The following is a 55,973-nucleotide window of genomic DNA, read 5'->3' as shown; positions in this document are numbered from 1 at the left end:
GGCGCGTGGTGAACAGCGCCATGGCGATCCAGCCGCAGCTGAGCAGCCCGAGACCGATCCACAGCCCCGCCGCAAACAGCGCAAACAGCGCGAGGATGAGAAAGACGGCGATCAGTATCTGGTCCATAGGGCGGGTCCGGTCAGCGCGGGCGGGATATGCGGAGGGATGGATTATTCAGCCGGCATCATTCGGCCAGGGTTATTCAGTCCGGGCGATTTCGTCGGTGTCGTCGCGGATCTGCTTGCCGCGCAGCAGCAGAACCAGCTCCTCAATGAAGGCGATGCAGAAGACGACGGTGCCAATGGCCATGCCGAGCTGCGGAATCCACTGCGGGGTGGCGTCATTGGCCGACGAGATGTCGTGGAACTTGTACGACCACCAGGCCATCTTCACGCTGTAGAAGGCAAAGGCGCCCGAGGCGAGGATCGCCATGGCGACGCTGAACAGCTCGGCGCCGCGGCGGGCCTTCAAGCCGAGCCGGCTGATGACGAGCGTCACGCGGATATGGTCGCCATGGGCGAAGGCATAGGCCAGCGCCAGGAAGGAGGAGGCGGCCATGCAATAGCCGGAATAGGCATCGAGGCCACTGAGGTAGAAACCGAACTGCCGGCCGGCGATGCTGACCAGGATGGTGGCCAGCAGGGCGATCATGAACAGGCCGGCCAGCCAGCCGCAGGCGCGGTACAGCGGGGCAAGCGGAGACATGGCGGATTTTCCGGAAGGGTAGAGGGATGGGTAGAGAGGCACATGCGAAACGGGCGGGGTTTCCCCCGCCCGCTGGCATCACATCTTTTTGTAGGCGGCGACGGCGGCCTCGCCGTCGGCACCGGCCTTCTTGAGCCATTCGGCCGAGAGGGTCTCGCCGAGCTTCTTGAAGTCGGCGGCGAGTTGCGGCGGCGGCGCGGCGACGGTCATGCCGCCCTTGACCAGGGCTGCCTTGGCATCCTCGGCCTCGGCCTTGGACATGTCCCAGCCGCGGGTTTCGGCCGCGGCCGAAGCGTCGAGCAATGCCTTCTGGGTGGCGGCATCCAGCTTCTTGAAGGCATCGGTGCTGACGAACACCATGTCCTTCGGCAGCCAGATCTGCGCGTCGTAGAAATACTTCAGGCTTTCCCAGACTTTGCTGTCGCGGCCGGTGGAGGCCGAGGTGATGAAGCTGTTCACCGTGTTGGTGGCCAGCGCCTGGGCCAGTTCGGCGGCCTGGATGGTCACCGGCTGGGCGCCGATCAGCTCGGCGATGCGCGCGGTGGTCGGGTTGTACGAGCGGAACTTCAGGCCCTTCATGTCGCCGATGGCATTCAGCGTCTTGTTGGCATAGATGCCCTGCGGCGGCCACGGCACGGTGTACAGCAGGGTCATGCCCTGGGCCTCGAGCTTCTTCTCGATCACCGGCTTCGACGCCTTGTACAGCTTCATCGCGTCGTCATAGGAGGTGGCGAGGAAGGGCACGGTGTCGATGCCGAACACCGGGATCTCGTTCTCGACATTCGACATCAGCAGCTCGCCGGCCTGCACCTGACCGGTCTGCACGGCGCGTTTGATCTCGGGCACCTTGAACAGCGAGGCGCCGGGATGCACGGTGATGTCGAGCTTGCCGCCGGACAGCTTCTTCACGTCGTCGGCGAAGAGCTGCAGGTTCCTGGAATGGAAGTTGGTCGCCGGATAGCCGGCCGGCAGATCCCACTTGGTCTGGGCCTGCAGCTGGGTTGCCGCCAGCGTCATCGCCGCGGCAGCAAAAATCAATTTCAGACGCATCGTCGAACCCCCGGATCGTGGCCTCTGCGGCCGCTGGATTTCCCCTGAGCCGTCGTGGACGGCGGGGCGACGATTGCAAAACGTTGATAAATTGTCAACGAAATTTCATCGAAATGCCAAAAGGGGGGACGCGGGCGGACCCTAGAGGGATGCCGCCGCGCGGGCCGCCTGGTCGTAAATGCCTGACAGCGCACGCATGATATCGGCGATATGCGACAGGTCGCCGTCCGGATGGCCGAGCATGCGCACGCCGTGGATCAGCAGTTCCTCGCGCACCTTGCGGTAATTCAGGCACGCCTCGTGGCCGGCCGCGCTGGTGCTGTAGAAGATTTCCTTGCCGCGCTTCTCGCCCTGTACCAGACCGGTGCGCACCAGCTTTTTCACGGCATAGTTCACGGTATGGCTGTCCTCGATGTTGAGCACGAGGCAGATATCCGCCAGCCGCTTGGCGCGGTCGCGGTGGTTGATGCTGTGCAGCACCAGCACGTCCAGCGCGGCGAGATCGCCGATCCCGGCGGCATTCATGCAGCGCACGACCCAGCGGTTGAAGGCATTGTTGGCCATCATCAGGGCGAATTCGAACTCGCTGAGCTCGGCCATGCTGTTGGCGGCCAGATGCGCCGAGGAGACGATGGGACGCCGCGCCACCGGCGGTGCTGCCGCCGCGGCCGCCCGGACAGCCGGCTTCGGGGCTGGGGATTTCGGGGCGGTTTTCCTGTTCTGGCGATCCTTGGTCATCGGCGGTCCCCGTCGGTCGTCCCTGTTGCTCTTGATGGCCGGTTTGCGCTGCTCAGGAATGCAGCAGGCCATGCATATATAATGGGCCGGCCGGGGTGCATACCCCCCTTGCGCGGGGTGCATGGCCGGACAGCAAAAGAACCGTAGCCTGCGACGCACCCGCTTTGCTAGGGTCCCCGGCCATGAAGCCCCAACACCTTCTTCTCATGCTGCTGATCTGCGCCATCTGGGGCTATAACTTCGTCCTGTCGAAGGTCGCGGTGACGCAGTTCCCGCCGGTGTTTTTCACCGGCCTGCGCTTTCTCGGCGTGGCCGCCCTGATGCTGCCGTGGCTGCGCTGGCAGAAGGGCCAGATGCGCTATGTGCTGCCGGCCGCGCTGTGCATGGGCACGCTGCATTTCGCCCTGATGATCACCGGCATCGCGCTGTCGGACGATGTCTCGGTGGTGGCGGTGGTGGCCCAGCTCGGCGTGCCGATCGCCACGCTGATGGCGGTGTTCATGCTGGGCGAGCGCATCCGCTGGAAACGCGGCCTGGGCATTGCCCTGTCCTTCGTCGGCGCGATGATCATGTGTTTCGATCCGAAGGTGCTGAGCTACAGCCATGCGATTTATTTCTGCCTGGTCGCCGTGGTGGTGATGTCATTCGGCCAGATCATGGTGCGGCGCATCCGCGGCGTGGATACCTTCAGCATGCAGGCCTGGGTCGGCGTGCTCAGTGCGCCGAGCCTGCTGCTGATCTCGCTGGCCTTCGAGGAGGGCCAGATGGCCAGTGCCACCTCGGCGCAATGGTGGCACTGGGCCACCGTCGCCTACGCCGCCATCGGCGTGTCGCTGATCGGTCATGGCGGCACGTATTTCCTGCTGCGCCGTTATCCGGTCAGCATCGTCAATCCCGGCTTCACGCTGGCGCCGGTGTTCGGCGTGCTGGGCGGCATCTACCTGCTGGACGAACATCTCAGCATGCGGGTGGTGGCGGGGGCAGCAGTGACGCTGGTCGGCGTGCTGATCGTCGCCCTGCGCGAAGCGAAAATTGCAGAGACCCATGGTGTGCTGCCCGAAGAAGCCGAACTGAAAGCCGTGCCCGGCAAGGCGGTGAGTTGATGATGCGTATTGTAGACCGTCCGTCGCCCAATTTCGACGAGCGCAACTGCCGCCGGCCCGTGGACATGGTGGTGCTGCATTATACCGGCATGCCGACCGCGGCGGCGGCGCTGGAACGGCTGTGCGACCCCGTCACCAAGGTCAGTGCCCATTACGTGATCGATGAGGACGGCACCGTCTACCGCCTGGTCGACGAGAACAAGCGCGCCTGGCATGCCGGCGTGTCCTACTGGCGCGGCATCCGTGACGTCAACGCGCGCTCGATCGGCATCGAGCTGGTCAACCCGGGCCATGAATTCGGCTATCGCGAATTCCCCACCGTACAGATCGATGCGCTGCTGGCCCTGCTCGGCGATATCGCCACGCGGCACCAGATCATGCCCGGTGCCTATGTCGGCCATTCCGACATCGCGCCGCAGCGCAAGGAAGACCCGGGCGAACTATTCCCCTGGCACCGGCTGGCGGCGGCCGGCTTCGGCCGCTGGTGGGGGCAGGATTTCAAGGTCTCGCCCCATGCGCCGGCGCTGACGCCCGGCGAGAAGAGCGGCGCCGTGCTGGAACTGCAGCTCGCGCTCGACCGCATCGGCTATGCCATCGAAGGCAGCGGCATTTACGATCCGCTGACCGAAGCCGCCGTGCGTGCTTTCCAGCGGCACTGGCGGCCGGCGCAGGTCGACGGCGTCAGCGATGGCGAAACCACCAGCCTGATCCACCATATGGCCGGCCAGATGCAGGTGCGCCGCGCCGCCGTCGAGCGCAACGCCTCGGCCTGATCGCCCCGGCCTGATCGCCGGCGCGGCACCGCCATGCGGCCTTGACGCCCGCCGCCCGCGGGCCTACCAGTGGCGCCGGTGCCAGACGGCTGGACGGCCGCGGCCTGCCTGCAAGGGCGGGTCGAGGAAAGTCCGGGCTCCACGGAAACACGGTGCCGGGTAACGCCCGGCGGGGGCGACCCCAGGGACAGTGCCACAGAGAGCAGACCGCCATGACATCTCAGGATCTCATGGTAAGGGTGAAAGGGTGCGGTAAGAGCGCACCGCGCGACCGGTAACGGAAGCGGCACGGCAAACCCCACCGGGAGCAAGACCAAATAGGGATGGCGGCAGGCGCAAGCCTGCGGGGCGGTTTCCGGCCCGCCATCCGGGTCGGTCGCGCGAGGCGTTCAGCAATGGACGTCCCAGAGGAATGGCCGTCCAGCCTGCGCAAGTGGGTGGACAGAACCCGGCTTACAGGCCGTCTGGCACCGTTTTCCCGCTCAGCGGTTCACCCGCAGGATGAAGGCATCCGGGATGACTTCCGGGCATTCGATGAAATGCGGCTCGAACAGCATCGAGAAACCCGGCTTCGGCTGGGTGTCGAGGCACCATTTCTTGCCTTTGGAATCCTTGATCGACAGGCCGCCGCCGCGGATGTCCCACAACTGCGGCAGGTCTTCCAGCATCTGGCTGTCCAGCGCGCAGCCGGAAATCACCAGCAGCCGGCTGCGCGGCTCCATGGCCAGGCAATAGGCCGGGTTGGCGGCGAAGAAGATCTGGTAGCCGGCTTCCTGCAGCGGCCGGCTGATGAAGAAGCCCTGGGTCTGGTTGTCGAGGCTGAACTCGCAGGGTGATAGCAGTGCCGCGGCCACCACGCGCTTCGGGTCGTTGCGGATCAGCTGGGCGGTGACGCACTGGTTGTTGGCGGTGGTGGCGACGATGGCGAAGCGCTTCAGGGCGGGGACGTCGCGCGGCAGGAATTCGTTCATCCCGGCGGCCTGGGCTGGGCGGACCGCCCCCGGCAGGCCGAAGACGGTCGCAGCGGTCAGAGCCAGAGCGGCAAGACAGGCAGCCAGGGAGCGCAGGGTCATGGATTCGCCGGTTTTTTCCTGGCGGGAGGGCATCTTGCGGGTACCGGCGCGGCAGAGGCGGCGGGATGGATCGAAGGGGTGGTTGCCATGGCCATCGGTTTAGAGCGACCGGGGGCTTGACACAAGCGGGGAATTATAGATCATATATAGAACATTAAGGGAATTTATTAGGACTAATCGGCCTGCAAGTATCGGAGATCATTGGGCCGAATCGCCATGAAGGAAGGGTTAAAATCCATTGACGCCCATATAGCACCATGTTATCCCATCTCATCCCAGTCCAAGACCGCCCGCCGGGGGTCGTCTGGGAGCGAGTGAACAGGGGCGGCTGGGGTGGAATTCTTCCTCTCAACCTATCGGAACAAGATCGACGCCAAGGGCCGGGTTTCCGTCCCGGCGCCGTACCGTGCCCTGCTGGCCCGCAAGAGCGCCGAGGGCGGCCTGATCCTCGGCCCCGATATTGCCGCGCCGGCCCTGGTGGCCGGCGGCCGCGACTATCTGGACGGCCTCAACCGCCGGATTGACGAACTGCCCGACCTGCACCCCGAACGGGAAATGCTGATCGATGGCCTGCTGCCCTTTCTCAGCGAGCTCAGCCTCGACCAGGAAGGCCGTGTCCAGCTCGGCGCCCATTTTCTCGAGCATGCCGGCCTCGCCTCGCCGGGCGAGGCGGTCTTCGTCGGCCGGCGCAATTCCTTCCAGATCTGGGAACCCAGGGCCTGGGATGCCCGGGCCGCCGAGGCGCGGGTCAAGGCCGCCGCCTGGCTGCGCGGCGGGAGTGGATCGTGAGCGCGGCGGATCGCAACCGCCCCGCACCCGGCCATGAAAATGCCGCGAAGGCGGCGCATCTCTCCGTCATGTGTGCAGAAGTGGTGTCGGCGCTGAATCCGCGCGCCGGCGAGGTCTATGTCGACGGCACCTTCGGCGCCGGCGGCTATTCCGCTGCGCTGCTGGCCGCCGCCGACTGCCAGGTCATCGGCATCGACCGCGACCCCACCGTGCAGGTGCATGCCGATCGCCTCAGCGCCGCCCATCCGGACCGTTTCCGCCTGCTGCAGGGCCGCTTCGGCGACATGGCCGAACTGCTGGCCGGCATCGGCGTCGACGCGGTCGATGGCGTCGCGCTGGACATCGGTGTCTCGTCGATGCAGCTCGACCAGGCGGCCCGCGGCTTTTCGTTCCAGCAGGACGGCCCGCTTGACATGCGCATGGGCGATACCGGCGAAACCGCCGCCGACCTGGTGAACAGCCGCGACGAGGCGGAACTCGCCGACATCATCTATCTTTACGGCGAGGAGCGCCGCTCGCGCGCCGTCGCCCGCGCCATTGTCGCCGCCCGCACCGAACAGCCGATCACGCGCACCGGCGAACTGGCCAGTATCGTCGCCCGCGTGGTGCGCAGCACGCCAGGCATCCACCCCGCCACCCGCACCTTCCAGGCGCTGCGCATCGCGGTGAACGACGAACTCGGCGAGCTGCGCCGCGGCCTCGTCGGCGCCGAACGCCTGCTGCGCCCCGAGGGCCGGCTGGCGGTGGTGTCGTTCCATTCGCTGGAAGACCGCGTCATCAAGCGGTTCCTCGACCGCCGCAGCGGCAAGCTGACCGGCGGCTCGCGCCACATGCCGGTGGCCGAGACCGCGCCGCGCGCGCCGTCGTTCCGGCCGCTGCACAAGGGCGCGGCCACCGCCGGCGACGCCGAGATGGCCATCAATCCGCGCGCCCGTTCGGCCAAGCTGCGCGCCGCCGTGCGTACCGCGGCACCGGCCTGGCCCGACGACGACATGCAGGAGGCTGCATGAGCCGCGGCCTCTCCATCTTCGCGCTGCTTCTGCTGGCCGTGGTCGCCTTTGGCCTTTACCAGCTGTCCTATGCCGTGCAGCGCCGCGAGGACGAACTGATCGAGCTGAACCGCGCCCTGCTGCAGGAGCGCGAGACCATCGGTGTGCTGCAGGCCGAGTGGAGCTATCTGACCCGGCCGGAATACCTGCAGGACAAGGCGCAGCGCCTGCTCGAGATGCGCTCCGCCACGGCCAAGGACATCGTCACGCTCGACAGCCTGCCGTGGCGCCAGGATCGCACCGGTATCGACAAGACGGCGCCGGAGAAATTCGCGCCGGCTTCTGTTCCGATGGCATCCGCGCCGATGGCTGCCGTGCCGGTCGCGGCGCCACTGCCGGAGGCCCGGCCCGACAATACTCCGGTGGCCGCTGCCCCGTCGGCCACGCCAGTGCGCATTGCCGCGCGCCCCGCCGATGCCGCCGCCGCATCGCCCAAACTCGATGCCCCCAATCTTGATGCCGAGGCTGCCGCGGTGCTCGGCGCCATGCAGCGCGGGCTGACCCAGCCCGCCGGCAAGACGGGGAGGGCGCAGTGATGCTGTCGCGCCTGTTCCACCGCGCGCCGAAGCAGAAGATGCCCTGCACGCCGGCCGATATTCCGGGCCGCCCCGGCCTGGTGCGCCTCGAAGGCGCCGCCAAGCAGGCGCTCGACCTCAGCCGCGGCCGTCTGGTCATCGGCATCGGCCTGTTCTCGCTGGCCTTCTGCCTGCTGGCCGGCCGGCTGGTCGAACTGACCGCTTTCCACGGCGCCGGCGAGCCGGTCGTGGCGCGGGTCAATCCGGACCTTACCGCGCGCACCGTGCTGATGGACCGCCAGCCGATCGTCGACCGCAACGGCGTGATCCTGGCGGCCAACCTGAAGATCGCCTCGCTCTACGCCGATCCGCGCAAGATCCTCAATCCGGCCGAGGCGGCTTTGCGCATCGCCCAGGTGCTGCCCGACCTGTCGGCCGGCGAACTGCAGACCAAGCTGGCGTCCGGCCGCAGCTTCATCTGGCTGAAGCGCGGCCTGACCCCGCGCGAACAGTATGAAGTGAACCGGCTCGGCATCCCGGGCCTGTATTTCCATGACGAGCAGCGCCGCGTCTATCCGCAGGGCTCGCTTGCCGTCCATGTGCTCGGCTTCACCGACATCGACGGCAACGGCATCGCCGGCATCGAGAAGTCGTTCGACGAGCAACTGCGCGATCCGGCCCGCACCGGCGATCCGCTGCAGCTCAGCCTCGACATTCGCGTGCAGCATATCGTGCGCGACGAACTGGCGCGCGCGGTCGAGACCTTCCAGGCGATCGGTGCCGGCGCCATCGTCATGGACATCTATACCGGCGAGGTGATCTCGCTGGTCAGTCTGCCCGATTTCGACCCGGCCGATCCCGGCGCGGCCAGCGCCGATGCGCGTTTCAACCGCATCACGCTCGGCGTTTACGAGATGGGCTCGACCATGAAGACGCTGAATACGGCGATGGCGCTGGATTACGGCGTCGCCAAGATGTCGAGCAGCTACGACGCACGCTTCCCGATCCATATCGGCCGCTTCACCATCCACGACGACCACCCCAAGGCGCGCTGGCTCAGCGTGCCGGAAATCTACATGTATTCGTCGAATATCGGTTCGGCCAAGATGGCGGTCGATGTCGGCCCCGACCGCCAGCGTGAATTCATGGCGCGGCTCGGCATGCTGACCAAGCCGGCCATCGAGCTGCCGGAAGTCGGCGCGCCGCTGGTGCCGCGCAACTGGAAGACCACCGAGACCATGACCATTGCCTTCGGCCATGGCCTGTCGGTGACGCCGCTGCAGCTCTGCACCGCGACGGCGGCGATCATCAACGGCGGCGTGCTGCATCCGCCGACCCTGATCAAGCGCCCGCCCGGCATGCCGGCGCCGGGCCGCCAGGTGGTCAGCCGCTGGGTCAGCGACGCACTGCGCAAGCTGATGGTGCTGGTGGTGGAAGACGGCACCGGCAAGAAGGCCGAAGTGAACGGCTACCTGGTCGGCGGCAAGACCGGCACCTCGGAAAAGGTCTCGGCGCGCGGCGGCTATAACCACAAGGCGCTGTTCAACACCTTCGTTGCCGGCTTCCCGATGAACAACCCGCGCTACATCGTGCAGGTGATGCTCGACGAGCCGAAGGGCAACAAGAGCACCTACGGTTACGCCGCGGCTGGCTGGACCTCGGCGCCGACTGCCGGTCATATCATCAGCCGCATCGCGCCGCTGCTGGGCGTCGAGCCGGTCGACGAGAATTCGCCGGCGATCAAGCAGGCGATGTATGTGCCGCTCCCGGGCATCGATCTGCCCGGCAAGACGCAGGAGAAGAAACTTGCGTCTCAGTGAGCTCTGCCGCGACCTGCCGCTCGATCCCGGCGCCGCCGGGCTGGATGTCGCCGGCCTGACTGCCGACAGCCGTGCCGTGCGCCCGGGTTTCCTGTTCGCCGCCCTGCAGGGCAGCCATGCCGACGGCCACCGCTTCATCCCCGACGCCCGCGCCAAGGGCGCCGTTGCGGTGCTCAGCGACCATGTCGATCCGGCGCTGGCCGGACAGATCGCCTTCATCACCGATGCCAATCCGCGCCGCCGCCTCGCCCTGATGGCGGCCGCCTTCTTCGGCGCCCAGCCGGCGACCATCGCCGCCGTCACCGGCACCAACGGCAAGACCTCGGTGGCGAATTTCACCGCGCAGATCTGGGCGCTCCTCGATGTGAAGAGCGCCAGCCTCGGCACGCTCGGCCTGCATGGCACCGGCCTTGACGACAGCGTCGCGCACACCACGCCGGACCCGGTGCGCCTGCATGAACTGCTGGCATGCGCCAAGCGGGCAGGGATCGAGCATCTGGCGCTCGAGGCGTCCAGCCACGGCCTCGACCAGCACCGTCTCGATGGCGTCGCCATCAGGGCGGCGGCCTTCACCAATCTGACCCGCGACCATATGGATTACCATCCGACGGTCGAAGCCTATCTTGCCGCCAAGCTGCGCCTGTTCGACAGCCTGCTGCCGGCCGGCGGCGCCGCCGTCATCAACATGGACAGCGCGGTCGGCGCCCAGGTCGAGGCGCTCTGTACCAAACGCGGCCAGCGCCTGATCCGCTATGGCCAGCTCGGCACCGAACTGCGCCTGCTCGCCGCGGTGCCGCATGCCGGCGGCCTCGACATCGAAGCCGAAGTGTTCGGCGTGCGCCGCGCCGCCCGGCTGCCGCTGATCGGCGGCTTCCAGGCCGGCAACGTGCTGGCGGCGCTCGGCCTCGTGGTCGGCTGCGGCGGCCATGCGGCGGCAGCCTGGGAAGTGCTCGGCCGGCTCGAGGGCGTGCCCGGTCGCATGCAGAAAGCGGCGGCGCGGCGCAATGGCGCCACCGTCTTCGTCGATTACGCCCATACGCCCGATGCACTGGAGACGGTACTCAAGGCGGCGCGGCCGCATGCCACCCGGCGCCTGCTGGTGGTGTTCGGCTGCGGCGGCGACCGCGACCGCGGCAAGCGGCCGCTGATGGGCGAGGTGACGGCCCGGCTTGCCGACCGCGTCTATGTCACCGACGACAATCCGCGCAGCGAGGATGCGGCCGCAATCCGCGCCGCCATCATGGCGGCCTGCCCGGGCGGCATCGAGATCGGCGACCGCCGTGCGGCGATCATTGCGGCGGTTGCCGAATTGCAGGCGGGCGACCTGCTGCTGGTCGCCGGCAAGGGCCATGAGCAGGGCCAGATCATCGGCAGTGAAACCCGTCCCTTCGACGATGTCGCGGTGGCGCGCGAAGCCGTATCTGCGGCTGACGCGGCTTCTGATCCGGGCATCGCACCATACGGAGGTAAATATTAATGGAAGCTTTCGCGCTCTGGACCTCCGCCGAAGCCGCCCAGGCGACGCAGGGCAGCACCGATGGCTTCTGGACCGCCGGCGGTGTCTCGATCGACAGCCGCAGCACCGGCTTCGGTGATCTGTTCGTCGCGTTGCGCGGCCCGAATTTCGATGGCCATGTCTTCGTCGCCGATGCGTTGGCGAAAGGCGCGGCCGCGGCGCTGGTCGACCGCATGCCGGAGACCCTGCCGCCGGGCGCCAACCTGCTGAAGGTGAAAGACACCTTCCAGGCGCTGAACGATCTCGCCGGTGCCGCGCGCCAGCGTTGCGGCGCCAAGGTGATCGGCATCACCGGCAGCGTCGGCAAGACCTCGACCAAGGAAATGCTGCGTCATGTGCTGAGCCGGCAGGGCGCCACCCATGCCACCGTCGGCAACCTCAACAACCACTGGGGCGTGCCGTTGACCCTGGCCCGCATGCCGGTCGACAGCCGCTTCGCGCTGATCGAGATGGGCATGAACCATGCCAACGAGATCGCGCCGCTGAGCCGGCTGGCGCGGCCGCATATCGCCATGGTCACCGCCGTTGAGGCCGTGCATCTGGAGAATTTCGGCTCGGTGGAAGAGATCGCCGATGCCAAGGCGGAAATCTTCGCCGGCCTGCAGGTTGACGGCGTCGCCATTCTCAATCGCGACAATCCGCATTTCGAGCGGCTGGCGGCTGCCGCCCGTGCCGCCGGTGCCGCCGAGGTGATCGGCTTCGGCGAACATCCCGAGGCGCAGGCCCGGCTGGTGAAATTCGCCTCGCATTCCTCCTGCTCCTGCGTCGCCGCGGAAATCCTCGGCCAGCCGCTGACCTTCAAGATCGGCGCGCCGGGCCGCCACTGGGTGCTGAACGCACTCGGCGTGCTGGCGACGGCCCATATCGCCGGCGCCGACCTCGCCGAGGCCGGCATGGCGCTGGCCGATGTCACCGCACCGAAGGGCCGCGGCGAGCAGCACAGCCTGCCGTGGCGCGACGGCGGCAGCGTCGACCTGATCGACGACAGCTATAACGCCAGCCCGCCCAGCATGCTGGCGGCCTTCGCCGTGCTCGCCATGGCTAGGCCGAGTGCCGCGCGCGGCCGGCGCATCGCCGTACTGGGCGACATGCTGGAACTCGGCGGCCGCGCCGAAGAGGCCCATGCCGCGCTGGCGGCGGGACTGGTGCGCGAGAAGATCGACCTGGTGTTCGCCGCCGGCCCGCTGATGCGGGCGCTGTATGACGCGCTGCCGCCGCAGATGCGCGGCCATCACGCCGTCAATTCGACCGAACTGCTGCAGCCTTTGCGCCGCGCGATCCGCAGCGGCGACGTGCTGCTGGTCAAGGGCTCGCACGGCAGCCGCATGGACCGCATCGTCGAAGATTTGCTGACCCCGGCGCCGCAGCCGCGCGCCGCCAACGGCTGGTAGGAAGGAACGCCGGTTTCATGCTGCATCTTCTGCTTTATCCGCTGGCCGACGATTTCACGGTCTTCAACCTGTTCCGCTACCTGACCTTCCGGACCGGCGGCGCGATCCTGACCGCCATGGTGCTGTCGTTCTGGATCGGCGAGCCGCTGATCAACTGGCTGCGCGCCCGTCAGGGCAAGGGCCAGCCGATCCGCGATGACGGCCCGGAAAGCCATCTGGTCAGCAAGCGCGGCACGCCGACGATGGGCGGTTTCCTGATCCTGCTCGGGCTGGGCACCGGCACGCTGCTGTGGGCCGACCTGACCAACCGCTATGTCTGGGTGGTGCTGCTGGTCACCTTCGGCTTCGGCCTGGTCGGCTTCTACGACGACTACCTGAAGGTCACCAAGCAGAACCCCAAGGGCGTGCCCGGCAAGCTGAAGCTGGTGCTGCAGTTCGCCATCGCCGGCATTGCAGCCGTGTGGATCCACAACATCGCCGCCGCGCCGCTGAACACCAGCCTGGCCGTACCGTTCCTCAAGGACCTGCTGATCAACCTCGGCTGGTTCATGATCCCGTTCGCCATCTTCGTGATGATCGGTGCCTCCAACGCGGTCAACCTGACCGACGGCCTCGACGGCCTCGCCATCGTGCCGGTGATGATCGCCGCCGCCAGCTTTGGCCTGATCTGCTACCTGGTCGGCAACACGGTGTTCGCCAATTACCTGCAGATCAACAACGTCGCCGGCGCCGGCGAGTTGGCGGTGCTGTGCGGTGCGCTGGTTGGCGCCGGCCTCGGCTTCCTGTGGTTCAACGCACCGCCGGCCACGGTGTTCATGGGCGATACCGGTTCGCTGGCGCTCGGCGGCGCGCTCGGGACCATCAGCGTGATCGTCAAGCACGAACTGGTGCTCGCCATCATCGGCGGCCTGTTCGTGCTGGAGACCGTGTCGGTGATGGTGCAGGTCGCCAGCTTCAAGCTGACCGGCAAGCGGGTCTTCCGCATGGCGCCGCTGCATCACCATTTCGAAAAGAAGGGCTGGAAGGAACCGACCATCGTCATCCGCTTCTGGATCATCGCGGTGATCCTGGCGCTGGCCGGCCTCTCCACCCTGAAGCTGCGCTGAGGACCGCATGATCGCGCTCACCCATACCGGCGGACAGACCTGGGCAGTATTCGGCCTCGCGCGCAGCGGGCTGGCCACGGCCCGTGCGCTGGTGGCCGGCGGGGCACAGGTGCGGCTCGGCGATGACACTGCCGCCTCGCGCGTGGCCGCCGAGGCCGCCGGTTTCCAGACCCTGCCGCTCAACGATGCCGCACTGGCCGGCTGTGCCGGGCTGGTGCTGGCGCCGGGCGTGCCGCTGACCCATCCGGCGCCGCATGACGTGGCGGCCGCGGCACGGCGCGTCGGCATCCCGGTGATCGGCGATATCGAGCTGCTGCTGCGTGAACTGAAGCCTGATGTCTATGGCATCACCGGCACCAACGGAAAATCGACCACCACGGCCTTACTGGCGCATCTGCTGCAGGCCGCCGGTCGCAAGGCGGCGCTTGGCGGCAACATCGGCCTGCCGGTGCTCGACCTGCCGCGGCTGGCGCCGGGCGAGGGCGCTTACGTGCTCGAGATGTCGTCCTACCAGATCGACCTGACACCGGGCTGGCATGCCCGCATCGCCATCCTGCTCAACATCACGCCGGACCATCTCGACCGCCACGGCAGCATGGCGAATTATGCCGCGATCAAGGCGCGCATCTTCGCCGGCCAGGGCGCGGGCGACACCGCGATCATCGGTGTCGACGACGACCCTTGCCGGGCGATCTTCACGGCCCTGGAGATGGAAAAGAGCGGCCGCCGCATCGTGCCGGTGTCCATCGAGCGCGTGCTGGAGCAGGGCGTCAGCGCGGTCGACGGCGTCCTCTACGAGAACGGCAAGCGGGTCTTCGCGCTGGATTTCCAGGCGCTGCCCGGTGCGCACAACGGCCAGAATATCGCCGCCGCCTATGCGGCCGGCCGTGCCGCCGGGCTTGCCCCCGCAACCATCCGCGACGGCGTTGCCGGCTTCCCCGGCCTGAAACATCGCCTGCAGCGGGCGGGTATTGTCGACGGCATTCCCTGCATCAACGATTCCAAGGCGACCAACGCGGAATCGACCGCCCGTGCGCTGGCATCCTATCCGGCCATCTACTGGATCGCCGGTGGCGTGCCCAAGGCGGGCGGCATAGCCTCGCTGCAGCCGTTCTTCCCGCGCATCCGCCATGCCAGCCTGATCGGCCAGGCGGCGGCGGATTTCGCCGTCACGCTCGGCGATGCGGTGCCGCATGCGATCTGCGGCACGCTTGCTGCGGCGCTCGACGACGCGCTCTCGGCTGCGCAGCGCGACGGTGCCAATGATGCCGTGGTGCTGCTGTCGCCGGCCTGTGCGTCCTTCGACCAGTTCAAAAGTTTCGAGCATCGCGGTGACGAATTCCTGCGCCTCGTTGCCGCCCGCAGCAGCCATACGCCGGAAGGGGCCGCCGCATGATCACCTTCTCGCGCACCGACACGTCGACCCTCGGCCGCTGGTGGTGGACCGTCGACCGCTGGCTGCTGATCGCCATCGGCGTGCTGATCGCCGTCGGCACCGTGCTGACTTTGGCCGCTTCGCCGGCGGTGGCGGTGCGCATCGGCCTGCCGAGCTTCCATTTCGTCGAGCGCCAGATCGCCTTCCTGGTGCCGGCCGTGCTCATCATGATCGCGGTGTCACTGCTTGATCCAGTCAGCATCCGCCGGCTCGCCGTGATCACCTTTGCCGGCGCCCTGCTCGGCGTGGTGCTCACCTTCTTCATGGGGGCCGAGGTCAAGGGCGCCCATCGCTGGCTCTATATCGCCGGCCTGTCGCTGCAGCCGTCGGAATTCGTCAAGCCGGCCTTTGCCGTGGTGGCGGCCTGGCTGTTCGCCGAATGGCGCAAGGGCACCGGCTTTCCCGGCTGGGCGATCTCGACCGGGCTCTGCGCCTTCGTCGTGCTGCTGCTGCTGCTGCAGCCCGATGTCGGCATGTCGATCGTCGTCGTCGCGGTGTGGCTGGCGCAGTTCTTCATTGCCGGCCTGCCGATCGTGCTGGCGCTCGGCCTCGGCGCCATGGGGCTGGCCGGCATTTTCGGCGCCTACCTGATCTTCCCGCATGTCGCCGCCCGCATCGACGGTTTCCTCGATCCGGCCAACAAGGAGAATTACCAGATCGAGCGCGCCATGGACGCCTTCGCCGCCGGCGGCCTGTGGGGCCGCGGTCCGGGCGAGGGCTCGGTCAAGAGCGTGCTGCCCGATGCCCATACCGACTTCATCTTCGCCGTCGCCGGCGAGGAATTCGGCCTGCTGGTCTGCCTCGCCATCGTCGGCATCTTCGCCTTCATCGTGCTGCGCTGCTATTCGCGGCTGATGACCGAGAACAACCTGTTCGTGCTGCTGGCCGCCGCCGGGCTGACCACCCAGTTCGGCCTGCAGGCGCTGATCAACCTCGGCGTCAACCTGCACCTGCTGCCGACCAAGGGCATGACCCTGCCGTTCATCTCCTACGGCGGGTCGTCGCTGCTGGCGCTGGCGCTGTCGATGGGCATGCTGCTGGCGCTGACCCGCTGGCGGCCCGAGAACGGGGTGCTGCGATGAGCGCGCCGCTCACCATCACCACCACGCCGCGGCTGATCGACCAGCCGGTCCTGCTGGCCGCCGGCGGCACCGGCGGGCATGTGTTTCCGGCCGAGGCGCTGGCGGCCGAGCTGCTGCGTCGCGGCCATCGCGTCGGCCTCGTCACCGATACGCGCGGCAAGGGCTTCGGCCAGAACCTGTCCGACCTGCCGCTCTACCGCATTCCCGCCGGCACGCCGACCGGCCGCGCGCTCACCGGCAAGCTGCTGGCGGTGGTCGACATCGCGCGCGGCGTGGTCGCTGCGCTGGCCCTGCTGGCGCTGACCAAGCCGGCCGCCGTGGTCGGCTTCGGTGGCTATCCCGCCTTGCCGCTGCTGCTCGCCGCGCGGCTGCGCCGGCTGCCGATCCTGATTCACGAACAGAATGCCGTGCTTGGCCGCGTCAACCGCCTGATCGCCAGCCGCGCCAGCCGCATCGCCACGTCGTTTCCGGCGACGCGCTTCCTGCCCGACGCGATCCCGGCGACGGTGACCGGCAATCCGGTGCGCCCGGCGATCCTGACTGCGGCCGACGTGCCCTATACCGAGCCGGGCACGGCGATCCGCATTCTCGTCATCGGCGGCAGCCAGGGCGCCCGCGTGCTTTCCGATGTGGTGCCGGCCGCGCTCGCCGCCCTGTCGCCCGACCTGCGCCGCCGCCTGCGGGTGCAGCAGCAATGCCGTCCCGAGGATCTTGAGCGGGTGCGTGCCGCCTATGCCGCCGCCGGCATCGAGGCCGAGATCGCCGGCTTCTTCGCCGATGTCGACAAGCGGCTCGCCGCGACGCATCTGGTGGTCAGCCGCTCGGGTGCGGGCAGCACCGCCGAGATCGCGGTGATCGGCCGGCCGGCCCTGCTGGTGCCCTATGCCCATGCCACCGATGATCATCAGACCGCCAACGCCCAGGCCCTGGCCCATGCCGGCGGCGCCGTGGTGATCGCCCAGGACAAATTCACCGTCGAGCGCGTGGCGGCGGCTTTCGCCGACCTGCTCGGCGATCCGGAACAGCTGTCGCGCATGGCTGCCGCCGCGCGCAGCGTCGGCCGGCCGCTCGCCACCCAGGCGCTGGCCGATCTGGTCGAGCGTTTGGTTACCGAGGCGCGCCAGCCGGCGCCGGCCGCCGTGGCCGCGAAGACTTCCACCAGCAAGGACACCGTAGTGAAAAGGAATGCGGCATGAGGGCGTTGCCGCTCGATATCGGAATCATCCACTTCGTCGGCATCGGCGGCATCGGCATGTCGGGCATCGCCGAGGTGATGCACAATCTCGGCTACCAGGTGCAGGGCTCGGACCTTTCGGCGAACTACAACGTCAAGCGGCTGCGCGATCTCGGCATCACTGTCTTTGAGGGCCATCGCGAGGAAAATGTCGCCGCTGCCGAGGTGCTGGTGGTCTCCACAGCCGTGAAGGCCGACAACCCGGAAGTGAAGGCGGCCCGTGCCCGCATGATCCCGGTGGTGCGCCGCGCCGAGATGCTGGGCGAACTGATGCGCCTGAAATGGGCGATCGCCATCGCCGGCACCCATGGCAAGACGACGACGACCTCGCTGGTCGCCGCGCTGTTGGAAGCCGCCGGCATGGACCCGACGGTGATCAACGGCGGTATCATCAACGCCTATGGCACCAACGCCCGGCTCGGTGCCGGCGAATGGATGGTGGTCGAGGCCGACGAGAGCGACGGCACCTTCCTCAAGCTGCCGGCGACGATTGCCGTGGTCACCAACATCGACCCCGAGCATCTCGACCATTACGGCACCTTCGACAAGGTGCGCGACGGCTTCAAGCAGTTCGTCGAGAGCATCCCCTTCTACGGTTTCGCCGCGCTGTGCATCGATCATCCGGAAGTGCAGGCGATGATCGGCCGCATCACCGACCGCCGCATCGTCACCTACGGCTTCTCGCCGCAGGCCGATGTTCGTGCGGTCAACCTGCGCTTCGACAACCGCGGTGCCCTGTACGACATCCAGATCGCCGACCGCGTGCGCGGCGTGGTGGCCAGCATCGACGGCGTGCAGTTGCCGATGTTCGGCCGTCATAACGTACAAAACTCCCTCGTGGTGGCGGCGATCGCCAGCGAGATGGGCTTCGACGCCGATGTGGTGCGCCGGGCGCTCGGCGGCTTCAAGGGCGTCAAGCGCCGCTTCACAATCACCGGCGAGGCGCGCGGGATTACCGTGGTCGACGATTACGGCCATCACCCGGTCGAGATCAGTGCTGTGCTCAGCGCTGCCCGGCTGGCGCTGTCGGGCCGCGAGAATTCCCGGGTGATCGCCGTGGTGCAGCCGCATCGTTACACCCGCCTGCGCGACCTGTTCGAGGATTTCTGTTCCTGCTTCAACGACGCCGACACGGTGATCGTCGCCGATGTCTATGCCGCCGGTGAAAATCCCATCGAGGGCGTCAGCCGCGATGCGCTGGTCGAGGGCCTGCGCATGCGCGGCCATCGCCGGGTCATCGCCCTGCCGGCGCCGGACCAGCTCGCCGGCATCGTCGCGCAGGAAGCCGCGCCCGGCGACCTCGTGGTCTGCCTCGGCGCCGGCAATATCACCGCCTGGGCCAATGCATTGCCCGGCGAGCTGCAGGCCATGGCACCCAAGGGGGCGGCATGATGGCGGCGGCGCAGATGCGGCATGACGACCTGATCGCCCGGCTGCCGCCGGTGCGCGGGCGGCTGACCGCGCAGGCGCCGCTGGCCGATGTTACCTGGTTCCGCGTCGGCGGTCCGGCGGAGGTGATGTTCCGTCCGGCCGACCGCGACGACCTCGTTGCCTTCCTGAAGGATCGCCCGGCCGACGTGCCGGTCACCGTGCTCGGTGTCGGCTCCAACACGCTGGTGCGCGACGGCGGCATCGCCGGCGTGGTGATCCGGCTCGGCCGCGGCTTCGTCGAGGTCGAGGCCGATGGCACCGACATCATCGCCGGCGCCGGCGCGCCCGACGTCAATGTGGCAATGACCGCGCAGCGGGCCGGCATCGCCGGACTGGAATTCCTGCGTGGCATCCCGGGCACCATCGGCGGCGGCCTGCGCATGAATGCCGGCGCCTATGGTCGCGAATTCCGTGACGTGCTGGTCTGGGCTGAAGCGGTCGATGCAGAGGGCAACCTGCATCGCCTGACGCCGGCCGAGATGCAGTTCGGCTACCGCCATTGCGGCGTGCCGGAAGACTGGATTTTCATTGCCTGCCGTCTGAAGGGCGAGGCCGGCGATCCGGCCGCGATCCAGGCCCGCATGGACGAGATCCAGGCCGCCCGCGAGGGCAGCCAGCCGATCCGCTCGCGCACCGGCGGCAGCACGTTTGCCAATCCGCCAATAGAAGAGTCAGGCGGCCACAAGGCCTGGCAGCTGATCGACGCGGCCGGCTGCCGCGGCCTCGTCGTCGGCGATGCCCAGGTCTCCGAACAGCATTGCAACTTCCTGATCAATCGCGGCGCTGCCACGGCGGCCGATCTCGAGACGCTCGGCGAGACGGTGCGCGAACGCGTGAAGGCAAACAGCGGCATAAGCTTGCGCTGGGAAATCCGCCGTATCGGTATGCAGAAAAGCGAGGCCCGCCATGGGTAAGCAGCATGTGGCGGTCCTGATGGGCGGCTGGTCGTCGGAGCGCGAGGTCTCGCTGACCTCGGGGCGCGCCTGCGCCAAGGCGCTGCGTGAAGAAGGCTTTGCCGTCACCGAGATCGATGTCGACCGCGATGTCGCCCTGCAGCTGGCGAAAGTGAAGCCCGATGTCGCCTTCAATGCGCTGCATGGCCCCTTCGGCGAGGACGGCTGCATGCAGGGCCTGCTCGAGATGATGGGGATTCCCTATACCCATTCCGGCGTGATGGCGTCTGCCGTGGCGATGAACAAGCCGATGGCCAAGGATATCTGGCGCGCGCAGGGCCTGCCGCTGGCCGAGGGCAAGGTGGTGCACCGCTCGGCGTTTTCGGCCGGCCCGGTGATGCAATGCCCTTACGTGATCAAGCCGCTCAACGAGGGCAGCTCGGTCGGTGTGCATATCGTCTTCGAGAACGACAATTACCAGCCGCAGGACGATGCCGACTGGCATTTCGGCGAGCATGTGCTGGTCGAGCGCTATATCCCCGGCCGCGAAATCCAGGTGGCCGTGATGGGCGACCGCGTGCTCGGTGCCATCGAGATCAAGGCCCATGGCCGCTTCTACGACTACGAGGCCAAGTATACCGACGGCAAGGCGACCCACCTGATGCCGGCGCCGATCCACAAGGATGTCTATGACGAGATCTGCGTGCAGGCGCTGAAGGCGCATCAGGTGCTGGGCTGCCGCGGCGCCACCCGGTCCGACTGGCGCTATGACGATACCGCCGGCGAGCCCGGCCGCTTCTACCTGCTCGAGATCAACACCCAGCCGGGCATGACGCCGCTGTCGCTGGTGCCCGAGATCGCCGCCCATACCGGCATCTCGTTCGGCCAGCTGGTGCGCTGGATGGTGGAGGATGCCTCATGCGGTCGCTAGTGGTCCTCGCCGACGACCGGCCCTGCGCGCCCTGCGCGCCGACCCTGCCGCCGGCCCGGCCCAAGGGCTATTGCCGGCCGCTGCCGCCGGCGCGCCGCAAGCCGCGCTCGGTGCTGTGGCGCCGCATCCGCTGGGGCTTCGCGGTCGGCTTGCTGGCCGGCATTGCCATCGGCGGCGCCTATGCCTGGTTCCGCACGGACTTACCGGCCGAGGCGCGCGTCGCCTTGCAGCATGTGATGGGCGAGGCGGGGGCCAGCGCCGACCTCAAGGTCGGCGAGGTGAACCTGCGCGGCCGGGTCAATGCGCCGCTCGACATGCTGGCCGCCGCCGTCGACGTCAAGCGCGGCGACCCGATCCTGTCGCTCGACCTCGATGCCGTGCGGCACCGGCTGGAAGCTATCGGCTGGGTCAAGCAGGCCACCGTGTGGCGCCAGCTGCCCGATACCCTGCATATCGAGATCGTCGAGCGGCAGCCGTTTGCGCGCTGGCAGATCGACGGCCGCGTCTACCTGGTCGACGAGGATGGCCGGGTGCTGCAGGAGGGCGACCGCACGGATTTCGCCAACCTGCTGCTGCTGGTCGGCGCCGGCGCGTCGGACAAGGCCCATGACCTGGTCGCCATGCTGCATGCCGATCCGGTGCTGGCGAGCCATGTGGTCGCCGCGGTTCGCCTGCGCCAGCGCCGCTGGGACATCCAGTTCGACAACGGCGTTGTCGCCCGCTTGCCGGAAGAGAATCCGGAAGCGGCCTGGGCGCGCCTTGCCGCGCTGGAAAAGAATAACGGTCTGCTGCGTCGCGACATCGCCATGGTCGACCTGCGGCTCGACGACCGACTGATCGTACGGCTGACACCGGAAGCCGAGGCCGCCGCGGCGGCGGCGCAGGCGCCGGGTCCGGCCGGCAGGAAAACGCCGGGGAAGCGGATATGACGCGGCATACCGGCAGCGAGGGGAAGTAGAGTCATGGCCGTGTCGCGCAGCGGACTGATTGCCGCACTGGATGTCGGGTCGTCCAAGGTGTGCTGTTTCATCGCGCGGGCCGATGGCGGCACGCTCAGGGTGATCGGGATCGGCCACCAGCTGTCGCGCGGCCTGCGCAGCGGCAACGTGATCGACATGGATGCCGCCGAGCAGTCGATCCGCGCCGCGGTGGAAACCGCCGAGCGGATGTGCGGCGAAACCATCCGCGACGTCTACGTCAGCATCAATGCCGGCAGCCCGCAGTCGCTGACCGTCGGCGTCGAGGTCGCCATCGACGGCCACGAGGTCACCGAACACGATGTCGGCCTGGTGCTCGACCAGGGCCGCCGCCACGAGCATCCCGGCGACCGCGAGATCATCCATTCGATCCCGGTCGGCTATACCATCGACGGCTCGCGCGGCATCAAGGACCCGCGCGGCATGGCCTGCGAGCGGCTCGGCGTCAACATGCATATCATCACCGCAGGCGCCGGCCCGTTGCGCAACCTGTCGACCTGCGTTGCCCGCGGTCACCTGCGCATCGCTGGCCGGGTGGTGGCGCCGTTCGCCGCCGGGCTTGCCTGTCTGGTCGAGGACGAGATGGACCTCGGCGTCACCCTGATCGACATGGGCGGCGGCACCACCAGCCTGGCGGTGTTCTACGACGGCCAGCTCGTGCATGTGGACGTGGTGCCGCTGGGCGGTGCCCATGTCACCAACGACATCGCCCGCGGGCTGTCCACGCCGCTGGCCCATGCCGAGCGGCTGAAGACCCTCTATGGCACCGTGCTGCCGAGCCCGTCGGACGATACCGAGACCATCGACGTCCCCCAGGTCGGCGAGACCGACGAGCATGCCCATAACCAGGTGCCGCGCTCGATCCTGACCGGCATCATCAAGCCGCGACTCGAAGAGACCATCGAGCAGGTCCGCGAACGACTCGCGCAGTCCGGATTCGAGAAGCTGGCCGGCCGCCGCGTCGTGCTGACCGGCGGCGCCTGCCAGCTGCAGGGCGTGCGCGAACTCTCGGCCCGTATCCTCGACAAGCAGGTCCGGCTCGGCCGCCCCATCCGTGTGGGCGGACTGGCCGAGGCAACCGGCGGTCCGGCCTTCTCGGCCTGCGCCGGACTTCTCTCATATGCGCAGCAACAGGGGGCGGAGCGCATGATCCGTCTGCCCGAACCCGAACCGGCACCGAACAGTGCTGTCGCGCGAATCGGCCGCTGGCTGCGTGCGAATTTTTGATCGTGTGGAAATGACGTCAAAGACGATGATCGAAATGATCAGCATCCATGCGGTTTTCGAAAGGTCGCTTGCATCGCGTAGCGACTTTGGTCATTGCAATGGTTAACCCTGGAGGAGAACATGGGTATCAATCTTAGCATGCCGACCACGCGGGAACTGAAGCCCCGCATCGTCGTCTTCGGCGTGGGCGGGGCCGGTGGCAACGCCGTCAACAACATGATCAACGCCCAGCTCGAAGGCGTCGAATTCGTCGCCGCCAATACCGACGCCCAGGCGATCAACATGTCGCTGACCGAGCGGCGCATCCAGCTCGGCGTCTCGCTGACGCAGGGCCTCGGCTGCGGCGCCAAGCCGGATGTCGGCCGGGCCGCGGCGGAGGAATCGATCGAGCAGATCGTCGAGCACCTGCAGGGCAGCCACATGGCCTTCGTCGCTGCCGGCATGGGCGGCGGCACCGGTACCGGGGCCGCGCCGGTGATCGCCCGGGCCGCCAAGGAGATGGGTATCCTTACGGTTGGTGTCGTGACCAAGCCGTTCTCGTTCGAGGGCAGCCAGCGCATGCGGCTGGCCGAGGCCGGCATCCGCGAGCTGCAGGAATACGTCGACACCCTGATCATCATCCCGAACCAGAACCTGTTCCGGGTCGCCAACGAGAAGACCACCTTCGCGGATGCCTTCAAGATGGCCGACAACGTCCTGCAGTCGGGCGTGCGCGGCATCACCGACCTGATGGTCATGCCGGGCCTGATCAACCTCGACTTCGCCGACGTCCGTTCGGTGATGAGCGAGATGGGCAAGGCGATGATGGGCACCGGCGAGGCCGATGGCGATCATCGTGCCATCGAGGCGGCCGAGCGTGCGATCGCCAACCCGCTGCTCGACGACATCTCGATGAAGGGTGCCCGCGGCGTGCTGATCAACATCACCGGCGGCCCCGACCTGACCCTGTTCGAGGTCGACGAGGCGGCCAACCGCATCCGTGAGGAAGTCGACCCCGAGGCCAACATCATCGTCGGCTCGACCCTGGACGCGAACATGGAAGGCCGCATGCGGGTTTCCGTGGTCGCCACCGGCATCGATGCCGCCGCCCAGGCCGAGCAGAAGCCGCTGGCCACGCCGGCCCTGCGTCTGGTCACCCCGCCGCAGGCCAAGCCGGTCAACTTTGGCGCCGGCCAGGCCACCCGCCCGGCCACGGCCGCCCAGGTCGCCATGCCGCAGCAGGGCCCGGTCAGTGCCGGCGCCACCGCGCTGGCCATGCCGCAGCCGGTCATGCAGGCGCAGCCTGCCCCGATGGTACAGCCGATGGCTGATCTGCCGGCGCCGGGCGTGCTGCCCGCCGCTCTGCAGGCGCCGCTGGCGGAACCGGTTGCCGAACCGGCCGTGGCGGTTGCCGCCGCTCCGGTGGTCGACTTCGAGGCGGTGATGGCCCCGGCCGGCGTCCAGTCGCCGCGTCCGTTCGCGGCCGAGGTGGCGGCTGCCGGCCATTTCGTGCCGCAGCCGGCCCAGCCGCTGCCGCCGCGCATGCCGGTCGCCGAGGTCCGTCAGCCGGATCCCTTCGCGGAAGCCGACATGGTCAACCGGCCGGCCGAGCCGCGGAAGAAGATCGGCCTGTTCGAGCGCATCACCGGCGCCCGCGGCCGTGAGGCCGAGGCCCAGCCGGCCCGTCAGCACGAGCCGCAGTTCGCCCGCCAGGCGGCTCCGGCACCGATGGCGCCCCCGGCCTCTGTCGCAGTCCCGGCGCCGGTCGCGCCGGAAGTCCCGCGCCAGGCCGATCTGGGGTTGCTGCCGACCGCTGCGGCACCCGCGCCGAACCGGCCCCAGGATGACCTTCTGGACATCCCGGCCTTCCTCCGCCGCCAGGCCAATTAAGGGGTAATTAACGTCGCCGGCATAAGGGTTTATCCCATGCCGGCGACGTTACAGTTAGAAACAGAGAGTGATTTGTTGTTGCCGGGGGTGGTTGGTACAACCATCCCCGGTTTTTGTTTGTGCGGACGGCGCCGATTCGTTTTCAGCCGGCCGCGATTGTAAGGAGTTCCCGCGTGGCCCATTCCGGCAAGATCGCCCAGAAGACCCTGAAGAACCGCATCAAGTGCTCGGGCATCGGCCTGCACAGCGGCGCCATGGTCCATATGGTGCTGAACCCGGCCGCGCCGGATACCGGAGTGGTGTTCCGCCGCACCGACCTGCCGGGCCAGCCGCTGATCCAGGCGCGCTATGACAAGGTCACCGACCTGCGCCTGTGCACCACGGTCGCCGCCGGCGAGGGCATCTCGGTCGGCACTGTCGAGCATCTGATGGCCGCGCTCGCCGGCATGGGCGTCGACAACGTGCTGATCGATGTCGATGGCCCGGAAGTGCCGGTGATGGACGGTTCCTCCGCGCCCTTCGTGTTCCTGATCGAATGCGCCGACCTGATCGAGCAGGTCGCGCCGCGCCGCTATCTCAGGATCCTCAAGAAGGTCGAGGTCCGCGACGGCGAGGCAAGCGCCGCCCTGCTGCCGGCCGAGGGCTTCGCGATCGATTTCGAGATCGAGTTCGCCAACCAGATGATCGGTCGCCAGAGCGCCGCCTTCCAGCTTGAGCCGGGCCGCTTCAAGGCCGATATCGCCCGCGCCCGCACCTTCGGTTTCGTGCAGGAGGTCGAGCATCTGCGTTCGCTGGGCCTCGCCCGCGGCGGATCGCTGGAGAATGCCGTGGTGCTTGGTCATGACCGCATCCTCAATGACGACGGTCTGCGCTACGAAGACGAGTTCGTGCGTCACAAGATCCTCGACGCGCTGGGCGACCTGTATCTGACCGGCGCGCCGATCATCGGCCGCTACGACGGCCGCCGCTCGGGCCATGCGCTGAACAACAAGCTGCTGCAGGCGCTGTTTGCCGACCAGAGCGCCTTTGCCTGGACCACCCATGCCAAGGCCCGCGACGCCGCCCGTGTCCTGCCGGCCGCCGATATCGGCACCGGCCTGCGTCCGGCCGTGGCCGACGCCGCGCACTGACCGCAGCCTATTTCACTGCAGAAAAGCCCCGCTGCGGCGGGGCTTTTTTTATGCGCTGATCAGGCCGCGGCGGACAAAAAAACGCCGCCGGTCTGCTGACCGGCGGCGCTGGACGCCGAAGCCGCCCGCCGGCCTGATGGCCGGCGGCACGGTCCGCATTCCGTATCTCAGTTGCCCGGGGCGGCGAGGCCGGCTTCGCCGGTCTCCTCGTCCTTGTAGCGGCTGGCGATGCTCTTGATCAGGCCGGCGACCGCCGAGCGGATCGTGGTATCCTCGATGTCGCTGAAGTTGCGCACCAGCTCGATGGTCGAGCGGTTCTTGCCGCCATGCTCCATCGGCTTGCTCTCCACCGTGTCCTTGAGGCCGTCGAAGAAGTAGGCCATGTCGACATGCAGGCGCTGGGCGATCTCGAACAGGCGGCCGGCGCTGACGCGGTTGGCGCCGGTCTCGTACTTCTGGACCTGCTGGTAGGAAATCTTCAGCGAGTTCGCCAGCTCCTCCTGGGTCAGGCCCAGCTCGGTGCGACGCGACCGAATCCGCTCTCCGACATACTCGTCAACGCGCGTGGCAATCTTTCCCATTGGTGGCACCCCTTGGCGAAGCTCTCCGTGGCCGCCCCCATGGGCGGCCATCATTAATTCGGCAGTCTCAAGCGACCTGTCGTTGCTCCGGATGCATTCTTATGCACCCCGTGAGGGCGTGGCCTGCCGCCTGTCCCATCCGGCCGGCCCTGACTGGAGGCCGACATCCCGGTTGGGATATGGAATCTCACAAAATCTTACGGCACCGGACAAGAAGCATGTGTACTAACAATCACAACGTCCGAACATCTCTTCCGGGTGTCACAATTCTTTGTGGGGGCCGGCAGCTACTCGCCTTGCGGGATTTTCCCTGAAAGGAACCATGACCTGTGAGACACCTATACCTCTAATACGCGAATATAGCCGGCTGGAAAATCGTTCAGAAGTATAGGTCGGCGTTTTGGCCGGAAAACTGCAAATGGGATGCAGGTAGGATTATTAGCCGCGTCATAGTTCGAAAGGCGTAAGAATTGCGAGGGTTTACTGGGGAATAGCCGCGCCCGAGCTTGATTTTGGCGGGGGGCCATGCGACAGAATCCGCCCATGCCGAAGCTCGCCACACCGGATTCCCCGGCCGCCGTTAACAATTTCCGACGGGCCGCTGCCGCCATTCTCCTGACGGTGGTGCTGGCAGCCTGCGGCAAGACCGAGGCGCCCTATGTCGAGCGACCGGTCGAGGACCTCTATAACGGGGCGATGAACGCCGTGGCGGCCTATAACTGGGAAGCCGCCGCCAAGGGCTTCGACGAGGTCGAGCGCCAGCATCCCTATTCGGTCTGGGCGACCAAGGCCGAGATCATGGGGGCCTACGCCTATTACCAGCAGAACAAATACACCGACGCGGTCTCGGCGGCGCAGCGCTTCCTGCAGCTGCATCCGGGCAACAAGGATGCGCCCTACGCCTATTACCTGATCGCCATCTGCTATTACGAACAGATCACCGATGTCGGCCGCGACCAGAAGATCACCCAGCAGGCGCTCGACGCGCTGCAGGAAGTGGTGCGCCGCTATCCGACCAGCGAATATGCCCGCGACGCCCGCCTCAAGATCGATCTGACCAACGATCACCTGGCCGGCAAGGAAATGGCTATCGGCCGCTACTACCTGCACCAGGGCCTGTATATCGCCGCCATCAACCGTTTCCGCACCGTGATCGAGAAATACCAGACCACGACTCAGGTGCCGGAAGCGCTGCACCGCCTGACCGAGGCCTATCTGTCGCTCGGCGTGCTCGACGAGGCGCAGAATGTTGCCGCCGTGCTCGGCTACAATTACCCGGGCAGCGAATGGTACGCCGACACCTACAGCCTGCTGACCGGCCAGAAAGTCGCCTCCAGCGACGAGCAGAAGCAGAAAGAAGGCTGGATCGGCCGTACCTGGCACTCCGTCTTCTGACCGCCATGCGGCGCAGCCGATCCTGCGGGCGCCGCCCGGCTCTGAAGCCGATCCACCCGCCATGCTGACCAACCTGAGCATCCGCGACATCGTCCTGATCGAACGCCTCGACCTTGCCTGCGCGGCGGGGCTTGGCGTGCTGACCGGCGAGACCGGCGCCGGCAAGTCGATCCTGCTGGATGCGCTGGGCCTGGCGCTCGGCCGCCGCGCCGATGCCGGCCTGGTGCGCAGCGGTGCGGCCCAGGGCGTGGTCAGCGCCGCCTTCGACCTGCCGGCGAAACATCCCGCGCGTGCCATCCTGGCCGAACAGGCCATGGACGAGGCCGGCGATGAACTGGTGCTGCGCCGCGTGGTCGGCGCCGACGGCAAGAGCCGCGCCTTCATCAATGACCAGCCGGCCAGCGTCGCCCTGCTGCGGCGGATCGGCGACACGCTGGTCGAGATCCACGGCCAGAATGACGAGCAGGGGCTGACCGACGCCACCATCCACCGCGCCTTGCTCGACGATTACGCCGGGCTGGAGGGCGAGGTGGCGAGCCTGCGCGGCGCCCACCAGGCGATGCGGGCGGCGGAAGCCGCGCTCGCCGGGGCGCGGCAGACGGCCGAGCAGGCCGCCCGCGAAGAGGATTTCCTGCGCCATGTGACGACCGAACTCGAGGCACTGAAGCCGCAGCCGGGCGAGGAACCGGAGCTGGCGCAGCAGCGCAGCCTGCTGCAGGCCGGTGAGAAATTGGCCGTGGCGATGCAGGAGGCGCAGGGCGCGCTGGAGCAGGGCGGCGGCGTCGATGCGCGCCTGCGCGCCTGTCTGCGCGCGCTGGAACGGGTGGCCGAGCGGGCCGGCGGCCGGCTCGATGCGCTGATCGCCCAGGCCGACCAGGTGCTGCTGCAGGCCGGCGAACTGGCGGTCGCACTCGATACCACCGCCCGCGAGCTTGATCTCGATCCGAACCGGCTGGAGCGCGTGGAAGAGCGGCTGTTCGCGCTGCGTGGTGCCGCCCGCAAGCATAATGTTCCCGTCGATGATCTCGCCGCACTGGCCGAACGCTATGCCGAGCGGCTGGCGCTGATCGACAACCAGACCGCCGCGCTCGGCAAGCTGGAGAAGGCAGTCGCCGAGGCGCGCGCCGCCTACGAGGCGAAGGCCGGGTCGATCTCGGCGGCCCGGCGCAAGGCGGCGGCGAAACTCGACAAGGCGGTGGCTGGCGAACTCGCGCCGTTGAAGCTCGGCGCAGCGAAATTCTCGACTTCGGTCGAGGCGCTGCCGCCCGAGCAATGGAGCGCCGAGGGCGCCGACCGCGTGCAGTTCCTCGCTGCCACCAATCCCGGCACCGCGCCGGGCTCGCTGGCCAAAATCGCCTCGGGCGGCGAGCTCAGCCGCTTCATGCTGGCGCTGCGTGTCGTGCTGGCCGGCCGCGGTTCGGCCGGCACGCTGATCTTCGACGAGGTCGACCGCGGCGTCGGCGGCGCCACCGCGGCGGCAGTCGGCGAGCGGCTGGCGCGGCTGGCCGGGCAGGTGCAGGTGCTGGTGGTCACCCATTCGCCGCAGGTCGCCGCCAAGGGCGGCCAGCACTGGCGCATCGCCAAGCGCGAGACCGGCCCGGCGAAGAACCGCACCACGCTGACCGAGGTGGCGCCACTGGACGCACCGGACCGCCGCGAGGAAATCGCCCGCATGCTGGCCGGTGCCACCATCACCGAGGCCGCGCGCGCCGCCGCCGACAGCCTGCTGGCCGGCCACGAGGCCTGACCATGAGCCGGCAGCGTGCGAAACCGGTGGCCGATCTCAGTCCCAGGCAGGCGAAGCTTGAGCATGCCCGCCTGGAGGAAGAGATCGCCGCGCATGACAGGCGCTACCACCAGGAAGACGCCCCCAGTGTTTCGGATGCCGATTACGACGCCCTGAAACGTCGCCTGCTGGAGATCGAGGACCAGTTCCCCGATCTCGCCACGCTCGGCGGCGTTTCCAGCCGGGTCGGCGCGGCGCCGGCGGCGGGCTTCGCCAAGGTGAAGCATGCAAAGCCGATGTTGTCGCTCGACAATGCCTTTGCCGACGATGAGGTGGCAGATTTCCTCGGCCGCATCCGCCGCTTCCTCAACCTGAAGATCGATGACGAGCTGACGCTGATCGCCGAGCCGAAGATCGACGGCCTGTCGGCGTCCTTGCGCTACGAGAACGGCGAACTGGTGCGCGCCGCCACCCGCGGCGACGGCCAGGAGGGCGAGGATGTCACGGCGAATATCCGCACCCTGAAACACGGCGTGCCGCACAGGCTGCACGGCAAGGGCTGGCCCGACGTGCTGGAAGTGCGTGGCGAGGTCTATATGACCCGCACCGACTTCCTGAAGCTGAACGGGGCGCAGGAGGAGGCGGGGGGCAAGATCTTCGCCAATCCGCGCAATGCCGCCGCCGGCAGCCTGCGCCAGCTCGATTCATCCATCACCGCGAAACGGCCGCTGCGCTTTTTCGGCTATTACTGGGGCGAGATTTCCGCGCCGCTCGGCCGGACCATGCTGGAATGCCGGGATCGCCTCGAACACTGGGGCTTCACGCTCAACAGCCCGGTGACGGTCTGCCACAGCGCCGAAGACCTGCTCGCCTATTATCGCGACATCGCCGCGCGGCGCGCCACCTTGCCGTTCGACATCGACGGCGTGGTCTACAAGGTCGACCGGCTCGACTGGCAGGAACGGCTCGGCTTCGTCAGCCGCAGCCCGCGCTGGGCTATCGCCCACAAGTTCCCCGCCGAACAGGCGCAGACCATTCTCGAGAAGATCGACATCCAGGTCGGCCGTACCGGTGCGCTGACGCCCGTGGCCAAGCTGAAACCGGTCAATGTCGGCGGTGTGCTGGTCTCCAACGCCACCCTGCATAACGAGGACGAGATCGCCCGCAAGGACGTGCGTGTCGGCGATACGGTGATCGTGCAACGCGCCGGCGATGTCATTCCGCAGGTTGTCAGTGTAGTGATGGAAAAGCGGAAACCGGAATTTGTCCCGTTTCAGTTTCCGGACAAATGTCCCGTCTGCGGCGCCCCGGCCGAGCGCGAGACCGATCCGAAATCCGGCGAGGCGGATGTGGTGCGCCGCTGCACCGGCAGCGTCACCTGCCCGGCCCAGCTGATGGAGGGGTTGCGCCATTTCGTCTCGCGCAGCGCCTTCGACATCGAGGGGCTGGGCGAGAAGCAGATCGCCGCCTTCTACGAATTCGGCTGGCTGAAGGAGCCCGCCGATATCTTCCGCCTGAACAAGCATGTGCCCGACCTGCTGAAGAAGGACGGTTACGGCGACACCTCGGTGAACAACCTGATGCGCGCCATCGAGGAACGGCGGACCATCGGCTTCGACCGCTTCATCCATGCACTCGGCATCCGCCATGTCGGGCAGGAGCGGGCGCGACTGGTCGCCCTGCATTACCCGGACGTGCGCAGCTGGCTCGACGCCATGGATGCGGCAAAGGACCGCGAAGGCGAGGCCTGGGACGATCTCATCGGCATCGACAAGATGGGCGACGTGGTGGCCCACGCCATCGTCACCTTCACCACGCGCAGGCACAGCCGCGCGGTGATCGAACACCTGCTGAAGGAACTGAAGGACGTGGTGCCGCCGGCGCGGCCGGCGCAGGATTCCGCCGTGGCCGGCAAGACCGTGGTGTTCACCGGCAGTCTCGAGAAATTCACCCGCGACGAGGCCAAGGCCCGCGCCCTCAGCCTGGGCGCCAAGGTGGCCGGCTCGGTCTCGAAGAAGACCGACTATGTCGTCGCCGGCCCCGGCGCCGGCAGCAAGCTGGCCGAGGCCCAGAAGCACGGCGTGGCGGTGCTGAGCGAGGACGACTGGCTCGCCCTGATCGGCGGCTGACGCCATGCTGACCGAACGGCCAATTCCCGACCTCGCCGAGACGACCGGCACGACAGCGATTGCACTGGATTTCGAGACGGCGAGTGCCGCGCCCGGCGCGGTCTGTTCCATTGGCCTCGCCTGGATCGGCGGCGCAGGCCGCGTCACCCATAGGGCGCACCGGCTGGTACGGCCGCGCGACATGCGCTTCGCGCCCATGAACATCGCCATCCACGGCATCCAGCCCCATGACGTCGAGCATGAGCCGGAATTCCCCGGCATCTGGGACGAGCTGCTGCCGCATCTGGAAGCCACCCCGCTGCTGCTGGCCCATAACGCGCCCTTCGATATCGGCGTGCTGCGCGATGTACTCACCGCCTATGGCCTGCCCTGGCCGAGTTTGCGTTTTCTCTGCACGGTGAAGATCGCCCGTGCGCAATGGCCGGATCTGCCGGACCACAAGCTGCCGACGGTGGCCGGCCATCTCGGTCTCGACCTCGACCATCATGCCGCCGACAGCGACGCGGCGGCCTGCGCCGGCATTGCGCTCGGCGCCATGGCCGAGAGTGGTGCTGCGGGGTTCGACGACCTGCTGCCGCGGCTTGGCATCCAGGCCGGAAAACTGGAGCCGGGCTATCACGAACCCTGCACCAGCGCGTCGCAGCGCCGGGCCGCCTTCCGCCGCCAGCGCCTGCCGGCGTGGTTGCGGCAGCGATAAGGCGCGGCGTCAGCCCTTCTTTACTTCCGCTTCATAGCGCGCTTTCGTTTCGGCATTGGGCGGGTAGAGGCCGGGCAGGGCGGTGCCTTTCTCGACCTCGCCCATGATCCAGGTTTCCAGCCGCTCCTGCTCGACGGCTTCCGCGGTGACCTCGGCGACCAGCGCCTGCGGGATCAGCACCGCGCCATCGGTGTCCAGCACGATCACGTCGCCGGGGAAGACGGCGACGCCGCCGCAGCCGATCGGCTGCTGCCAGTCGACGAAGGTGAGCCCGGCGACGCTGGGCGGCGCCGCGGCGCCGTCGCACCAGACCGGCAGGCCAGTGCCCAGCACGCCGGCGAGGTCGCGCACCACGCCGTCGGTCACCAGGGCGGCGACGTTCTTCTTCTTCATGCGGGCGCAGAGGATGTCGCCGAAGATGCCGGCGTCCTTCACGCCCATGGCATCGACCACGGCGATGCAGCCATCCGGCATCGCCTCGATGGCGCCGCGGGTCGATTTCGGCGAGGCCCAGCTTGCCGGCGTCGCCAGATCCTCGCGCGCCGGCACGAAGCGGAGCGTGAAGGCCTCGCCGACGATGCGCCTGTCCTGCGGCGTCAGCGGCCTCGCGCCGCGCAGCCAGACATTGCGCAGGCCTTTCTTGAGCAGCACGGTGGTCAGCGTGGCGGTGGTGACCAGTTCCAGCGCCGATTTGATCCGGGTATCAAGCATCAGGGCGGCCTCCTCCTGCCGCGGCAGCAGGCTAGGACCGCCACGGGGCCGCTGGCAAGCTGCAGATCCGTGATCGTTTGATCCGGCGCAAACAGGAAGAGATTTATGCCCCTAACGGAGCGGGCTTCTTATGCGCCTAACGGCGCCGTCGCCTGCTTCAGCCAGGCGCGTGTCGCCTCGTCGACCTGCGGTGCGACATCCTGCCAGACCAGCGCGTGATAGGCGTCGATCCAGCCGACCTCCTGCGGCGTCAGCAGGGTGAGGTCGATCAGCCGCTGGTCGAGCGGCGCGCGGGTGATGGTCTCGAACCCGAGCCAGCGCTTGCCGTTTTCGGCCTGCTCGGTCTCGACGCGCACGGCGACCAGGTTCTCGATGCGGATACCATAGGCACCGGTCTTGTAGTAGCCGGGCTCGTTGGAGATGATCATGCCGGGCTTGAGCGCGATCGGGCTGCCGAGCTTGGCGATGCGCTGCGGGCCTTCGTGCACCGAGAGATAGCTGCCGACGCCATGGCCGGTGCCGTGGTCGTAGTCGAGGCCGACCTCCCACAGGACATGCCGCGCCAAGGCATCGAGCTGTTGGCCCGAGGTGCCTTCGGGGAAACGCGCGCGGGCCAGCGCGATATGCCCCTTGAGCACGCGGGTGAAGCGGTCGCGCATCTCGGGCGAGGGCAGGCCGATGGCACCCCCCGCGATGAAAACCGTGCGGGTGATGTCGGTGGTGCCGTCGGGATACTGGCCGCCGGAATCGACCAGATAGAGTGTGCCCTGCTCCAGCTTGCGGTTGGTCTCTGCCGTGACGCGGTAATGCACCACGGCACCATTCGGCCCGGCGCCCGAGATGGTGGTAAACGAGAGGTCGCGCAACGAATTGTCGAGCCGGCGGAAGCCTTCGAGCCTGGCGGCGGCGCCGAGTTCGTCGACGCCGCCCTGCGGCGCGGTGGCATCGAGCCAGGCGAGGAAGCGGCTGACCGCGGCGCCGTCGCGGCGATGCGCCGCCCGGCTGCCGTCGAGTTCGGCGGCGGTCTTGCAGGCCTTGGGCAGCAGGCAGGGGTCCTCGCAGCGCATCAGCGTGGCGCCGGCGGCGGTCAGCCGGCGGGCCAGATAGGCGCCGCTGGTGGCCGGATCGATCTGTACGGTCTTTTTTGCGCGGCCCAGCGTATCGAGCGCAGCATCGAAGCCGGCCGGCTCATGCAGCCGCACGTCGGCGAGATGCCGGCGCACGTCGGCGCCGAGCTTGCGGCCGTCGATGAACAGGTCGACGCCGCCGTCGCGGTCGACCATCGCCATCGACAGCGGCAGCGGGGTATGCGGCACGTCGCTGCCGCGGATGTTGAGCAGCCAGGCAATCGATTCCGGCAGGGTCAGCACCACGGCGTCGGCGCCGCGGCCCTGCAGGTTCTCGGCCAGCTGGGCGCGCTTGTCGGCGGCGCTGCGGCCGGTTAGCGCCTCGTCCTGTGCGATGACCGGCCCGAGCGGCGGCGGCGGCTGGTCGGTCCAGACCGCGTCGATCAGGTTGCGCTCGACCGGGGCCAGCACGGCACCGGCCGCCTCGCAGGCCGCCGCCAGCCGGCGCAGGCCGTCCTCGGTATGCAGCCAGGGATCGCAGCCGAGCCGCTCGCCATGGCGCAGGGTGGATTTCAGCCAGTCGGCCGGCGGCTCGTCGCTGATATGGCGGCGCTCGAACAGGGCACCATCGACCTGCTGCTGCAGCTGCAGGGTATAGCGGCCGTCGCTCCAGATCGCGGCGCGGTCGCGCAGCACGATGGCCAGCCCGGCCGAACCGGTGAAGCCGGTCAGCCAGCTGAGCCGCTGGGCGCGCAGCGGCACATATTCGCTCTGGTATTCGTCGGTCAGCGGCACGATGAAGCCGGCGAGGTCCTGCCGCGCCAGCTCGGCCCGCAGCGACTCGAGGCGACCGGCCACCGCCGTGCGGTCCTCGATGGCGGCGGCGAACTGCGCCGCCAGCCCGGACACCATTTCCTGGATCTGCGCCGCCGGCACCGGCAGGTCGCGCGGCAGCAGGCCGATGCCCGGAAATTGACCGAAGGCCGGCGGCGCCGCGGCGATCCCGCGGAGGAATCCGGCGAGGTCGGCGGGCAGGGCGGCAAGGTCCGGCTGGTGCAGTGTCATCGGAGAACCTTTTGCTGACTCAATAAGATAATGCGGCCGATGTCAAAAAGTGTCCATGCCTAGCTATGCGTTTTCTGCAATGCTGCGTGGGGAAACATTCAAGGCTAACCCATTGTTTTTTATAGGGTGCGGTGCAATATTCCACCCGTGGCCGCGATGCACAGAGACAAGCCCGGCCCGCAATGGAGACTGAAATGAACACCCTGCGCAACGAGACCGTTTATGCCATCCCGGCGAATCTGGCGCCGCTGAGCGCCGCCGAGATCGAGGCTTATGCGCGTCGTATCCGCGCTGAAGCCGTTGCCAAGCTGGTCCGTACCGGCGTGGCCAATCTGAAGACCCTTGCCGTGCGTTTCAAGGCCCGTCAGCAGCAGCGTCGTGCCGTCGAGGAGCTGAATGCCCTCGATGACCAGATGCTCCGCGACATCGGCCTGAGCCGCTCGCAGATCCCGGCCGCCGTGGCCGGCCTGATCGAGCGCCCGTTCGCCGGTGCGGTCAACGAGAATGCCGTCGACGCCCAGGTCATCCGCCTGGCGCCGCGCGCGGCCTAAGCCTTTCGCGTTTTACGAGTTCCTCCCCCCGGGAACTCGATTCCGGCGCCGGATCGCGCCCTGCCCAGCGTCCCCCTCCCCTGTAGGGCGTCGCGCGATCCGGCCGCCATTTTTCCTCCCCCGAGTGTGGTTCAGGCACGGTTTTTGACCGTGCCTTTTCCATGCGCGAAAATCCGGGGGCAGCCATACGCTGAGCGCATGGCAGGGTCTGCAGTGCCCAAATCCTGCACGATCCCTATGCTGATCAATTATCGGGCAGCGAGCCGGGGCAGTTTGGTCATTTTTTCTACACAATTGATTCCATTGCGGATTTCATAAAAATACCACTTGCGAATCAGTTTGTGCAGTGCAATATTTACGTCAGTCATGCTGACATATTCTAAACGGACCACAGCATGACGGAGGAACACCCGGGGCGGCTTCATCCACTTAAGGAGATGGCCATGAAAACCCCGAACGAGCAGTCCACCACCCTCAACAGCTATCCGTACCACTATCTCGGCCTGACCGATTACGTGCAGCTCGAGATGGAAGCCCGCCGCATGCGCGCCCGCGCCATTGCCGTTGCCCTGCAGCAGGGCTGGGCGATGCTGGTCGCCAGCTTCCGCCGCCAGGCCGCCGAGGCCGAGCTGCGCGCGCTCGACGACCGCACCCTGCATGACATGGGCCTGAACCGCACCAGCATCCCGGCCGCAGTGGCCGGCGACGTCTATCGTCCGTCGGCGCCGTCGAACGACGCCCAGGTGGCGAAGGTGCAGACCCTGAAGCTGAAGGCCGAAGCCGCGGCCTGATCCGTCTGTTCCGGCCCGGCGCCAAGGGGGGCGCCGGCTGTCGGGACTAGGTCCGGCGCCGCCGGGCAAAAACCAGCGTGTGCCAGCCCTCGCGCGCAATGCGGCGCTGCAGGGCCAGTCCGGTCGCCCGGTAGCGGGCGACGATCAGGCGTTCCTCGCGGGCCAGCAGCCCGGAGAGGACGAGATGGCCGCCCGGCGCCACCAGCAGGGCGAGACCGGTCGCCATGCGGCAGAGCGGTTCGGCCAGGATGTTGGCCACCACCAGATCATAGGGTCCGGCCGTCACCAGACGCGGATCCTTCGGCCGGCTCGCGGTCAGGGCGGCGATGCGCCGGGCCAGCCCGTTGCGCCGCACATTGGCCGCGGTGACCGCCACCGCCACCGGATCGATATCGGCGGCCAGACACTGCCGCGTGCCGGCTTTGGCCGCCGCCATGGCGAGAATCCCCGAACCCGTCCCCATGTCCAGCATGCGCCGCGGCGGCCGCACCCGGCAGAGGTCGTCGATTGCCAGCAGGCAGCCGTAAGTGGACGGCGCCCGGCCGGTGCCGAAGGCCAGCCCGGCATCGAGCTGGAGAGCCAGCCGGCCCGGCGGTGCGCTGCCGGCATCATGGGCGCCATGAACGAAGAACCGCCCGGCGGCAATCGGCGCATTGACGATATTGGTGTGGCGCACCCAGTCCTGCGGCGGCAGGTGGCGGAAGGCGATCACCGGCGCGGCGATGCCGAGGGCTGCGGCGATATCGGCGAGGCGCCGGCGCCACAGGCCTTCATCCGGCGGCGCATCGAACAGCACCTGCAGGCGCCAGTCGGGACTCATGGCCAGGCCCGGCCGCGGCACCTCGTAGGAGGAGACCGCCAGCAGATCCTCGTCAGCCACCAGCTCCTCGGCGGCGGGGATCAGATCGACCGGCACGTCGAGTTCGACCGACCAGAATTCGGGAGAGAGCGGCATAACCGGAGCTTTCGCTGTCAGGCTTTTTCGACAAAGGAGGCAATGACGCGCTTCTCGCCGGCCTTCTCAAAGGCGATCAGCAGCTTGTTGCCTTCGATGCCGCGGATGCGGCCATAGCCGAACTTGACGTGGAAGACGCGGTCGCCGAGGCCGAAGGCGAGGTCGTCGGGGCTGTGCTGCACCACGTCGTCGTCGCTGACATGGCGGACGCGGCCCTCGATCAGGCCGGCCGGCCGGCGTTTCTGCGGGCTGAAATCCCAAGTATGGCCGCCGTAATCGCCGCGATTTGCGCCGGCGGTGGCGCTGTCGGCGAAACCGCCGAAGCCGCCGGGCCGCGCCGAGCGGTACAGTCCGGCCGCGGCGCGCTGCTCGACATGGTCGGGCGGCAACTCGTCGAGGAAGCGCGACGGGATCGCCGAGGTCCACTGGTTGTAGATGCGGCGGTTGGCGGCATAGGTGATATGGGCCCGCTTGCGAGCGCGCGTCAGGCCGACATAGGCGAGGCGGCGTTCTTCTTCCAGACCCGCCGTGCCGTTGCCTTCCAGCGAGCGGCGGCTGGGGAAGAGTTCCTCCTCCCAGCCGGGCAGGAAGATGTAGTCGAACTCCAGGCCCTTGGCCGCATGCAGGGTCATCAGGCTGACCATCTCGGCGTCTTCGCTGTTCTCGGTGTCCATCACCAGCGCCACATGGTCGAGGAAGCCGGCGAAATTCTCGAACTCGCCGAGCGCACCGATCAGTTCCTTCAGATTTTCCAGCCGGCCCGGTGCCTCGGGCGACTTGTCCTCCTGCCACATCCGCGTATAGCCGGATTCCTCCAGCACGATCTCGGCGACTTCGGTATGCGGCAGTTCCGCCGCCTGGCTCCGCCAGCGCGCGAAGTCACCCATCAGGGCCTTCAGCGTGTTGCGCTGCTTGGGTTTGATCTCGTCGGTCTGCAGCAGCTCGTCGAGCGTCGCGGTCAGCGAGCGGCCGGCGGCGCGCGCCGCCTTGTGCAGCATCTGCAGGGTGCTCTCGCCGAGGCCGCGCTTGGGCACGTTGACGATGCGTTCGAAGGCGAGATCGTCGTCGGGCTGCATGATGACGCGCAAGTAGGCGATGGCGTCGCGGATCTCGCGGCGTTCGTAAAACCGCAGGCCGCCGACCACGCGGTATTTCACGCCGATGGTGAGGAAGCGTTCCTCGAAGGCGCGGGTCTGATGGCCGGCGCGTACCAGGATGGCCATCTGGTTGAGCGAGACGCCGTCGCGCTGCAGGGTTTCGATCTCCTCGCCGGCGACACGGGCCTCCTCGTCGCCGTCCCAGACGCCCTGCACGATGACCTTCTCGCCCTCGTTCAGCTCGGTCCACAGGGTCTTGCCGAGCCGGCTTTCGTTATGGGCAATCAGGCCCGAGGCGGCGCCGAGGATATGCGGTGTCGAGCGGTAGTTGCGCTCCAGCCGCACGATCTTGGCGCCCTCGAAATCCTTCTCGAAACGCAGGATGTTGCCGACCTCGGCGCCGCGCCAGCCGTAGATCGACTGATCATCATCGCCGACGCAGCAGATGTTGTGATGCTTCTGCGCCAGCAGCCGCAGCCACAGGTACTGCGCCACGTTGGTGTCCTGGTATTCGTCGACCAGGATGTAGCGGAACTGGTGCTGGTATTTCTGCAGCACCTGCGCATGCTCGCGGAACAGGGTCAGGTTATGCAGCAGCAGGTCGCCGAAATCGCAGGCATTGAGCTGCAGCAGCCGTTCGCAGTAGAGGCGGTAGAGCTGCGGCCCCTTGCCCTCGGCGAAACCGGTCTCGCTGTCGGGCAGCTTGCCCGGCGCCAGGCCACGGTCCTTCAGGCGGTCGAACTGACCCTTCAGCAGGCGCGGCGGCAGCTGTTTCTCGTCCAGCCCCTCGGCCTCGATGATCTGCTTGATCAGGCGCAGCTGGTCGTCGTCGTCGAGGATGGTGAAATTCTGCTTCAGGCCGACCAGCTCGGCATGGCGGCGCAGGATGCGGTTGGCGATGCCGTGGAAAGTGCCGAGCCACAGGCCCTCGACGACACCGCCGATCAGCTGGTCGACGCGCTCGCGCATCTCGCGGGCGGCCTTGTTGGTGAAGGTCACCGCGAGGATCTGGCTCGGCCAGGCCAGCCGGCGGTAGAGGATGTTGGCCAGCCGCGAGACCAGCACGCGGGTCTTGCCGGTGCCGGCGCCGGCCAGTACCAGCAGCGGGCCGTCCAGATGCGCGGCAGCCTCGCCCTGGGCCTCGTTCAGGCGGGCAAGCCAGTCGGGGGCGGGCAGGGCGGCGCCACGGTCGGCTTCGGGCGGCGGCGCGGCCGCTTCCGGCTCGAATCCGGACAGGTCAAAAGGGTCGGAAGACATGTCGCCTACATAGCGTAACCGGCCCCCAAGGGCCACCTTTGCGGCCCAGCATCATGTCTGGATCATGTCTGGGCTCGCCGGAGGCGCATCGGGGCGATTGCCCGGCCGGCGCCAAAGCGCTACCTGTAGGGAATCCAAGGAGAAACGCCATGGCCCTCGTCGCCGCTGCCCAGCATCGCCTGACCCCCGCCGCCACCGATGCGGCGATTGCCGCCCTCAAGCAGCTGCTGGGTGAGCGCCTGTCGACGGCCCAGCCGGTGCGCGACCAGCATGGCCGCGACGAATCCTGGGCGCTTCCGTCGCCGCCCGATGCCGTGGTGTTCCCCGACAGCACCGAGGAAGTCGCCGAGATCGTCAAGATCTGCGCCGCCCATGGCCTGCCGGTGATCCCCTATGGCGCCGGCACTTCGCTGGAGGGCCATGTCACCGCCCTGCAGGGCGGCGTCACCATCGACCTGATGCAGATGAACCAGATACTGAAGGTGAATGCCGAGGATCTCGACGTCGTGGTGCAGCCCGGCGTGCGCCGCAAGCAGCTCAACGAATACCTGCGCGACACCGGCCTGTTCTTCCCGATCGACCCTGGCGCCGATGCCTCGCTCGGCGGCATGGTCTCGACCCGCGCCAGCGGCACCAATGCCGTGCGCTATGGCACCATGCGCGAGAACGTGCTGGCGCTGACCGTGGTGATGGCCGACGGCCGCATCATCCGTACCTCGAAGCGCGCCAAGAAGTCGGCCGCCGGCTATGACCTGACCCGGCTGTTCATCGGTTCGGAAGGCACGCTCGGCATCATCACCGAGATCACCCTGAAGCTCTACGGCATCCCCGAGGCGATGGCGGCGGCGACCTGTTCCTTCGATACCCTGGAGGGCGCGGTCAACACCGTGATCCAGACCATCCAGGCCGGCATCCCGGTGGCACGCATCGAACTGCTCGACGACGTGCAGGCCGATGCGATCAACAAGTATTCCAAGCTCGATCTGCCGGTGCAGAACATGCTGATGCTGGAATTCCACGGCACCGAGGCCGGCGTCGCGGAACAGGCCGAGATGGTGCAGGCGCTGGCCAGCGACCATGGCGGGCAGAATTTCCAGTGGGCGACCAAGGCCGAGGACCGTGCCAGGATGTGGGAGGCCCGTCATGCGGCGGCCTATGCCTGCAAGGCTTTGCGCAAGGGCTGCGAGATCATGGCGACCGATGTCTGCGTGCCGATCTCGCGGCTGGCCGACTGCATCATCGAGACCAAGGACGACGTGGTGAAGACCGGCTTGGTCGCGCCGCTGGTCGGCCATGTCGGCGACGGCAATTTCCACCTTTCCGTGGTGATCGACCGCAACAACCCCAAAGAGGTCGAGACGGTCGAGGCCTTCAGCGAGCGCCTGGTGCACCGGGCCTTGCGCATGGACGGCACCTGCACCGGCGAACACGGCATCGGCAGCGGCAAGATGAAATACCTGACGGCCGAGCATGGCGAAGCGGTCTCGGTGATGCGGGCGATCAAGAAAGCGCTGGATCCCGATAACCTGATGAATCCGGGCAAGATTTTCAGCCTCTAGGGACGGGCGGCGGGAGATTGTTAACCCCGGCCCGGCTAGCCTGAGCCCATGAGCCAGGCCATAGCGAGCGTGCAGGCGGCGGAAGAGGCTGTCCGGCAACAGCCGGGCAATCCCGTTGCCCTGATGGAACTGGGCGGTGCGCTGCATGATCATGGCCGCCACGACGAGGCCGGTGCGGTGCGGCGGCAGGTGGTGGCGATGCTGTCGGCGGCGATGGCCAGTGACGTCAGCCCCGAACTGGGCTTTCTGATCGATGGCCTGCTCTACCGGCATTTCGTCAAGAAGATCGAGACCGAGCGGCATGTCCGCGATTGCTTCCAGTCCTGGCTGGAACCGATGGCGGCGCTTGGCCGGCGGCTGCGCGATCCGCATCTGCCGCAGCCGCTGTGGACGCCGCAACCGGAGCGGCCCTGGCGGGCAGCCTTCCTGCTGCAGACCCCGGCCCTGCTGGGGCATACCGATGCGTTGTTCGAATTGCTGCGGCACCGGCCGCGCGGCATGCCATGGCACGATACGCCCATGGTTTTCGTGCTGTCGGGCCAGAGCGCGGAGCTGACCCGGCGCTGTGCGGAACTGGGCGTGCAGGTCTGTTATCTCGAAAGCGAGAACGGCCGGCCGCTCAACGGCCAGTACGAAAGACTGTCGTCGATGCGCCGGCGTATCGCTGCCGAAGGGATCAGCCATTTCGTCTGGCTGTCGGCGCCGGGGCAGGCGATCATGACCTTCACCATGCGGGTGGCGCCGGTCCAGATCTTCTGGACCCTGAAATTCCACCCGTTCCGGCTGCCGGAGATCGACGAGTATATCTCTCAGGGCAACTGGGCGGAGACCGAACGCCGGATGCATGGCGAGTTGTGGAAAACCATCCGGCTGTCGATCGGCAACATCCTGGCCGATGCCGATCCGGCGCGGGTTGCCGCCGAGCGCAGCCGCTTTGCCTGCCACGATATCCTGTTCGGCGTCCTGTCGCGGGAGGAGAAGCTGAATTCCGAAGCCTATCTCGCCATGGTGACGGCGATCCTGCAGCGGCATCCGCAAGCGGGCTTCGTCTGGGCCGGCCGCAGCGAACTGCCCGCGGTGACGGCGTATTTCGCCCGCCATGGCGTGGCGGACCGCTGCCATTTCATCGGCTGGGTCGATACCAGCCTGTACGTGCGGGTGATCGACATTTTCCTGGAGACCTTTCCATTCGGCTGCGGCATCACCGCGATGCAGGCACTGGCCGCCGGCACCGCCTTTGTCTCGCTGGCGATGCCCGACACGCAATACGGCCTGCAGTTCCTGCGCATGATCGAGGCCGGCGGGGCACTGGCAGAACAGACCCGGGCCCTGATGCGGCCGGCGGATGGTGGGGCACCGCTGGCCTTCGTCGACAGCGAGGCGGAGTATCTGGCGATCGCCGGACAGCTGGCCGCCGATGCCGGATTCCGCCAGACGGTCGGAGCGGCGGGACGGCGATATTATACCGAGTATATGTCGAACGGGTCGGCGATGGCGGAACGGTTTTTTGATATCCTGGCCCGGGCCCGCCAGCCCGGCATGGCGACCGGAGGAGGCAACGGCTGACATGGCGATCGAGGCAGTATACCTGACCCTGCTGACCAAGGCGGTGCAGCTTTTGCGCCAGCGCACCGGCGACAACCGTCGGCTGACAGCGCTGGCGCTTGGTTATCCCGACCTGCTGGTGCCGGAGGCGAATCTGATGCAAATTCTCGGCCCGCAGATCATGCAGAACCTGCCGCAACGTGCTGATGCGGCGCAGATCTGGCGCTGGCACGGTCTGCAGGGCGCGACGGATCCGCTGTATGATTCCCTGGCGGTTTTGGACCGGCTTGGCCTCGATGTCACCGTGATCGACATCGTGGCGGCGCGCGGCAACGAGCGGATCGTCGATCTTAACGAGCCACTGCCTGATGATCTGCGCAACCGGTTCGACATCGTCATCGATACCGGTACCTGTGAACACTGCTTCAATGTCGGCGTTGCCTTCCGCAACGCCTGTGAAGCCGTCGGCCAGAACGGTTTCCTGATCCATGCCGCTCCGCTGAACCGCTACAATCACGGCTTCTGGAGCTTCAATCCGACGATCTATCCCGACTATTTCGGCGATAACGGGTTCCGCCTGCATTATATCAGCGGCATCGAGTGCAACCTGGCCGAGGGCTTTTCCGCTTTTCCGGTCGAAATGACGAGACGGTTCGGCAAGGCGCAGGACAATGCCGCGCTCTACGTGCTGGCTGAACGGCTCGAGATCAGGCCGCAGGTCTGGCCGGTGCAGCACAAATACCGGACCTGAATCATGAACAAGATGCAGCCGCGACATGCCTGCCACCTGAAGGCAGCCTGCCGCAATCCGGTGGTTTTCGTGTCGGCAGACTGCAGACAGCCCGAGGCCGCATGACGCCACGTCCCCTCATTATCCTCGGCGCCGGTGGCAACTCGCTGTCGATCCTCGATGCCGTCGACGAGATCAACCGCCGCGCCCCGAACCGGCCAGTCTATGACCTGCGCGGCTTTCTCGACGACCTGCCGCAGAATCGTGGCACCAGCATTTTCGGCCGCCCCGTGCTCGGCCGTGTCGACCAGGCGCGCGACTTTGACGGATGCTGGTTCATCAACGGTGTGGCCAGCCCGGCGACCTACCTGAAAAAGCCGGAGGTGATCGCGCGCAGCGGCATTCCTGCCGACCGCTTCGAGACGGTGATCCATCCCGCGGCGACGGTATCGCCGAACTGCCGGGTCGGCATCGGCACCACGATCATGGCCAACAGCGTGATCTGCGCCGGCGCGACCATCGGCAATCATGTGATCATCCTGCAGAACACGGTGGTGAACCATCATTCGGCGATCAGCGACTACGTCACCCTGTCGTCGGGGATCACCATCCTCGGCTTTACCGATATCGGCGAGAATGCCTTTATCGGCGGGGCGGCGTCGATCCGGCCGCATATCCGGATCGGCGCCCGGGCCCTGGTCGGCATGGCCTCGGTGGTGGTCAAGGATGTCCCCGACGATGCGGTGGTGGCCGGCAACCCGGCCCGGCCGCTCAAGCCCCGGGCCAGCCTGCCCGAGGCCTGATCCGGCTGCCCGCCGCCGATATCCGGGGAAAACGCCGGGATCCGGAGACTGCCGAGGCCGACTCGGGCACTGGAAAACCCCGGGGCGAAGCCCTATTCTCACTGCCCTGTGTATCCGCCTGCAATTCCGCAGGCATACGAAGCAGTTACAGACGTAACTGTCGTCCTGAGAGGTCGAGATGAGTGCGCGCAACTGGTCGCCGGAGTCCTGGCGAGGCAAACCGATCCGGCAGGTGCCGGATTATCCCGATGCGGCGGCCCTGGCCGCGGTCGAGGCCAAGCTTGCCCAGTTTCCGCCGCTCGTGTTTGCCGGCGAGGCCCGCAACCTGACCACCGCGCTCGGCAACGTGGCCGAAGGCCGTGCTTTCCTGCTGCAGGGCGGCGACTGTGCGGAGAGCTTCGCCGAGTTCAACGCCAACAAGATCCGCGACACCTTCCGCGTCATCCTGCAGATGGCCGTAGTGCTGACGTTCGGCGCCGCGCTGCCGGTGGTCAAGGTCGGCCGCATGGCCGGCCAGTTCGCCAAGCCGCGCTCGTCGGATACCGAGAAGCGCGGCGATGTCGAGCTGCCGAGCTATCGCGGCGACATTGTCAACGGCATGGATTTCACGTCGGAAGCCCGCGTGCCGGATCCGAACCGGCAGCTCGAGGCCTACAGCCAGGCAGCCGCCTCGCTGAACCTGGTGCGTGCCTTCGCCCATGGCGGCTATGCCGACCTGCACCGCGTGCACGGCTGGAATCTCGGCTTCGTCGCCAAGAGCCCGGAGGCCGAGCGCTGGCAGGACCTGGCGGCGCGCATCACCGAATGCCTGTCGTTCATGGAAGCCTGCGGCATCACGCCGGAGAAGACCAACGAACTGCGCACCGTGGATTTCTACACCAGCCACGAGGCTTTGCTGCTCGGCTACGAGCAGGCGATGACCCGCGTGGATTCGACCTCGGGTGAATGGGTCGACACCTCGGCGCATATGCTGTGGATCGGCGACCGTACCCGCCAGCTCGACGGCGCTCATGTCGAGTTCCTGCGCGGCGTACTGAACCCGATCGGCCTGAAATGCGGCCCGACCACCGATCCGGATGAGCTGATCCGCCTGATCGACGTGCTCAACCCGCAGAACAGGCCGGGCCGGCTGACCCTGATCACCCGCATGGGCCACGAGAAGGTGCACAAGCACTTGCCGGCGCTGCTGCGCAAGGTGAAGCAGGAAGGCCGCGCCGTGGTGTGGTCCTGCGATCCGATGCATGGCAATACGCTGACCTCGACCTCGGGCTACAAGACGCGGCCGTTCGACCGCATCCTGTCGGAAGTGCGGCAGTTCTTCGAGGTGCATATCGCCGAAGGTACCAATGCCGGCGGCATCCATCTCGAGCTGACCGGCCAGGACGTCACCGAATGCATGGGTGGTGCCCAGGCGATCGGCGACGATGACCTGTCCAGCCGCTATCACACCCACTGCGATCCGCGACTGAACGCCTCGCAGGCACTGGAACTCGCGTTCCTGATCGCCGAGATGCTGAAGGTCGAGCGCAGCAACCGGGGCCTGCAGCTGCATGCCGCACAAGCCTGACAATACCGCCGGCGTAACTCCGGCCGACGTGACCCAGCTCGTGCCGCCGGCCCAGGCGGCCGAGCTGGAACGTCAGGTCGCCGCCAATACCGACGCCTATTTCAGGAAGACCAAGGCGATCGTCGAACGCATGGGCGACAAGCAGGTCACCTACGCGGTGTTCATGCGCCGCCCGGTGATCTTCTGCCCGCGTCTGGTGGTCGAGTGGCTGGAGAAAATGGCCGCCGCGCGCGGCGTGAAGTTCCAGATCGACCTCTGCCACGAGGAGGGCACCTGGGTCGGCGCCGGCGAGCCGCTGCTGTATCTGACCGGCCCGATGTCGCAGCTGGTCGATCTCGAGACGCTGTACCTGCAGAAGCTCGGGCCGGCCTGCGTCGCCGCTTATAACGCCTACTCGATGTGCTGCGACCTGCCGAACGCGCGCTTCCTCGCCATGGATGCGCGGCACTGCGCCGGCGCCGAGATGGCCGACATGATGGCCTATGCCGCCTCGGTCGGCGGCCGTGCCGCCCGGCGCGATGTCGGCGCCGCCGGCTTCATCGGCAATGCCACCGACGCCACCGCGCATTACTTCGGCAACGACAAGGGCTTCGGCACCATGCCGCATGCCCTGATCGGCTATGCCGGCTCGACGCTGAAGGCGGCCGAACTCTATGCCGAGACCTTTCCGGGCGAACAGATGACCGTGCTGGTCGACTATTACGGCCAGGAAGTCACCGACGCGCTTGCCGTCTGCAACCGTTTCCCCGATGCCGCCCAGGACGGCCGGCTGGCCGTGCGGCTCGACACCCACGGCGGCCGCTATGTCGAGGGGCTGGACCCGCAGGCTTCCTATGCCGTGCTGGAACGCCATGTGCCGAATGCGATCCGCCAGTACCGCACCGAGGCCGAGCTGCGCTGGCTGGTCGGCACCGGCGTTTCGGCGGCGGCGCTGTTCCACATGCGCACCACGCTCGACCGGGCCGGCTTTTTCAACGTCAAGATCGTCGCCTCCTCGGGCTTCAATGCCGCCAAGTGCAAGGTGATGGCCAGCGTGCAGGCGCCGATCGACATTGTCGGCACCGGCTCCTACCTGCCGGACCACTGGACCGAGACCTATGCCACGGCCGATATCGTCGCCTATGACGGCCAGCCCAGCGTCAAGGTCGGCCGCGAATTCCTGTTGCAGAAATAGGCTGCCTGGGCCAAAAGTCGTCCGCTGACAAATAATCTGTTGGGGGAGGAAAACCCATGCGCTGCCTGTTCGCGCGTTTTGCGCTCGCCGTTGCCGTTTTCGGTCTGGCTGCCGCCGGCCCTGCCGCCGCCCAGACCCGGGTGACGCTGAAATCCGCCACCGCCTCGTCGTCCTACTACGTGATGATGGTGCAGCTGGGCGAGGTGCTGCGCGCCGAGACCAAGGGCCAGATCCAGGCCACCGTCGAGGAAAGCCAGGGTTCGGTGCAGAACGTGAAGGAAGCCGGCAAGCGGCCGGGCAACTTCGTCTTCACCACGCCGCCGAGCCTGCTGGCCGCCGCCCGCGAGGGCCGGAAGCCCTTCGAGGGCGAGACGGGTTATGACGGGATCCGCACCCTGTTTGTGATGCCTTATGTGACCGTGCATTTCGTGGTGCGCGAGGACAGCGGCGTGAAGCAGCTGTCCGATCTGGCCGGCAAGGATTTCATCTCTGGCGGCCATGGCACCTTCTGCGACGGCCGCACGCGGACGATCTTCAAGCTGCTCGGCCTTGAGGACAAGGTGAACTTCGTCGATGTCGAGCTCGCCTCGGCCGACAACGCCCTGAAGAACCGCAAGGTGGTCGGCTACGCCACCTGCTCGTCGCATCCGACCCCGCAGCTGCAGGAACTGGCCACCACCACGGCGATCCGCATCCTGCCGCTGACGCCGGCGCAGACCGAGATCGTGGTGAAGAACGACCCGTCGTCGAGCCCGATCACCATCGCCAAAGGCACCTACAAGGGCGTCGATGTCGATGTGCCCACCGTCGGCGTGCCGGTCGGCGCCTATGCCACCACCCATATGGACGACGCCACCGCCTATGCCATCGTCAAGGCCTTCTGGGCCAAGAAGGACGAAATGGCGAAGACCAATCCCTGGTGGGCCGCCGTGACGCCCGACCTGATTTCCGCCCTGCATAACACCAGGCTGCATCCGGGCGCGCTGAAGTATTACAAGGAGGCCGGGGTGACGATTCCGGCCGACATGCAGTAACCCGCAGGAACAAGCAGTCCGTATCATGCAGTCACAGGATGCCGGCGCGCGGCCGGGTTGGGGTCTTCTTCTCTGCGCCGCGATCACCGTCGGCATCCATGTCTGGCTGATCTTCACCAGCCTGGTGCCGAATCTCGTCAGCCGGCCGCTGCATTTCGCCGCCGCGCTGCCGTGGATTTTCCTGTTCGCCCGGCCGCGCAGTCGCGTCGAGCGCTGGATCGGTTTTGCCGGCTGCGCCTTCGGCCTGGCCGGCGCGGCCTATCTGATCCTCGACCGCCGCGCCATCCTCGACCAGTACGGTTCGCTGGATGGTAGCCTGTGGCAGTTTGTGCTGGCTGGCGGCCTGATCCTGGTGACCCTGGAGATGGCCCGTCGCGCGGTGCAGCCGGTGCTGCCCGGTGTTGCCGTGCTCTGCCTGGCCTACGGCTTTTTCGGCCAGTATCTGCCCGGCGCACTCGGCCATCCGGCCCTGCCGGTCGACTATTTCCTCGGCAGCCTGACGCTCGCCGAGGGCGGCCTGTGGGGTCAGCTCACCGGCATCTCCATCGACCTGATCGTGCCCTTCATGATCCTCGGCGCCGTGGTCTCGGCGGGCGAGGCGGGTCGGGGCTTCATGGCGCTGGCGACCCAGCTCGCCGGTGGTTACCGCGCCGGTGCCGCCAAGGTCTCGGTGCTGGCCTCGGCGCTCTACGGCACGATTTCGGGTTCGGCCTCGGCCAATGTCGCCTCGGTCGGCGCGATTACCATTCCCGGCATGATCCGCATGGGTTATCCGCGACCGCTGGCCGCCGCCGTCGAGGCGGTGGCGTCGACCGGTGGCCAGATCATGCCGCCGGTGATGGGCTCGGCCGCCTTCATCATGGCCGAGCTGATCCGCCAGCCTTATGCCGATATCGCGGTGGCCTCGATCCTGCCCGCCGTGTTGTTCTTCTTCGCCGCCTGGGTCGGCGTGCATTACTTCGCGCTGCGCTTCGGCTTGAAGGCACTGCCGGCCGACGAGCTGCCCGGCTGGCGCATGGCCGCTGCCGCCGTGCCGTTTTTCGCGGCACCCTTGGCTGTACTGATCGTCATGCTGCTGGTGCTGGGCTATTCGCCGGCCTATGCGGCGATGCTGGCGACGGCCGTCACCGTGGCGATGCTGATCTGGGACGGCAAGGCGCGCCGCCTGTCGGGCCGGCTGTTCGTGGGTCGCGTCATGACCGCGCTGGTCGATGCCTCGCGGCAGATCGCGCTGATCGCCGCCATCATCATCTGCGCCGGGCTGATCGTCGGCGTCTTCCATGCCACCGGGCTCGGCGTGAAGATCACCGGCCTGATCCTCGACCTGTCCGGCGGCCATCTTTGGGCGGCGCTGGTGCTGACCGCGCTGGCCTGCACCATCCTCGGCATGGAACTGCCGACCACGGCGGCCTACCTGATCTGCGCCGCCGTCGCCGGCCCGGCGCTGGTCAAGCTTGGCCTGCCGGAACTGCATGCCCATATGTTCGTGTTCTGGTATGCGCTGCTGTGTACCATCACGCCGCCGGTCTGCGGTACGGTGTTCGTCGCCGCATCCATCGCCGGCACGCCGTGGCTGCCGGTCGCCGGCATGGCCATGCGCATCGGCCTCGGGCTGTTCATCATCCCGCTCGGCTTCGTCGCCAATCCGGCGCTGATGACGCTGGCCACCACGCCGGTGCTGGCCATCCTGGCGATGCTGAAGATCGGCGCCGGCCTGACCCTGCTGTCCTGGGCGCTGGTCGGGGTCAGCCCGCGCTGGCTGCTGCGGGCAGCCGGCTTAGCTGCCGGCCTCGCCCTGGTCTTTGCCTACGGAATCGGCTGACGGGGGATTGTCGTCATCCCCGCGAAAGCGGGGATCCCATTAAACGGTGATAATGGGGCTCCTGCTTGCGCGGGAGCGACGAAAAAAACTACACCGTCTCCGGTGCGATCCGCACCAGCTGCTTGCCGAAGTTCTTGCCCTTCAGCAGGCCGATAAAGGCGGCGGGGGCGTTCTTCAGGCCCTCGGCGATGTCTTCCTTGTATTTCAGCTTGCCGGACTTGATCCAGCCGGCCATCTCCATGATCGCGCCGGGCCAGTATTCCATATGCTCGGAAATGATGAAGCCCTGCACCTTGGCGCGGTTGACCAGCACATGGCGCATGCCGGTGAACGGGTAGGGCTGGCCATTGTACTGGGCGATCAGGCCGCAGACGGCGACGCGGCTGAAGCCGTTCAGCCGGCCGAACACCATTTCCATGATCTCGCCGCCGACATTCTCGAAATAGACGTCGACGCGATCAGGCGTCGCCGCCTTGAACTTCTCCTGCATGTCCGGCGCCTTGTAGTCGATGCAGGCGTCGAAGCCGAGTTCCTTGACCACGTAGTCGCATTTCTCGGCGCCGCCGGCGATGCCGACCACCCGGCAGCCCTGGATCTTGGCCACCTGGCCGACCACCGAGCCGACCGCGCCCGAGGCGGCCGAGACCACCACGGTTTCGCCGGCCTTGGGCTGGCCGATGGTCATCAGGCCGTAATGCGCCGTGCAGCCGGGCATGCCGAGCACGCCGACCGCGGTCGAGATCGGCGCGATCTTGGGGTCCAGCACCCGCAGTTCGCCGGCCCTGGCGAGGCCGTATTCCTGCCAGCCCAGCATGCCGTTGACATAGGCGCCGACCGGCAGCGACTTGACGTTGCTTTCGACGATCTGGCCGACCGTGCCGCCGCCCATCATGTCGCCCGGGTTGAGGTGGGCGGCATAGGAGCGCACGGCATCCATGCGGCCGCGCATGTAGGGGTCGAGCGACAGGTAGATGTTGCGGACCAGCACCTGGTCGGGGCCCGGTTTCGGGATGTCGCGCTCGACGATCTCGAAATCACCCTCGGTGACCCAGCCCTTGGGGTGCTGTTTCATCAGGACTTGAGTATTTTTCCCGGCCATCGGGGCCTCCCTTTGTTATTTGCAAGGCTATCTAGAACGATGGCCGGCACTGTAAACTGCCGCAGCTATTGAGATAAGCCTGCCGTAGGGTTAACTCTGACCATCATGACTGCCACCCCCGCCAATCCGCCGGACCGCCTCCGGATCGCCATGGCCCAGGTCAACCCGACCATGGGCGATATTGCCGGCAACCGTGCCCTGATCGCCGCGACCCGGGCCCGGGCCGCCGCGGCCGGTGCCGACCTCGTGGTCTTCCCGGAACTCGCCATCCTCGGCTATCCGCCGGAGGACCTGGTGCTGCGCCCCTCGGTGCAGGAAGCCTGCCGGGTGGCCATCGGCGAGCTCGCTGCGCTGACCACCGACGGCGGCCCCGGCATGGTGGTCGGCACGCCCTGGGTCGACGACGGCAAGCTGTACAATGCCGCCGCCCTGCTCGATGGCGGCGCCGTCGCCGCCCTGCGCTACAAGCACGAGCTGCCCAATTACGGCGTGTTCGACGAGAAGCGCGTCTTCGCCGCCGGTCCGCTGCCCGGCCCGACCGCCTTCCGCGGCGTACGGCTCGGCCTGATGGTCTGCGAGGACATGTGGTTCCCCGATGTGGCCGAATGCCTGGCCGAGACCGGCGCCGAGCTGCTGCTGGTGCCGAACGGCTCGCCCTTCGATGTCGCCAAATGGGACGTTCGGCTCAATCTTGGCGTCGCCCGCGTGGTCGAGACCGGCCTGCCGCTGATGTATGTGAATTATGTCGGCGGCCAGGACGAGCTGGTCTTCGACGGCGGCGGCTTCGTGCTCAATGCCGACCGCAGCATGGCGGTGCGCCAGCCGGAATTCATCGAGGACCTGCTGGTCACCGAGTGGCAGCGCGGCAACGACGGCTGGCACTGTGCGCCGGGCCCGCTGGCCGAACCGCTCGATCGCCTGCCCAAGATCTACGAAGCGATGATGCTGGGCCTGCGCGACTATGTGAACCGCAACCGCTTTCCCGGCGTGGTGCTCGGCCTGTCGGGCGGCATTGATTCCGCGCTGTCGGCCGCCGTCGCCGTCGATGCGCTGGGGCCTGACCGCGTGCGCTGCGTGATGCTGCCATCGAAATACACTTCGCAGCTCAGCCTCGACGATGCCGCCGCCTGCGCCGATGCGCTCGGCGTCTCCTACGAGACCATCCCGATCGAACCGGCGGTGCAGGCCTTCGGCGGCATGCTGGCGCCGGCCTTCAACGGCCGCGACCCCGACATCACCGAAGAGAACCTGCAGAGCCGGGTGCGCGGCGTCACCCTGATGGCGCTCAGCAACAAGTTCGGCCATATGGTGCTGACCACCGGCAACAAGTCGGAAATGTCGGTCGGCTATGCCACGCTCTATGGCGACATGTGCGGCGGCTACAGCGTGCTGAAAGATGTCTACAAGATGACGGTCTTCGACCTGTCGCGCTGGCGCAACACGGCTAGGCCTGCCGGCGCGCTCGGTCCCGACGGCATCGTCATCCCCGACAGCATCATCCAGCGACCGCCGACCGCCGAGCTGCGCGAGAACCAGACCGACCAGGACAGCCTGCCGCCCTACGAGCAGCTCGATGCCATCCTCGAGATGCTGATCGAGAAGGAGATGCCGGTGCGCGACATCGTCGCCGCCGGCCAGCCCGACGACGTCGTCCGCCGGGTCCAGCACCTGCTGTATATCGCCGAATACAAGCGCCGCCAGGCGCCGCCGGGCGTCAAGATCACCGCGCGCAACTTCGGCCGCGACCGCCGCTATCCGATCACCAACGCCTTCCGGGACCAGAAAAAATGAGTCCCGTCGCCGTGCGGTTCGCGCCGAGCCCGACCGGCCGGCTGCATGTCGGCAATGCGCGCGCCGCCCTGCTGAACTGGCTTTACGCACGCAAGCATGGCGGCACCTTCCTGCTGCGGCTCGATGATACCGATACCGGCCGCTCGACGGCGGAATTCGCCGCCGGCATCGAGGCCGACCTGCGCTGGCTCGGCCTCGACTGGGATCGCTTCGCCCGCCAGTCCGAACGGCTCGACCTCTACAGCGATGCCGCCGAGGCCCTGAAGAAAAGCGGGCGGCTGTATCCCTGCTACGAGACGGCCGAAGAACTCGAACTCCGCCGCAAGGTGCAGCTCAGCCAGAAAAAGCCGCCGGTCTACGACCGCGCCGCGCTGAAGCTGACCGATGCCGACCGCGCGACACTGGAGGCTGAGGGCCGCCGGCCGCACTGGCGCTTCAAACTCGAGCCCGGCCATGTCGGCTGGGATGATCTGGTGCACGGTCCTGTCGAGATCGACATGGGCAGTCTGAGCGATCCGGTGCTGGTGCGCTCCGACGGCTACCCGCTCTATACGTTAAGTTCCGTGGTCGATGACGGCGATCTTGGCATCACCCATATCATCCGCGGCGAGGACCACATCACCAACACCGCCGCGCAGATCCAGATCTTCGCTGCGCTGGGGTATGCGGCGCCGGTGTTCGGGCATTTCTCCTGGCTGCTTGATGCCGAGGGCGCCGGGCTGTCGAAGCGCATTGGCTCGCTCAGCCTCGCCGATCTGCGTGAAGAGGGCTACGAGCCGATGGCGCTGAATGCCCTGCTGGCCCGGCTCGGTTCGGCCGATCCGGTTGAACCGCGGCAGGCGGTGGCCGAGCTGGTCGACGGCTTCGATCTCGGCCGCTTCAGCCGCGCGCCGGCCCGGCTCGATCCGCATGACCTCGACCTGCTGAACGCGAAGATCCTGCACGAGACGCCATTCGATGCCGTGGCTGCGCGCCTGCCGGCCGGCGCGACGGACGCCTTCTGGCTCGCCATCCGCGGCAACATCGTCAAGCTTGGCGATGCCGCCGACTGGTGGGCCGTGGTGGCCGGTGAGATGGCCGGTCCGCGCGAGGACGAGGGCCTGCTGGCCGCCGCCGCCGCCTGCCTGCCGGCGGAGCCGTGGGATGGCACCACCTGGAAGGCCTGGACCGGGGAAATTTCTGCCAGGACAGGCACGAAAGGCCGTGGCCTGTTCCATCCGCTGCGTTTGGCCTTGACCGGGCGCGACAAGGGGCCCGAAATGGCGGCCCTGCTGCCGCTGATCGGCCGCAGCCGCGTGCTGTCTCGCCTGCAGCCAAAGACCTGAGTGGAGACCATGGCCAAGGATCGCGTTTATCTCTTCGACACGACGCTGCGCGATGGCGCGCAGACTCAAGGAGTGGACTTCTCCGTCGAGGACAAGCGCATTATTGCCAAGGCGCTGGACAAGCTGGGCGTCGCCTATATCGAGGGCGGCTGGCCCGGTGCCAATCCCATCGACACCGAGTTCTTTGCCGAGAAGCCGGCATTGAAGCGCGCAAAATTCGTCGCCTTCGGCATGACCAAACGTCCCGGCCGTTCGGCCGCCAACGATCCCGGTCTGGCGCAGATCCTCGGTGCCAGCGCCGATGCCGCGTGCCTCGTGGGCAAGAGCTGGGATTTCCAGGTCGAGGTGGCGCTTGGGATCACGAATGCCGAGAATGTCGAGTTGATATACGACAGCATCGCCGCGACCCATGCGAAGTTCGGCGAGGCGATGTACGACGCCGAGCATTTCTTCGACGGCTACAAGGCCAACCCCGATTACGCCACGCAATGCGTGAAGGCCGCGCTCGATGCCGGCGCGCGCTGGGCGGTGCTGTGCGACACCAATGGCGGTGCGCTGCCGCATGAGGTCGAGCGTATCGTCGGCGAACTGGCGGCGAAGCTCGGCGATGCCTCGCGCCTCGGCATCCACACTCATAACGACACCGAGAATGCCGTCGCCAACACGCTGGCCGCGGTGAAGGCCGGTGTGCGCCAGGTGCAGGGCACGCTGAACGGGCTGGGCGAGCGCTGCGGCAATGCCAACCTGATCTCGCTGATCCCGTCGCTGATGCTGAAGCCATGGTTCCGCGACCATGTCGATGTCGGGCTGAGCGAGCAGGAGCTGACCCAGCTGACCGCCACCTCGCGGGTGCTGGACGAGCTGCTTAACCGCGCGCCGAACCGCCATGCCGCCTATGTCGGCGCCTCGGCCTTCGCCCACAAGGGCGGGCTGCATGTCTCGGCGGTGATGAAGGATCCGCGCACCTACGAGCATGTGCCGCCGGAAAGCGTCGGCAACACGCGGCAGATCCTGATTTCCGACCAGGCCGGACGCTCCAATCTTCTCGTCCGCCTGACCGAGGCCGGCATCCCGTTCAATCCCGAGGACAGCCGGCTCAACCTGCTGCTCGACGAGGTCAAGCAGCGCGAGGCGGAAGGCTATTCCTACGACGGCGCCGAGGCGAGCTTCGAGGTGCTGGCGCGCCGCAAGCTCGGCCTGATGCCGGATTTCTTCCAGGTGCGCAGCTTCCGCGTCATGGTCGAACGCCGCTACAACGCACGCGGCGAGCTGGTCACCATGTCGGAAGCCACGGTGAAGCTGAATGTCGATGGCGAGCTGGTCTTTTCGGTGGCCGAGGGCAACGGTCCGGTCAACGCGCTCGATCATGCGCTACGCAAGGACCTCGGCCGCTACCAGGGCTATATCGACGACCTGCGGCTGGTGGATTTCAAGGTGCGTATCCTCAATGGCGGCACCGAGGCCACCACCCGCGTGATGATCGAGAGCGCCGACGGCCAGGGCAACCGCTGGTTCACCGTCGGGGTTTCGCCCAACATCATCGACGCGGCGTTTTCGGCGCTGATGGATTCGGTCGAATGGAAGCTGCTGCGCGACGGGGCCGCGCCGTCGAAGCGGCCGGCGAAATAAGCCATGGCCGGCACTTTCCGTCCCAAGCTCGGCAA

General features: G+C 67.3%; 47 protein-coding genes and 1 other RNA gene (1 of these 48 cut by a window edge). 38 read left to right on the top strand and 10 right to left on the bottom strand.

Going from position 1 to position 55,973, the window contains the following annotated elements:
- Window positions 1-199: 199 nt before the first annotated feature.
- From ACFOOQ_RS19990 to ACFOOQ_RS19980, 3 genes are all read right to left on the bottom strand, one after another.
- Window positions 200-706 (bottom strand): TRAP transporter small permease, encoded by a 507-nt coding sequence (locus tag ACFOOQ_RS19990; RefSeq protein ID WP_379729449.1) that lies wholly within the window; start codon window positions 704-706, stop codon window positions 200-202.
- A 78-nt stretch (window positions 707-784) separates the two neighbouring features.
- Window positions 785-1,756: a TRAP transporter substrate-binding protein gene (locus ACFOOQ_RS19985; protein WP_379729448.1), complete on the bottom strand. Its 972-nt coding sequence runs from the start codon at window positions 1,754-1,756 to the stop codon at window positions 785-787.
- Between the two features lie 141 nt (window positions 1,757-1,897).
- A complete protein-coding gene (locus ACFOOQ_RS19980) occupies window positions 1,898-2,494 on the bottom strand; it encodes a winged helix DNA-binding protein (RefSeq protein ID WP_379729447.1) in 597 nt (198 codons plus the stop codon).
- A gap of 182 nt (window positions 2,495-2,676) precedes the next feature.
- On the opposite strand from ACFOOQ_RS19980, the gene ACFOOQ_RS19975 reads away from it, so the two are divergent.
- From ACFOOQ_RS19975 to rnpB, 3 genes are all read left to right on the top strand, one after another.
- The gene (locus ACFOOQ_RS19975) at window positions 2,677-3,597 is read left to right on the top strand and encodes a DMT family transporter (RefSeq protein ID WP_379729446.1); all 921 of its coding nucleotides are present in this window, start codon (window positions 2,677-2,679) and stop codon (window positions 3,595-3,597) included.
- Window positions 3,597-4,370: a peptidoglycan recognition protein family protein gene (locus ACFOOQ_RS19970; RefSeq protein WP_379729445.1), complete on the top strand. Its 774-nt coding sequence runs from the start codon at window positions 3,597-3,599 to the stop codon at window positions 4,368-4,370. The genes ACFOOQ_RS19975 and ACFOOQ_RS19970 overlap by 1 nt, the downstream gene beginning before the upstream one ends.
- An 81-nt stretch (window positions 4,371-4,451) precedes the next feature.
- An RNA gene (gene rnpB / locus ACFOOQ_RS19965) (RNase P RNA component class A) lies at window positions 4,452-4,842 on the top strand.
- Between the two features lie 10 nt (window positions 4,843-4,852).
- Here rnpB and ACFOOQ_RS19960 read toward each other — a convergent pair.
- Complete coding sequence (locus ACFOOQ_RS19960; protein ID WP_379729444.1) at window positions 4,853-5,443, bottom strand: hypothetical protein; 591 nt, start codon at window positions 5,441-5,443, stop codon at window positions 4,853-4,855.
- Between the two features lie 333 nt (window positions 5,444-5,776).
- Here ACFOOQ_RS19960 and ACFOOQ_RS19955 point away from each other — a divergent pair, with 333 nt between their 5' ends.
- The 17 genes from ACFOOQ_RS19955 to lpxC all read left to right on the top strand — a co-directional run bounded on the left by ACFOOQ_RS19955 (window position 5,777) and on the right by lpxC (window position 25,838).
- A complete protein-coding gene (locus ACFOOQ_RS19955) occupies window positions 5,777-6,232 on the top strand; it encodes a division/cell wall cluster transcriptional repressor MraZ (protein WP_379729443.1) in 456 nt (151 codons plus the stop codon).
- Entirely contained in the window at window positions 6,229-7,242 is a 1,014-nt protein-coding gene (gene rsmH, locus ACFOOQ_RS19950; protein WP_379729442.1) for a 16S rRNA (cytosine(1402)-N(4))-methyltransferase RsmH, read from the top strand. Before ACFOOQ_RS19955 ends, rsmH begins: the two co-directional genes overlap by 4 nt.
- Entirely contained in the window at window positions 7,239-7,817 is a 579-nt protein-coding gene (gene ftsL, locus ACFOOQ_RS19945) for a cell division protein FtsL (RefSeq protein ID WP_379729441.1), read from the top strand. The genes rsmH and ftsL overlap by 4 nt, the downstream gene beginning before the upstream one ends.
- Window positions 7,817-9,616 carry a peptidoglycan D,D-transpeptidase FtsI family protein gene (locus tag ACFOOQ_RS19940; RefSeq protein WP_379729440.1) on the top strand — a complete coding sequence of 600 codons (1,800 nt, stop codon included), beginning with the start codon at window positions 7,817-7,819 and terminating at the stop codon, window positions 9,614-9,616. The genes ftsL and ACFOOQ_RS19940 overlap by 1 nt, the downstream gene beginning before the upstream one ends.
- Window positions 9,603-11,093 carry a UDP-N-acetylmuramoyl-L-alanyl-D-glutamate--2,6-diaminopimelate ligase gene (locus tag ACFOOQ_RS19935; RefSeq protein ID WP_379729439.1) on the top strand — a complete coding sequence of 497 codons (1,491 nt, stop codon included), beginning with the start codon at window positions 9,603-9,605 and terminating at the stop codon, window positions 11,091-11,093. The genes ACFOOQ_RS19940 and ACFOOQ_RS19935 overlap by 14 nt, the downstream gene beginning before the upstream one ends.
- Window positions 11,093-12,523 carry a UDP-N-acetylmuramoylalanyl-D-glutamyl-2,6-diaminopimelate--D-alanyl-D-alanine ligase gene (locus tag ACFOOQ_RS19930; protein WP_379729438.1) on the top strand — a complete coding sequence of 477 codons (1,431 nt, stop codon included), beginning with the start codon at window positions 11,093-11,095 and terminating at the stop codon, window positions 12,521-12,523. The genes ACFOOQ_RS19935 and ACFOOQ_RS19930 overlap by 1 nt, the downstream gene beginning before the upstream one ends.
- A 29-nt stretch (window positions 12,524-12,552) precedes the next feature.
- Entirely contained in the window at window positions 12,553-13,629 is a 1,077-nt protein-coding gene (gene mraY, locus ACFOOQ_RS19925) for a phospho-N-acetylmuramoyl-pentapeptide-transferase (protein WP_379729455.1), read from the top strand.
- A 7-nt stretch (window positions 13,630-13,636) separates the two neighbouring features.
- The gene (murD, locus tag ACFOOQ_RS19920; RefSeq protein ID WP_379729437.1) at window positions 13,637-15,025 is read left to right on the top strand and encodes a UDP-N-acetylmuramoyl-L-alanine--D-glutamate ligase; all 1,389 of its coding nucleotides are present in this window, start codon (window positions 13,637-13,639) and stop codon (window positions 15,023-15,025) included.
- Window positions 15,022-16,146, top strand: coding sequence for an FtsW/RodA/SpoVE family cell cycle protein (locus tag ACFOOQ_RS19915; protein WP_379729435.1), 1,125 nt, complete (start codon window positions 15,022-15,024; stop codon window positions 16,144-16,146). Before murD ends, ACFOOQ_RS19915 begins: the two co-directional genes overlap by 4 nt.
- A complete protein-coding gene (murG, locus tag ACFOOQ_RS19910) occupies window positions 16,143-17,342 on the top strand; it encodes an undecaprenyldiphospho-muramoylpentapeptide beta-N-acetylglucosaminyltransferase (RefSeq protein WP_379729434.1) in 1,200 nt (399 codons plus the stop codon). Before ACFOOQ_RS19915 ends, murG begins: the two co-directional genes overlap by 4 nt.
- On the top strand, window positions 17,339-18,772 hold the full coding sequence (gene murC / locus ACFOOQ_RS19905) for a UDP-N-acetylmuramate--L-alanine ligase (protein ID WP_379729433.1): 1,434 nt from the start codon (window positions 17,339-17,341) through the stop codon (window positions 18,770-18,772). Before murG ends, murC begins: the two co-directional genes overlap by 4 nt.
- Window positions 18,769-19,725: a UDP-N-acetylmuramate dehydrogenase gene (murB, locus tag ACFOOQ_RS19900; protein ID WP_379729432.1), complete on the top strand. Its 957-nt coding sequence runs from the start codon at window positions 18,769-18,771 to the stop codon at window positions 19,723-19,725. The genes murC and murB overlap by 4 nt, the downstream gene beginning before the upstream one ends.
- The gene (locus tag ACFOOQ_RS19895; RefSeq protein WP_379729431.1) at window positions 19,718-20,635 is read left to right on the top strand and encodes a D-alanine--D-alanine ligase; all 918 of its coding nucleotides are present in this window, start codon (window positions 19,718-19,720) and stop codon (window positions 20,633-20,635) included. The genes murB and ACFOOQ_RS19895 overlap by 8 nt, the downstream gene beginning before the upstream one ends.
- Window positions 20,623-21,564, top strand: a complete 942-nt coding sequence (locus tag ACFOOQ_RS19890) for a cell division protein FtsQ/DivIB (protein ID WP_379729430.1) — start codon at window positions 20,623-20,625, stop codon at window positions 21,562-21,564. The genes ACFOOQ_RS19895 and ACFOOQ_RS19890 overlap by 13 nt, the downstream gene beginning before the upstream one ends.
- Window positions 21,565-21,597: 33 nt before the next feature.
- A complete protein-coding gene (ftsA, locus tag ACFOOQ_RS19885; protein WP_379729429.1) occupies window positions 21,598-22,839 on the top strand; it encodes a cell division protein FtsA in 1,242 nt (413 codons plus the stop codon).
- Between the two features lie 120 nt (window positions 22,840-22,959).
- Window positions 22,960-24,708, top strand: coding sequence for a cell division protein FtsZ (ftsZ, locus tag ACFOOQ_RS19880; protein ID WP_379729428.1), 1,749 nt, complete (start codon window positions 22,960-22,962; stop codon window positions 24,706-24,708).
- Window positions 24,709-24,881: 173 nt separating this feature from the next.
- On the top strand, window positions 24,882-25,838 hold the full coding sequence (gene lpxC, locus ACFOOQ_RS19875) for a UDP-3-O-acyl-N-acetylglucosamine deacetylase (RefSeq protein ID WP_379729426.1): 957 nt from the start codon (window positions 24,882-24,884) through the stop codon (window positions 25,836-25,838).
- A 167-nt stretch (window positions 25,839-26,005) separates the two neighbouring features.
- Here lpxC and ACFOOQ_RS19870 read toward each other — a convergent pair whose 3' ends face one another.
- Complete coding sequence (locus ACFOOQ_RS19870; protein WP_379729425.1) at window positions 26,006-26,419, bottom strand: helix-turn-helix domain-containing protein; 414 nt, start codon at window positions 26,417-26,419, stop codon at window positions 26,006-26,008.
- 543 nt (window positions 26,420-26,962) lie between these two features.
- On the opposite strand from ACFOOQ_RS19870, the gene ACFOOQ_RS19865 reads away from it, so the two are divergent.
- The 4 genes from ACFOOQ_RS19865 (at window position 26,963) to ACFOOQ_RS19850 (ending at window position 32,366) form a co-directional block, all read left to right on the top strand.
- Window positions 26,963-27,814 carry an outer membrane protein assembly factor BamD gene (locus ACFOOQ_RS19865; RefSeq protein WP_379729424.1) on the top strand — a complete coding sequence of 284 codons (852 nt, stop codon included), beginning with the start codon at window positions 26,963-26,965 and terminating at the stop codon, window positions 27,812-27,814.
- Between the two features lie 61 nt (window positions 27,815-27,875).
- Window positions 27,876-29,561 (top strand): DNA repair protein RecN, encoded by a 1,686-nt coding sequence (gene recN / locus ACFOOQ_RS19860; RefSeq protein ID WP_379729422.1) that lies wholly within the window; start codon window positions 27,876-27,878, stop codon window positions 29,559-29,561.
- Between the two features lie 2 nt (window positions 29,562-29,563).
- Window positions 29,564-31,669, top strand: a complete 2,106-nt coding sequence (ligA, locus tag ACFOOQ_RS19855) for an NAD-dependent DNA ligase LigA (protein WP_379729420.1) — start codon at window positions 29,564-29,566, stop codon at window positions 31,667-31,669.
- A 4-nt stretch (window positions 31,670-31,673) separates the two neighbouring features.
- Window positions 31,674-32,366 (top strand): 3'-5' exonuclease, encoded by a 693-nt coding sequence (locus ACFOOQ_RS19850; protein ID WP_379729419.1) that lies wholly within the window; start codon window positions 31,674-31,676, stop codon window positions 32,364-32,366.
- Between the two features lie 9 nt (window positions 32,367-32,375).
- Here the strand turns inward: ACFOOQ_RS19850 and ACFOOQ_RS19845 are convergent, their stop codons facing one another.
- Window positions 32,376-33,077: a ribonuclease activity regulator RraA gene (locus ACFOOQ_RS19845; RefSeq protein ID WP_379729418.1), complete on the bottom strand. Its 702-nt coding sequence runs from the start codon at window positions 33,075-33,077 to the stop codon at window positions 32,376-32,378.
- Between the two features lie 128 nt (window positions 33,078-33,205).
- Window positions 33,206-35,209, bottom strand: a complete 2,004-nt coding sequence (locus ACFOOQ_RS19840) for an aminopeptidase P family protein (protein WP_379729416.1) — start codon at window positions 35,207-35,209, stop codon at window positions 33,206-33,208.
- A gap of 194 nt (window positions 35,210-35,403) precedes the next feature.
- Between ACFOOQ_RS19840 and ACFOOQ_RS19835 the strand changes: the two genes are divergently transcribed.
- Both ACFOOQ_RS19835 and ACFOOQ_RS19830 read left to right on the top strand, forming a co-directional pair.
- Window positions 35,404-35,760, top strand: a complete 357-nt coding sequence (locus tag ACFOOQ_RS19835; RefSeq protein ID WP_379729415.1) for a DUF1127 domain-containing protein — start codon at window positions 35,404-35,406, stop codon at window positions 35,758-35,760.
- Window positions 35,761-36,203: 443 nt separating this feature from the next.
- The gene (locus ACFOOQ_RS19830; RefSeq protein ID WP_379729414.1) at window positions 36,204-36,551 is read left to right on the top strand and encodes a DUF1127 domain-containing protein; all 348 of its coding nucleotides are present in this window, start codon (window positions 36,204-36,206) and stop codon (window positions 36,549-36,551) included.
- Window positions 36,552-36,597: 46 nt separating this feature from the next.
- Here the strand turns inward: ACFOOQ_RS19830 and ACFOOQ_RS19825 are convergent, their stop codons facing one another.
- Window positions 36,598-37,506 carry a 50S ribosomal protein L11 methyltransferase gene (locus ACFOOQ_RS19825; protein WP_379729413.1) on the bottom strand — a complete coding sequence of 303 codons (909 nt, stop codon included), beginning with the start codon at window positions 37,504-37,506 and terminating at the stop codon, window positions 36,598-36,600.
- A gap of 17 nt (window positions 37,507-37,523) precedes the next feature.
- On the bottom strand, window positions 37,524-39,860 hold the full coding sequence (locus ACFOOQ_RS19820; protein WP_379729412.1) for an ATP-dependent helicase: 2,337 nt from the start codon (window positions 39,858-39,860) through the stop codon (window positions 37,524-37,526).
- 149 nt (window positions 39,861-40,009) lie between these two features.
- Here ACFOOQ_RS19820 and ACFOOQ_RS19815 point away from each other — a divergent pair, with 149 nt between their 5' ends.
- From ACFOOQ_RS19815 to ACFOOQ_RS19780, 8 genes are all read left to right on the top strand, one after another.
- Window positions 40,010-41,419: an FAD-binding oxidoreductase gene (locus ACFOOQ_RS19815; protein WP_379729410.1), complete on the top strand. Its 1,410-nt coding sequence runs from the start codon at window positions 40,010-40,012 to the stop codon at window positions 41,417-41,419.
- A gap of 48 nt (window positions 41,420-41,467) precedes the next feature.
- Window positions 41,468-42,985: a glycosyltransferase gene (locus tag ACFOOQ_RS19810; RefSeq protein WP_379729409.1), complete on the top strand. Its 1,518-nt coding sequence runs from the start codon at window positions 41,468-41,470 to the stop codon at window positions 42,983-42,985.
- Between the two features lies 1 nt (window position 42,986).
- Window positions 42,987-43,715 (top strand): hypothetical protein, encoded by a 729-nt coding sequence (locus tag ACFOOQ_RS19805; RefSeq protein ID WP_379729408.1) that lies wholly within the window; start codon window positions 42,987-42,989, stop codon window positions 43,713-43,715.
- A 101-nt stretch (window positions 43,716-43,816) separates the two neighbouring features.
- Window positions 43,817-44,497 carry an acetyltransferase gene (locus tag ACFOOQ_RS19800; RefSeq protein ID WP_379729407.1) on the top strand — a complete coding sequence of 227 codons (681 nt, stop codon included), beginning with the start codon at window positions 43,817-43,819 and terminating at the stop codon, window positions 44,495-44,497.
- A 178-nt stretch (window positions 44,498-44,675) separates the two neighbouring features.
- Complete coding sequence (locus ACFOOQ_RS19795; protein WP_379729406.1) at window positions 44,676-46,064, top strand: class II 3-deoxy-7-phosphoheptulonate synthase; 1,389 nt, start codon at window positions 44,676-44,678, stop codon at window positions 46,062-46,064.
- Complete coding sequence (locus ACFOOQ_RS19790; protein ID WP_379729405.1) at window positions 46,048-47,238, top strand: nicotinate phosphoribosyltransferase; 1,191 nt, start codon at window positions 46,048-46,050, stop codon at window positions 47,236-47,238. Before ACFOOQ_RS19795 ends, ACFOOQ_RS19790 begins: the two co-directional genes overlap by 17 nt.
- A 56-nt stretch (window positions 47,239-47,294) precedes the next feature.
- Entirely contained in the window at window positions 47,295-48,272 is a 978-nt protein-coding gene (locus ACFOOQ_RS19785; RefSeq protein WP_379729403.1) for a TAXI family TRAP transporter solute-binding subunit, read from the top strand.
- A gap of 25 nt (window positions 48,273-48,297) precedes the next feature.
- Window positions 48,298-50,094 carry a TRAP transporter permease gene (locus ACFOOQ_RS19780; RefSeq protein ID WP_379729402.1) on the top strand — a complete coding sequence of 599 codons (1,797 nt, stop codon included), beginning with the start codon at window positions 48,298-48,300 and terminating at the stop codon, window positions 50,092-50,094.
- Between the two features lie 88 nt (window positions 50,095-50,182).
- Here ACFOOQ_RS19780 and ACFOOQ_RS19775 read toward each other — a convergent pair whose 3' ends face one another.
- Window positions 50,183-51,193, bottom strand: coding sequence for an NADP-dependent oxidoreductase (locus ACFOOQ_RS19775; RefSeq protein ID WP_379729401.1), 1,011 nt, complete (start codon window positions 51,191-51,193; stop codon window positions 50,183-50,185).
- A 105-nt stretch (window positions 51,194-51,298) separates the two neighbouring features.
- On the opposite strand from ACFOOQ_RS19775, the gene ACFOOQ_RS19770 reads away from it, so the two are divergent.
- The 4 genes in view from ACFOOQ_RS19770 to ACFOOQ_RS19755 are tightly spaced (at most 9 nt apart) and all read left to right on the top strand, a layout consistent with a single transcriptional unit that may run on beyond the window.
- On the top strand, window positions 51,299-52,984 hold the full coding sequence (locus tag ACFOOQ_RS19770) for an NAD+ synthase (RefSeq protein ID WP_379729400.1): 1,686 nt from the start codon (window positions 51,299-51,301) through the stop codon (window positions 52,982-52,984).
- Complete coding sequence (gene gltX / locus ACFOOQ_RS19765) at window positions 52,981-54,309, top strand: glutamate--tRNA ligase (RefSeq protein WP_379729399.1); 1,329 nt, start codon at window positions 52,981-52,983, stop codon at window positions 54,307-54,309. Before ACFOOQ_RS19770 ends, gltX begins: the two co-directional genes overlap by 4 nt.
- Before the next feature lie 9 nt (window positions 54,310-54,318).
- Complete coding sequence (gene cimA, locus ACFOOQ_RS19760) at window positions 54,319-55,938, top strand: citramalate synthase (protein WP_379729398.1); 1,620 nt, start codon at window positions 54,319-54,321, stop codon at window positions 55,936-55,938.
- 3 nt (window positions 55,939-55,941) lie between these two features.
- Window positions 55,942-55,973, top strand: partial view of an RNA methyltransferase gene (locus tag ACFOOQ_RS19755; RefSeq protein WP_379729397.1) — the beginning only. It continues 868 nt past the right edge of the window; the window shows 32 of its 900 coding nt (coding positions 1-32); it begins with the start codon at window positions 55,942-55,944; the stop codon falls past the right edge of the window.

The sequence above is a fragment of the Ferrovibrio xuzhouensis genome (genome assembly GCF_042648965.1).
In the GTDB taxonomy this organism is placed as follows: Bacteria; Pseudomonadota; Alphaproteobacteria; order Ferrovibrionales; family Ferrovibrionaceae; genus Ferrovibrio; species Ferrovibrio xuzhouensis.
This window is presented reverse-complemented; position numbering and strand designations above follow the sequence as displayed.

Coding starts and splice junctions, on each gene's coding strand:
- ACFOOQ_RS19985 (WP_379729448.1), bottom strand. CDS start 1,756: ATGCGTCTGAAATTGATTTTTGCTGCCGCGGCGATGACGCTGGCGGCA.
- ftsA (WP_379729429.1), top strand. CDS start 21,598: ATGGCCGTGTCGCGCAGCGGACTGATTGCCGCACTGGATGTCGGGTCG.
- ACFOOQ_RS19795 (WP_379729406.1), top strand. CDS start 44,676: ATGAGTGCGCGCAACTGGTCGCCGGAGTCCTGGCGAGGCAAACCGATC.
- ACFOOQ_RS19865 (WP_379729424.1), top strand. CDS start 26,963: ATGCCGAAGCTCGCCACACCGGATTCCCCGGCCGCCGTTAACAATTTC.
- ftsL (WP_379729441.1), top strand. CDS start 7,239: ATGAGCCGCGGCCTCTCCATCTTCGCGCTGCTTCTGCTGGCCGTGGTC.
- ACFOOQ_RS19830 (WP_379729414.1), top strand. CDS start 36,204: ATGAAAACCCCGAACGAGCAGTCCACCACCCTCAACAGCTATCCGTAC.
- ACFOOQ_RS19930 (WP_379729438.1), top strand. CDS start 11,093: ATGGAAGCTTTCGCGCTCTGGACCTCCGCCGAAGCCGCCCAGGCGACG.
- ACFOOQ_RS19890 (WP_379729430.1), top strand. CDS start 20,623: ATGCGGTCGCTAGTGGTCCTCGCCGACGACCGGCCCTGCGCGCCCTGC.
- ACFOOQ_RS19805 (WP_379729408.1), top strand. CDS start 42,987: ATGGCGATCGAGGCAGTATACCTGACCCTGCTGACCAAGGCGGTGCAG.
- ACFOOQ_RS19815 (WP_379729410.1), top strand. CDS start 40,010: ATGGCCCTCGTCGCCGCTGCCCAGCATCGCCTGACCCCCGCCGCCACC.
- ACFOOQ_RS19770 (WP_379729400.1), top strand. CDS start 51,299: ATGACTGCCACCCCCGCCAATCCGCCGGACCGCCTCCGGATCGCCATG.
- ACFOOQ_RS19980 (WP_379729447.1), bottom strand. CDS start 2,494: ATGACCAAGGATCGCCAGAACAGGAAAACCGCCCCGAAATCCCCAGCC.
- murC (WP_379729433.1), top strand. CDS start 17,339: ATGAGGGCGTTGCCGCTCGATATCGGAATCATCCACTTCGTCGGCATC.
- ACFOOQ_RS19845 (WP_379729418.1), bottom strand. CDS start 33,077: ATGCTTGATACCCGGATCAAATCGGCGCTGGAACTGGTCACCACCGCC.
- ACFOOQ_RS19840 (WP_379729416.1), bottom strand. CDS start 35,209: ATGACACTGCACCAGCCGGACCTTGCCGCCCTGCCCGCCGACCTCGCC.
- ACFOOQ_RS19775 (WP_379729401.1), bottom strand. CDS start 51,193: ATGGCCGGGAAAAATACTCAAGTCCTGATGAAACAGCACCCCAAGGGC.
- ACFOOQ_RS19960 (WP_379729444.1), bottom strand. CDS start 5,443: ATGACCCTGCGCTCCCTGGCTGCCTGTCTTGCCGCTCTGGCTCTGACC.
- ACFOOQ_RS19870 (WP_379729425.1), bottom strand. CDS start 26,419: ATGGGAAAGATTGCCACGCGCGTTGACGAGTATGTCGGAGAGCGGATT.
- ACFOOQ_RS19790 (WP_379729405.1), top strand. CDS start 46,048: ATGCCGCACAAGCCTGACAATACCGCCGGCGTAACTCCGGCCGACGTG.
- ACFOOQ_RS19780 (WP_379729402.1), top strand. CDS start 48,298: ATGCAGTCACAGGATGCCGGCGCGCGGCCGGGTTGGGGTCTTCTTCTC.
- gltX (WP_379729399.1), top strand. CDS start 52,981: ATGAGTCCCGTCGCCGTGCGGTTCGCGCCGAGCCCGACCGGCCGGCTG.
- cimA (WP_379729398.1), top strand. CDS start 54,319: ATGGCCAAGGATCGCGTTTATCTCTTCGACACGACGCTGCGCGATGGC.
- ACFOOQ_RS19895 (WP_379729431.1), top strand. CDS start 19,718: ATGGGTAAGCAGCATGTGGCGGTCCTGATGGGCGGCTGGTCGTCGGAG.
- ACFOOQ_RS19915 (WP_379729435.1), top strand. CDS start 15,022: ATGATCACCTTCTCGCGCACCGACACGTCGACCCTCGGCCGCTGGTGG.
- ftsZ (WP_379729428.1), top strand. CDS start 22,960: ATGGGTATCAATCTTAGCATGCCGACCACGCGGGAACTGAAGCCCCGC.
- ACFOOQ_RS19825 (WP_379729413.1), bottom strand. CDS start 37,506: ATGCCGCTCTCTCCCGAATTCTGGTCGGTCGAACTCGACGTGCCGGTC.
- ACFOOQ_RS19810 (WP_379729409.1), top strand. CDS start 41,468: ATGAGCCAGGCCATAGCGAGCGTGCAGGCGGCGGAAGAGGCTGTCCGG.
- murG (WP_379729434.1), top strand. CDS start 16,143: ATGAGCGCGCCGCTCACCATCACCACCACGCCGCGGCTGATCGACCAG.
- ACFOOQ_RS19940 (WP_379729440.1), top strand. CDS start 7,817: ATGCTGTCGCGCCTGTTCCACCGCGCGCCGAAGCAGAAGATGCCCTGC.
- ACFOOQ_RS19785 (WP_379729403.1), top strand. CDS start 47,295: ATGCGCTGCCTGTTCGCGCGTTTTGCGCTCGCCGTTGCCGTTTTCGGT.
- ligA (WP_379729420.1), top strand. CDS start 29,564: ATGAGCCGGCAGCGTGCGAAACCGGTGGCCGATCTCAGTCCCAGGCAG.
- ACFOOQ_RS19835 (WP_379729415.1), top strand. CDS start 35,404: ATGAACACCCTGCGCAACGAGACCGTTTATGCCATCCCGGCGAATCTG.
- ACFOOQ_RS19970 (WP_379729445.1), top strand. CDS start 3,597: ATGATGCGTATTGTAGACCGTCCGTCGCCCAATTTCGACGAGCGCAAC.
- ACFOOQ_RS19975 (WP_379729446.1), top strand. CDS start 2,677: ATGAAGCCCCAACACCTTCTTCTCATGCTGCTGATCTGCGCCATCTGG.
- recN (WP_379729422.1), top strand. CDS start 27,876: ATGCTGACCAACCTGAGCATCCGCGACATCGTCCTGATCGAACGCCTC.
- murB (WP_379729432.1), top strand. CDS start 18,769: ATGATGGCGGCGGCGCAGATGCGGCATGACGACCTGATCGCCCGGCTG.
- ACFOOQ_RS19990 (WP_379729449.1), bottom strand. CDS start 706: ATGTCTCCGCTTGCCCCGCTGTACCGCGCCTGCGGCTGGCTGGCCGGC.
- murD (WP_379729437.1), top strand. CDS start 13,637: ATGATCGCGCTCACCCATACCGGCGGACAGACCTGGGCAGTATTCGGC.
- ACFOOQ_RS19820 (WP_379729412.1), bottom strand. CDS start 39,860: ATGTCTTCCGACCCTTTTGACCTGTCCGGATTCGAGCCGGAAGCGGCC.
- ACFOOQ_RS19850 (WP_379729419.1), top strand. CDS start 31,674: ATGCTGACCGAACGGCCAATTCCCGACCTCGCCGAGACGACCGGCACG.
- ACFOOQ_RS19800 (WP_379729407.1), top strand. CDS start 43,817: ATGACGCCACGTCCCCTCATTATCCTCGGCGCCGGTGGCAACTCGCTG.